Below are 57,671 nucleotides of genomic sequence, written 5' to 3' on the forward strand. Positions count from 1 at the left end.
CAGGTGATAGTTGGTTAAGGGGTTTCGTTACCATTAACCGAATGGCATCAAGGCATTCCTTGCGTCCGAAGAACAGATTCATGCGATCTTTGCCAACTGGTTGAATGATATAAGGGATATTCTGATGCTCAAGTCGGAGTGTTGCGAATGACTCATACTTTTTGTTACAAGTATAGAGAACCATCTGCCGAACCCCTTTCTGATACTCATAGATGTGATTCATCAAGACCTTCATATCGGCTGTCATCATATCCGTCATCATAGTTATCCCTTCTATATAATGTAAGATAAATCTTCTTGCTAGATTACAATGCTGGCTTGATAGCCTCTAACCATGCATCGATACGACCTTCAGTTTGGTCATCCTCGTTAACATCATCCAATGCAAGACCAACAAACTTACCATCAACAATAGCCTCACTATCATCGAATGTATAACCATCTGTTGATACACCTGGGAGGATGTTAGCACCTTGTGCAGCGTCATAAATCTCCTTCATACCACCGCAGAAAGTATCAGAATAGCTTTCAGCATCACCACAGCCAAAGATTGCTACAGTCTTACCAGATAGGTCGGCTTCTTTCAATACATTGATACCATCATACCAATCGTCCTGTAATTCACCTGCACCCCATGTTGAAGTACCAAGGATAAGATTATCATTCTCTGCTACAACATCAGCATTAAAGTCTGATACGTTAATAGCTTCAACACCTAACTTCTCAGCGATTGTGTTTGCAATAGCTTCACATGTACCGGTTGATGAACCGTAAACAACAATTGTCTTCTTCATATTTCTTTTATTGATTTAATTTCTTGTTTGTTTATTATTTACGATTGCAAAGATACGATGAAAAACTATTATCTGCAATACCTAAAAGTAATGGTTTATGCAAAATACCTACTTTTAGGGAGCTGTAAGTTTCACTTTACGAACTTTCTGCCATTCTTTATGTATATACCTTTGGGGAGATTCTCTATCGAAGTACCAACACTTCGTCCATCTAAAAGGTATATATGGTCATCTGTCACAACCTTTTCTATCTTCGTAATACCTAATGCTTGTTTGCGCAAAACCTCCTTCAAGCCCTTAGTTACATCTATCTGACCATATCCATAGAGGTTATTAGGATAAGAAAGTGACGTATCATAATGCGTACAAGTCTGCTTGAAGATGTCTATACAATCCTCTGGTGTCAACTTTGGATTAGCCTCTAACCATAGTGCGATAGCACCTGTAACAACTGGAGCAGACATTGATGTACCCGCATTCGCATTCCATGCATACATACGACCATTATACTCAAAGTGGCGGACATCACTCTTAATATCATTCTTAGCAGAGCCATCTTCCCTCGTAGGAGTACTAATATAGAACGAGCTATAAGCTGAGATTATATTCTGTCCAGGTGCCATAACATCTGGTTTCACTCTACCATCAAAGGTCGGTCCAACGGCTGAAAAAGGTGCACGAGCACCATGTTCACCATTATTATAAACCTTCTTCTCACCCAAATAGTTTATAAAACTTGTGCGATAGCCTGTCGCTCCAACAGATATGACACATGGTGCACTTGACGGCGAAAAGATACTATGTGTAAATTCACCAGCATTGAGACTTGGATCCAAAGAATTGGTTTGCAGGTCACCAGACATACGATAGAGTTCGATGTCTGCATCCCTCCCTACTAATTGTAAGGATACACTCGTACTCTGTCCTAAAGCGGTAGACTTAATGAGAAAGTCATAGGCTGTCTTTGTGTGGTTATAACTATTTGGGTAGGCAAGAACCTTCCACAAATACTTCTTTCCATCAATAACAACAGAGTCCGTAAACAATGAGTCGCGGGCAGCACACACCTTTGTTGTAGGAATATCAAATACTTTCGGACCATTTGCCACATTATATATAGTAGTACGGAAGACAAATGGCTTTACCGATGTACACGTGACAGAAGCCGTATTCGGTTCGCCAACAAGAAAGGTTCCCGCCTTCTCCTGCCCAGCTGGCTTATGTATATAAGAACGCTTTGCACCATTATTTCCTGCTGAAGAAACAATGATATGCCCTGGTCCTGTCAGTGAAGAGAGTAATTCATAATATAATTGGTCATAACCATGAATATCCTGCGTACTCCCTTCACTGAAGTTTATTACACATGGCTTACGCTGTTGGTCGGCATAATCGAAGATGTATTTAAAACCCAAAGCATCGGTTGCATAAGTGAATTTATAATAGTCTTTTGGTTCTATATACTTAACATTATCGCCTGCAGCATTATCCACTAAGACCAAATCGGCATCGTAAGCAATACCACGATAAGGCGATACCACACCATTACCCTCTGCCCCACTTCCTGCAGCTATGCCAGCTGTATGCGTCCCATGAGTTTCTGTCAAGCCATCAACGGGGTGCCCAACTTGCAATAAAGCCTGCTCTCCCACATAGTCACGACCTACATAAAGTCCTGTACCAACACTATCCTTTGACAACTGATCCCACATTGCCTTAATGCGATATCTGCTCATATCTGCAGAATAGAAAGTAGGATGTGTCAGATCGAAACCGATATCTTGTACACCCACAACAACGCCTTTACCCGTATAAGCCTGTGAGAAATCCACTCCTTGTTGAGCAGATAGAGCATTAATCACGACCGCTGTTGTATCCATTTGAACACTACACCGTTTGCCCGATTCTATCTTAGTTACCTGCTTACAAAGCGACAATTCACCTAGTCTATCAAGTGGAATAGCAGCAATACTAATGTCCCCGACACGTGCTAACTCACGACATCCATATCTATGCAAGACCTTCTCCGCATCTCCATTGATACGCACAAAGGCTGTCAATATACGCTGATCTCCAACAGAACGAGTGAGCCGTCTTGTTGTCAATTCATCCACCATTGCTTCCCGCACAAAGGGCGACATCTTATCAAAAGAGGGTCGCTGTGCTTCGAGTTTGCACACTGATAACAAAAAGATGAGGGATAAAAGAATCCTATACATTAATTTCTTATTTACGGGTTAATCTATTCCTGGCAATATCATCACCATCTCTATTCGTGATTATTCACCTTGCAAAGGAACAAAAAATAAATGAGATAGGCAAAAGATGTTATCCAGCATCCAAAAAAATATGTTACCACAACCTCGTGTTCATCTGTTACTCTGTCTCCAAAACTTATGTCATTGAAAAAATATGTCTTTATAGCATTATGTCTCTAACTCCCATGTTCTTCTGTCTCATACAAAAGCCTCACCCCGTTAGCTTGGGGTGAGGCTGTACCACAGGAGCGAGAGAACCAAATTAATACACTAGTTTTGAAAGACATTAATTTCACAATTAATATAATCGATTGTCTTATTACAGAACGATTGATACCCTGAATCAATCTAAAAAATGCTCCCGTGGCACCTTTATGTAGAAGCAGGACCCGTCATAAGAAATGTGTTCTTATATCATTCTGACTAAAGCCTTGTTCTTCTATTACGATGTCCCTATAACCAACGCAAAAAATTCTTCGCGAAGAAAATTAAAATTGTTCGCGAAGAATTTCGAATTTCTTCGCGAACAATTTTTTTGTTGTTTTAGCAGAATCTCAAAACTCCTTTATCATCCTGCTGTTACAGGACCTGAAGGCTCGGTTCCTTTCTCTTTCTTTTTCTCTTTCTTTCCTTTCTTCTCCTTTGGTGCTACTTGTTCATACGTAACATCATTCAGTGTAAAATACTTCGCAGAAGCAAGGAACTTTATAACAGGTTTCTCAATGTGCTGTTGTGCACGAAACTGCTCAACAGTCTCTACCGCCTTGCTCTTAAACGAGGGAGTCAGTGTGCCCATGTCGCCAAACTCCACAATGTCACCATTGGCTACGATGTCACGGGCGGTTTCACTTGCAAGATTCAGCACGGCTGCCACCTCCTGCGCATTAAAGGTTGTTGACTTAGCAATGCGTTCGCAAAAGTTGCGGAAGTCTACACGGTGCCTACCAGTTGGACGAGCAACAATTACAGTCTTTCCAGCCTGCTTGCCGATGTTTAGCTTCTGCTCTCTCAAGAAAAATTGAATTGGTTTATTAGCCATATTGTTATTAAGGTGGTCTCTTTTTGTGATAACTCCGTGAGCTCGAGACCTTTTAGCCCACGGAGCGGTGTTAATAATATTATTTATCTTCTAACGATTTTATCTTTAGAAAAATTCTTCTAATATCGAATAAAAGGTCTAACCTTAGCGTTGCTACTTTTACTGTTAATTCCTAAACTATATCCAGTACTTTGTACGCCCATTTGCACCTGTGGATATGAAGAAGCGTCTTTACACTCTGTATCAACCCAATAAATACCACTCGGAGCAGTGCCACCTGCATCTGTAAATGCTTTGTTAAAACGGGTCATGTCCATTGGAGGAAAACTTAGAAGACTTCCTATGAAACCAGTTGCTGGTGCATTACTTGGTATCAAATAATTAAAACTACTGGACAATGATGAACCAAGCATTCTATTGTCAGTATCATTAGGAAGTTTTCCTAAGCTGACCCCCATACGCAAGAAATCGGCTAACGTAGGGACAAACCAAGTATTTAAAGCATAATCTTCGCCAGATGGAAAGCTAAAGTAATTATTACCATATCCCACTGTCTGGTAATACTCTAATGCAACTTTCCGCGCAGAAGGGTTAGGGGGCGTACTATAGGTGTACATTGTTGAAGCACTATTAATATTTCCGAACAACTCTGTATAGTTTGTAGCAGGTTGAGAACTTTCTTGAGATATTAGCGAAGACCAAATAGTAGGTGTTCCATTATCAGCATCATTCAGAGCAACAGCTATTCGACGATAAGGTTCTATTACAACGCCAATCGGAATTTTAGTAGGATTCTTGGCTAATTCTCCAACTGTTCCATCTTTAAACAAATACATATTGCCCATCATGAGCTTTACAACTACACGATAGCTCTTATTTGCTTCAACTAGCTTGTGAGTAGGTACAGTTATTGTCTTGCCTACCAAACTACGTCCATACAATTCTCCAAAAGTAAAGGTAAATTTCAAATTTGCACAGTCACTAGATGGCAATAAATAATCTGTAATAAAGTCTTGATAGATTCCGGTCTTGTCTCCAACATGAGTATAGACTTGAGCCGATGTGCTTCCTTCCACAGTTTTTGCTATTGATAGTTGTCCCATTACTGGATAAGTATATCCATTTGCTGCAAAATCATAAACTTCTTTTTCTGGAATCTTGTTTGGAGAAGTTTCTACGGTGTATTTTAAACGTTCAGCTGGATTTACAGCCTTGTAGAAAGCAAAACTAACAAATCCCATATTATTCACCTGTGTATACTCACCTGCTATTGGACAGTTTATAAATTGAATATTAGGGACAATTTGTGCTCCAGCATGCTTCATTTTGAAAGCTACATACTGCTTTGGGTCTTGATTAATGACGACATTGCGTTCTATTGTAAAGCGAGCTGTGGCTGCGTCAGTACGGTTAATGGTGAACTGTGTACCATTTACAGAAACCTTATCATTGAAGCAAACAAAGTCATAAGTACCATGAGGAAGAAAAATAGAATTACTCTGTCCTGCATCAGGAGTGAATGTAGAACCATTAAAAGTACCTTTTAGTTCACCTTTCTTTACGCTACCTTGGTAAGCCTGAATAGTGTAATGGGTTGGTGTGTAGATAACACGAGTCTTTGCTTTTGGCTCTACAACATGTGTAGTGTCAGGCTCTAAACTTACCTCTGCTTGCAAGCCATCACCAAGATCTTGTATTTCTGGTTTCGCTTGTACAGCAGCACGTGTACTGGCTACTTCTTCTGCAGGTTCATAATCTTTCTCGCTGATTGTGAATGATACAGCACCCATTCCTTCTTGAACTTTCTCTTCAGCTATATCTTCATTGCTGCACCCTGTAAAAGCTAGACCTGCAAATATCACAGGTAACAAAAAAGCCGTTTTAATATTAATAATCTTCATTGTCGTTGTTTGTTTTTACTATATGTTTATAACTCTCTTAGAACTCAATAGTTCCACCATCAACTTCTCCACCATCTTCCCAATCTTCTTCTGTGGTTTGTGGTGCATTGGGATAGACAGATGTACAAATGAATGTTTCAGTCTCCATTTCGTGAACGGTACATTTGGGCTGTTCATAATCTTTCTTTTCTTTCTTTTTGCTCATAACTTCATTGATTAAAATAGTTGTTATTTCGTTCTTATTTTGCTTAAAAAGGGGTTCAGAAAAGGGCATAAAAAAGCGAACAAAGGAAACTCTTGAAAGTCCTTTGTTTACAGGGGTTACGGCACGCTTCGCGCGCGCGTATGCGAGAAGAAAAAATGTGTTATTGTACGCTAGGTGCGCATATTGTGTGTGTGTGTGTGTGTGTGTGTGTGTGTGTGTGTTAGCAAATTATTTGGATTGACCAAAGATAAAGTGCAAAAAGATGCAAAGAATCGGATAATTCTTTGCAGTACTTCGTTCACTTGATATGTCATTGCTAATTCTTTCACGGCGGCAAAGGTAAGAAGAATAAATTAAATGGGCAAGGAAAAGAAGAAAAAAGTGCTTGATTGCTCAAGCCCCCCTCTTCCTTCCTCTCATTATTTCATGTCCTCTTGATACATCTTTGGTGTCATGCCTGTTTCCCTCTTGAAGAACTTAGAAAAGGCTGAAGCACTAGAGAAATGTAACTGATCAGCAATCTCATAACCCAACGCATCATTTGTTTTCAATAGTAGTTTCGCCTCCTGAATGGTAGCACGATTAATCCAATACATGACGCTATGCCCACTAGCTTTCCGAATGATCGCAGACAAATGATGCGGAGTTACATGTAATTGTGACGCATAGAATGGAATAGAACGTTCGCTGAAACAATACTTATGTACCAATCGTTTGAATTGCATAAAGACATCTTGTGTACGAGTACTTTGGTCGTGCTTCTCACTTTCATCTGCTATATCCTTTATATATTGAATGTCTGAAATAATCGATTGGAGTAGGTTTTGGATAGTTTTTCGCCGATAAGGTTTAAGCTGAAGGATGTCCCATGTAAGATAAATCATACGTAGGATACGACTAAACTCTGCTGGTGAAGCATTGAGAACAATCTCATCTGTAAGGTTAATCCCCTCTCGGAAGCCAAGAGCAACTACACGCGCATCATCTGAAACATTCTTTATTTCAAGGATTGTATCAGATGGCAATAGTAGTAAACAGCCTTTCTCTAGATGATAGTCTTGCAGGTTTAAACAAATATCAGCTTGTCCGTCCATACCAAGAACTAGTCGTGGTTCGACTATCTGATAGATCTTTTCCTTCTCAAGAAAGCGTGTATGCTGCAAGTGCCCATTGATAGCTATCACGACATCATCCGCCATCATGATTCGTTCCTGTTGTTTCGATAGTTCGTTAATATCGATATTATCCATCGAAAAAGGGTTGATGGTCTTGACTTCTCCCATAATATGTTCTTATTGTATGATTCGATTACAAAATTAGTATTAATCCTCTGAATGAAAGGCAGGAAAGCTCAGAAATCGTACAATCTGACCATCTTTTCTGTGTATTTAATAACCAACCACTCCATCAAATAGACTATCTTTGTCAGCATCATAGATGTTAATTGGTTATGAAACGATAGAATAAGATATGAAGAAGAAAATATTAATTCTTGCATTATTAGCTTCGGCATCAGTTGCACAAGCACAGACATTAGATGAGTGCCAGCGTGCGGCAGAGAAGCACTATCCCATTATCAAGCGTTATGACTTGATAGCAAAGACGACCGACTTAACGGTTAAGAACATTCAGAAAGGGTGGTTGCCACAGGTGACAGCAGCTGCCCAAGCTACTTATCAGAGTGCTGTTGCTGCATGGCCTGACCATCTGCAAAGTATGTTCCAACAGGTAGGACTGAAGATGAAAGGCCTAAGGAAAGACCAATATAAACTGTCTATTGATGTTCAGCAACCTATTTATGATGGTGGTGCTATCAGTGGTCAGCGTAAGATAGCCAGACAGGAAGGAAAGGTACAAGAGGCTGAGAATGAGGTAAATCTATATCAGGTGCGAAGAAGGGTCAATGAGTTATATTTCTCAATCTTGCTCCTTGACGAACAAATCAAGCTCAATGACGATGTCAAAGCACTGCTACAATCGAGCGAGCAGAAACTCTCTGCCATGGTGAAAGGTGGTACGGCAGCAACAAGCGACTACGAGAATGTGCGAGCCGAACGGCTTGGTGCAGAGCAAGCTAACGAGAGTCTGAAAGCACAGAAAGAGATGTTAAGTAGGATGCTAAGCCTCTTCTGTGGTATTGAAATCACCCACCTGCAGAAACCCCAAGCCCTTGACGCAGTTGTATCAGCGAATACTCGACCAGAGATAAGGCTCTTTGACAATCAATTACGCCTTTCTGAAGCACAGGAGAAAGCCTTAGACGCACGATTGAAGCCACATTTAGGACTCTTTGCACAAGGCTTTTATGGTTATCCGGGACTCAATATGTTTGAGGATATGATGCAACATAAATGGAGTCTGAACGGCTTAGTGGGCGTAAAACTATCGTGGAACATCGGTGCACTCTATACTCATAAGAATGATAAAGCAAGACTGAGACTACAACGAGAACAAATAGAGAATGCACGAGAAGTATTCTTGTTTAACAACAGTATAGACGAGATACAACAGAAAGAGAATATCAATAGGTACCGCAAAATGATACAGAATGATGACGAAATCATCGACCTGCGCACCCATATCCGTAAGGCTGCTGAGTCGAAACTGGCTCATGGAATTATTGATGTAAATAGTTTGTTGAGAGAGATTAACAATGAGAACGCAGCTAAGGCACAGCAAGCTATACACGAGATTGACATGCTCAAAGAGATGTATAACCTAAAGTTCACCAACAACGAATAAAACAACTAAAGATATGAAAAAGCTTCTTTTAATAAGCCTCGGTGCTCTGATGATGGCATCATGTGCGAAAGACAAGAAAGACTATGACGCTACGGGGACATTTGAGGCTACTGAGGTAACAGTGTCGGCAGAGTCGACTGGACAGCTTGAGAATTTCAATGTGACCGAAGGACAGGTGTTGAATGGAGGTTTGACAGTGGGGCAGATTGATGCTCGACAGCTCACTTTGAAACGTGAACAACTAACGAGTAGCAACGAACAGCTCGCTGCTACGCACGGACAATTAGCCGCTAACAAACGCCAGTTGGCTGCTAATCAGCAGGCAACAAGCAGCAAACAACTCGATTTGAAGAAACAGGTAGCAGCTATCCGACAGCAGATTGCAAACCAGCAACGGGAGCGTCAACGCTTTGCAGAGCTTTTACAGGACGGAGCCGTCGCTCGGAAGCAAGTTGATGACATAGATTATCAGATACAGGTATTGCTGAAACAACTTGCTGCCACAGAAGAACAGATAAGCAGTCAGAACACTTCTTTAGCCGAACAGAACAAAGGGATTACGGCACAGATGGAGGGTATAGACGCACAACAGGCTGGTATCAATGCTCAACAGGCTGGAGTACGTACACAACAAGCCCAACTCGACGACCAAATAGCACACACCTTCGTACGGAGTCCGATTACAGGAACGGTCTTGGAGAAGTATGTTGAGGCTGGAGAGTATGTACCTGTTGGTAAGCCACTCTTCAAGATTGCCGACACCAAGAGGATGTTTATCCGTGCATACGTTACCTCCGAGCAATTGAAACGTGTGAAGATAGGACAGAAGGTAAAGGTCATGGCCGACTATGGGAAAGGTCAGAAGAAAACCTATGATGGGGTGGTCACCTGGATATCAAGCCGTTCAGAGTTTACGCCAAAGACCATTGTTACAGACGACGAAAGGGCCGACTTGGTGTATGCCATTAAGATACAATTCACGAACGATGGCTATGTGAAGATAGGTATGTACGGTGAGGTGAAATTTTAACAATGCTGATGAACGCAATAGAAGTAAACCAAGTATCTAAGCGATACGGCAAAGTACAGGCATTACAAGACGTCAGCTTTTCCGTAAGGAAAGGTGAGCTCTTCGGTGTTATCGGCCCAGATGGTGCAGGTAAGACATCACTCTATCGCATTCTCTGTTCTTTGCTCCTTCCTAACGAAGGCTCCGTAAGGGTTGAGGGGTACGATGTCATACAAGAAATGAAGGAGGTAAGAAAGCGGGTTGGATATATGCCTGGGAAGTTCTCACTCTATCAAGACTTAACAGTAGAGGAGAACCTCCACTTTTTTGCGACGCTCTTTGGTACCACAGTTGAGGAGAACTACGATGCTATCAAGGCTATCTATTCGCAGATAGAACCCTTCAAAGACCGCAAAGCTGGGGCATTATCGGGTGGTATGAAGCAGAAGTTAGCTCTCTGCTGTGCTCTTGTTCATAAGCCGAGTGTCCTCTTCTTGGACGAGCCGACAACGGGTGTCGACCCTGTTAGCCGTAAGGAGTTATGGGACATACTCTCCCTACTAAAAGAGCGAGAGATTACCATCGTAGCCTCCACGCCTTATCTTGATGAGGTGAGACGCTGTGAACGGGTGGCTTTCCTATCGGAAGGCAAGATAAGAGGTATTGGTTCGCCAGAGAAGATACTCCATGAATTTAGCGACATATTTAGTCCTCCAAACCTTGAACATGCTGATAAGCATGATAAAAACAAGGTGGGAAGCACAACAGAAAACGTTATTGAAGTGGAACATCTGGTAAAGGCTTTCGGCACTTTCCACGCTGTTGACGACATCTCCTTCACGGTGAGAAAGGGTGAAATCTTTGGTTTCCTTGGGGCCAACGGAGCTGGTAAGACTACAGCGATGCACATGCTCACAGGACTCAGCCAGCCCACAAGTGGGACGGGAAAGGTTGTGGGACACGACATCCGAACAGACTATGAGCAGATAAAGAAGCACATTGGCTATATGAGTCAGAAATTCTCTCTCTATGAAGACCTTACTGTGGCAGAGAATATCAGTCTGTTTGCTGGTATCTACGGAATGGACGATAAAGAGATTAAACACAAGACAGACGCTCTTCTCCAACGCCTGAATTTCTCGGAACATCGTGACACCTTAGTGTCAAGTCTGCCCTTAGGTTGGAAACAGAAGTTGGCCTTCTCGGTAAGTATCTTCCACTCTCCTGGCATCGTCTTCCTCGACGAACCGACAGGAGGAGTTGACCCTGCTACACGAAGACAGTTCTGGGAATTAATCTATGATGCCGCTCAAAGAGGTATAACTGTCTTCGTTACGACTCACTATATGGACGAAGCTGAATATTGCGACCGCATCTCCATCATGGTTGATGGGAAGATTAAAGCCCTCGGAACACCCACGGAATTGAAACAGAAGTTCAATAAACCCGATATTGACCAGGTCTTTACCTACTTAGCTCGACAGGCGAAGAGAAGTTCAGACTAAGTCACATAAGATGCTACAAAAGACTCGCGAAGAATTTAGAAAATGTTCGCGAACAATCCACAAAAAGTTCGCGAATAATTTTGAGAAAGCTTAAGAGCTTTTGTGAAAAAGCTTAAGAGCTTTTCGTGGAAAGCTTAAGAGCTTTTGAGAAAATCGCTTAGAAGAGCATGACAACATGCAAAAAGGAAACCAACAAGCAATGAAACAATTTATATCATTCATTATCAAGGAAGCTAAACACATTGTTCGAGACAAACGAACAATGCTGATTCTCTTTGGAATGCCTATCATCATGATGCTTCTCTTTGGTTATGCCGTTAGGAATGACGTGCGGAATGTACGTACGGTGATAGTGATGAGTAATACTGATTACGTTACTCAGCAGGCTGTCGACCGCTTATCTGCATCGGAGTATTTCACGATAAAGCAGGTTGTTGCTACTCCCGCAGAGGCTGAACAAGCTATCCGAGACCAAAAGGCCGACTTGGCTATCGTCTTTGGAAAGGACTATGCCAGCGGACATTCAGGCCTACAATTCATTGTAGACGGTGCCGACCCGAATATGGCGCAACAATGGACTCAATACGCCAATGCCGTCATTACGAATCCAAATAATGGCTTAGTAAACACGAAACTACTGTATAACCCGCAAATGAAGTCGGCTTACAACTTCGTTCCTGCTATCATGGGAACACTGTTGATGTTGGTGTGTGCCATGATGACTTCTATCTCTATTGTTCGTGAAAAAGAGCGGGGAACAATGGAGGTGCTGCTGGTATCGCCCGTTCGACCAATACTTATCATCATCGCAAAGGTCATTCCTTACTTGGTGCTTGCCTTCATCATCCTAATTGTCATCCTACTTATGGCAAACAGCCTACTCGGTGTTCCCTTGCAGGGGTCGGTGTTCTGGATATTCGTTATCTCTACTATCTATATCCTCTTGGCCCTTTCTTTGGGCTTACTCGTCTCTAACATTGCCAAAACACAGTTAGTTGCTTTGTTGTTATCAGCAATGGTACTGCTCATGCCTATCGTGATGCTTTCTGGTATGTTCTTCCCTATTGAGTCAATGCCAAAGGTGTTGCAATACGTTTCGTCTATCATTCCGACACGTTACTATACCAGTGCTATGCGCAAACTAATGATTATGGGGGTGGGAGTAAGACAAGTGATGCACGAGATGATGGTCTTAATTTGTATGCTCATAGGGCTACTCGGACTATCACTCGCCATGTTTAACAAACGATTAGAGTAACTTCATTATGATACTGAAATATCTTCTACGAAAAGAGTTCATACAGATTCGACGCAACCCGTTCCTCCCCCGACTCATTGTTATGTTCCCCATCATGATTATGTGTATTATGCCTTGGGTCATGAATATGGAGGTGAAGAATGTTGTTGTGGATGTAGTAGACAATGATAGGTCTACTCTTTCGCAACAGTTGGTACATGAGATTGCAGCTAATAACTATTTCTCTTTCCACGGACAACAGCCTTCCTATACTGCAGCACTCAATGATATCGAACATTCTGAGGCTGACATCGTTGTGGTGATACCACAACATTATAGTCGTGACCTGACCTTGGGCAACAAGCCACAAGTGCTCATTGCTGCCAATGCCGTTAATGGAACAAAGGGATCGATAGGGTCTGTTTACCTCTCACAGATGGTGACGGCCAATGCTGTCCCTACTATACAGGCGTTGCAAACGAACGTTTCTACGTTCTATCTCTTTAATAGACAGCTGAATTATAAGCGCTATATGATTCCCGCACTATTTGCGATAATAATGATGATGATAACAGGCTTTTTGCCAACACTGAATATTGTCGGGGAGAAGGAGGCTGGTACAATCGAACAGATCAATGTGACACCAGTAAATAAATGGACGTTTATACTTGCAAAGTTAATCCCTTATTGGCTGATAGCCTCCTTCGTTATCACTGTTTGTCTACTGTTGTCATGGGTTTTATACGACATTACTCCTGTGGGTAATGTGGCGCTTATCTATCTATTAGCGATGTTGTTAGCCCTCTTCTTCTCGTCCTTCGGCTTGATAATATCCAACTACTCGGACACAATGCAGCAAGCCATACTTGTCATGTGGTTCTTTGTTGTGATACTCCTCTTGCTCTCTGGGCTCTTTACTCCTACTCGGTCAATGCCAGCTGCAGCTTATCTCACTACATACGCCAACCCAGTAAGCTACTTCATAGATGCGATGCGCACTGTATTCATTCGTGGTGGAAACTTAAAGAGTATCTTACATCAGGTTCTCGCACTCCTTGGCATCGGTCTTGTCATGGGTTGTTGGGCTGTACAAAGTTATAAGAAGAATCATTAATCAACAACCAAAGAGGAGGCAGACACCCTCATCTGCTCTCCAAGTTCGTATATCATTGTAATGTGCAAAAGTACATATTTGAGACAACATTACCTTTCTTCAAATAGCTTAAATGGCTTACTATATTTCTGAAAGTACTTTACATTCAAATTTCTCATTCTAGAGTCAAAAGGGAAACATTATAGATGAAAATCGAGTTAGAAGTTGGGGTTTCCAGAAAACTATATACCTTTTGCGCAAAAAGTATATAGTTTTTTCCAAAAAGATATATAGTTTTTGGGCAAAACCTATATAGCCTTAATTCCGCAGTATTTTTTCTTGTGAGAAAATTTTATATGTTGAGACGTCTTTTTGTGGCTCTATATGTTGATATGAGGTGCTTCGGTGTTTCGTGGCTCTTTTCTAAGCATAAAATCCCCCACACAAACCAATGGGGAAGTATGAAAAACCACAAAAAATACTTCCATAACAGAATGCTTTGCCGCTACTTCCACGTTTACCCAATACAGATTCGGTAAGTTTTTCAAAGCCCAACTTTGAGAAAACGTCTATAATGTGATAAATTCCACCGAAAGAAGTGATATTCATGTTTTTAATTGCTACCTTTGCCATGTCAGATTTTTGCTTACTTGTTATGTTTGCAGCACCAAGATAGGTAAAATTTCTGACATATCCAAGTGTTTTGAGAACTTTGTTTCTCAGACACTTGGAGTTCTCACAAGAATTTATGCTGCGGAATTAAGGTAAGGTAAACCATATATGAACCATCATTTTATCTACTCTATATTTCAATGGCTGCTCATTGCTATTGGCTTGAGGGCAATCGGAACATTGGTCTTAGGGGGCGTTGCTGATAAGGGGCCGACAGTGATAGGTCTGCTCATCGGCGGGGCGCTCATCTGGGCAGAGCATTACACCAAGAAGCGGGCCAAGAAGCGTGACGTGCTGGAGATGGAGACGTCGGCAGATAAGGCGGAGGATGGCACGGATACATTGCCAGCAAGCGAAGAAGCACCGACCGAGAGCTATCACATCAAACGGGAAGACAATTTTGCCAAAGCCATAGAGGCACTGACGCATCAGGAGATTGCCGCAGGGCAGAATAGAGTGCTTGCTTTTGAAGACTCGATGGTGTACGCCTATGAGCTGACGGAGGTAGGATTGCTCACGGGAAGCGGAGAGCAGATGCGCTTTTCGGTGGTGATTCCGCTGCGTCGCAGCAACTGGCAGACGGAGCAGGAAGAGATAGAGAGAAGGCTCGCAGAGGTGTGGAGGTGTCTGTGGCAAGACTATGGTTTTGAGACGGCGCATGCGTTGTCAGAGAGCAGCCTGATGCTCAAGATAGAGGCTTGCGGGCCGGTAGCCCACGCCGTGAAAGCGTTGAAGCCAATGCAAGATATACTTCACGAGATTATCATACGTCGGGATCTGCATCTGTTGGACTCGTATTTGTTCATTCACGGCTATGATTGGCCAGAATATGCCTATCTTAGAGGTGGACAGGTGGTGCACGATTTTAGAGAAGAAGAGGGTGTGGCAAGAGATGTGTACCATGAAGATGAGGCGATGGCTGTGGCACGACTGTACGATACTTTCGAAGACTGCCAACGTATCAGCGAGGCGGAGTATTTAGAGGCACTTTCCTCTTACGCCCACCTGCCTTTTGCGTATCATGGTTCTTACGAGGCGTATAAAAACCATAAGTTCAAAGGCGTAGTCTTCACCCTGATTGCGGGCAAATTCCACTTGTTTTGCGGTATTGACGAGGCCTACTTCACGACGGATCTGAGCATGTTTAACCTTTGGGAGGAGACACGTCAGTATAACTGTCGAGTGATGGAGGTACGCTTCAGATACGACCATCTGCCCATGATGCGCCTGCTGACAGGAGAGATATTATATATCGATGTGGTGCCGGACAAGTGTGGGCCATTATATTATCTTGTTTCAAGCTCGTATGGCAGCAGAGATTATGCTCGCATCAAGGCCGATTATGATGCTGCGAAGGTGGCAGAGATAGGGGTGAAGATGAAACTTTAATATAGTATAGCCTCAAATCCGCAACTAAGCCTTTCAACGTCCTTCTTGCGTGTACACATCCTCTCATTACTGAATTTGCAGATAATTTGAACTTGAAGCACCCACTTTTGCCTACAATATCCCCTTACCCCACAATGTGACTTGAGGCAATACGCAATATCATTCCCATAAGTTGGGCTCTTCAGCAATAGGGAGTGATAATCTGAATCTATTACACAATAAGCCAGACTGAGTTACAAAAGAACTATTTTCTCTTTACCTTCCTCAACACTATTCTCAACGAATCAGTGAGCACCCTTTTGTCATTACACATAATAAAATCTGAAGGCAGAACAAATAAGGCTAATGAATCTTCGTTGCCTTTGTCTTGGCGTTCATAACGTAATTGAACTGAGATGATTCTATTCTTTACGTGCGTATTATTAGTCTTATATGTATTGGTCTCAGAAAACGGAAAAGACCTCCCCACCTTTATATTCTTATCACAAAAGTCAAACCGTAAGGAATCGGGATTCAAGACATAGTCTCCTTTTAAGTCAAAGAGAAGGTAATACCAGCCATTAAAGTACATACTGCTGACCTTAACCATACGATTCTCAGATAAAGGAATGTCATAGCTAAACTTATTGTTATCTAACGGAAGAATAAATCCCATATCACAAGATTGAAGAGATAACAAGAAGAAAATACAAAGCCCAAGCCGTTTGATGCGCCGACAGCTAACTATCATTTTCGATAAAATCCCTTAATTCCGCAGCATAAATTCTTGCAAGAACTCCAAGTGTCTGAGAAACAAAGTTCTCGAAACACTTGGATATGTCAGAAATTTCACCTATCTTAGTGCTACCAACAAAAAAAACAAATAAAATATCTGACATGACAAAGGTAGCAATTAAAAACGAGAATATCACTTCTTTCGGTGGAATTTATCACATTATGGACGTTTTCTCAAAGTTGGGTTTTGAAAAACTTACCGAATCTGTATTGGGCAAACGTGGAAGTAGCGGCAAAGCATTCTGTTATGGAAGTATTTTTTGTGGTTTTTCATACTTCCCCATTGGTTTGGGTGGGGGATTTTATGCTTAGAAAAGAGCCAAGAAACACCGAAGCACCTCATATCAACATATAGAGTCCCAAAAAGACGTCTCAACATATAAAATTTTCTCACAAGAAAAAATACTGCGGAATTAAGGCTATATAGGTTTTAGCTGAGAAATATATAGATTTTTGGCAAAAAGTACCTTGTTTTTCAGGAATAATGAATACTATTTTCGTTAGAATGACACCTAAATCCACATAACATAGTGTTTATCAGCGATTTACAAAGAGCCACTTTATATGTCTCATAATTTGCGTATTTGAGTCAAAGTACGCTCCTCATCGAAAATATTGCAAAGACATACCCTCAAATTAGCAGTATTTTATTACAAAATATCACTATTCAACAAGTCTTTCCATTTAATACGGATTCCTCTAAACAGCAATAATTAATCTTGCAAAGAGCACTGGTGACGAGGGATTCCACCCCTACTCTTTTTTATATCAAAGGCTGCGATAAATTGCTATTAGCCTTTTGCAATAAAAAAGGCTATGAATCAGAAACCTGATTCGTAGCCTTTAATATATCTTGTATGAATCTCTCCTATCGGAAGAGGAAAGAGGATCGTTTACTTGTTAAGACCGCGGTTGTTCAATGTAACATTGAGGAGCTTTACATACTCGCGATACTGACTATTGTTTAAAACATAGTGCATATAAGAAAGATCCTTCTTGATGGCAGCATTTACTTTAGCCTCACGCTCAGAGCTATCAGATACAGCTGCATTCATCATCTCTGCTGAGAAAGTGCGGTTAATATCCTCTACTACATCTACCTGATCCTGGTTGAGATTAAGAGCACGGCTCAATGCATATGTGCTGAGATTGAACTTGTATGCGTTGGTTGTTGCTGTGTTGTTATCGTTCTCACCTGCTGCAAAAGCCATTGTCATACTCATTACTGCTACTACTGTCAATACAATCTTCTTCATATTCATTTTCCTTTCTTTAGTCAAAGGCGTCATTTACGATGCCTCTTGTTATCTTTAAATCTGTAGTTTTATCTTGTTTACGATTGCAAAGTTAGTAGGTTTTTGGCATATACAATGATTAATCAACACATTTTCGTGCTTTTATCTTATATTTTTGACACATATCAAGAGGTTTGATATATATCAGCAACAAAATCATACTTTTGACTATCTTTTCCGTTACAAACCATATTCTAAAGGACTGCAAATCGAAAAATCAGTAACTAAGAAGGTGCTATCTCGTTTTAAATAACTATCTTTGCATACCCTTTACAACATATTATATATAAAGAAAAACGATAATGAAGGAAAATACACATCGACTCATCGTGGTCAAATATGAGTTAAATAGCGTAGAGAATGGAGTTGAACACTTCATTGAAAAGACTGAGGAACAAAAGCCAATGCAGTTCTATACGGGTTGCGACATGGCTTTGCCAGCCTTTGAAGAGGAGATTGTTAAGCACGAAACAGGCGCTAACTTTGAGTTCTCACTTACTAAGGAGCAGGCTTACGGGGAGCATGATGCAAACAGCGTGTTGGCTCTTGACAAGGAAACTTTCAGTGTGAATGGTGAGTTCGACGCAAAGAATATCTACAAAGATGCGATTGTTCCATTGCAAAACGAGCAGGGACAACGATTCTTGGGTAAGGTGCTTGAGGTGTCAGAGGATAAGGTTACGATTGATTTAAACCATCCGCTCGCTGGTAAGGATTTGATGTTTCGCGGACAGGTTATCGAGAATCGCGAGGCAAGCGAGGCTGAAGTTAAAGACTTCTTTGACCGCATGAACCAGCATCATTGTGGATGTGGCGGAGGCTGCGGAAGCAACTGTGGCGATGGTGATAGCTGTGGCTGTGGTGGCGGATGTGGTGATGGCTGCAACTGTGGCAACTGATTATGAACACGTTTGGTAAGCTCTTTACACTAACTACCTTCGGCGAGAGTCATGGTGTGGCTGTCGGTGGTGTGGTGGATGGAATGCCGTCTGGTATTCCTATCGACATCGATTTCATACAACGAGAATTGGCTCGACGTAAACCTGGACAAAGTAGGATTACGACTGACAGGAAGGAACTGGATCAGGTGGAACTACTGAGTGGTGTATTCGAAGGAAAGTCTACTGGAACTCCTATTGGCTTCATCGTAAGGAATAGGAATCAGCAGTCAAAGGACTATGATAGCATCGCCAATCTCTTTAGACCCTCTCATGCCGATTACACCTATTATAATAAGTATGGCATTCGAGACTATCGAGGAGGAGGTCGCGCATCGGCTCGCATCACCCTTTCACGTGTCGTTGCTGGTGCGTTGGCAAAGTTAGTTCTAAAACAGAAGGGTATTAGTATTACAGCTTACACTAGTCAGGTGGGCGATATAACGCTTGACAAAGACTACCAAAAATATGATTTCTCGCTCATAGAAAGTAATCTCGTGCGCTGTCCAGAACCAAAGAAAGCGAAGGAAATGGAGGCACTCATCGCTGAAATGAAGCGTGAAGGAGACACGATCGGAGGCGTAATTACTTGTGTTATTAAGGGGTGCCCTGTCGGATTGGGAGAGCCTGAATTCGATAAGCTACATGCGCAACTAGGTGCTGCAATGCTTAGTATCAATGCAGCGAAAGGGTTCGAGTATGGAGAGGGATTTGCAGGTTCCTCATGGCGAGGTAGCCAACAGAACGATGTATTTAGCCCCTCTTCTGAAAAGCAACAAGCGCATGGTATCAAAACAAAAACGAATCATAGCGGAGGAATACAAGGCGGTATAAGCAATGGAGAAGATATCTATTTCCGTGTTGCATTCAAGCCTGTTGCCACCTTATTGATGGAACAAGAAACGGTCAATAAAGAGGGAGAAGCAACGAAGATAGACGTTCATGGGCGTCATGACCCATGTGTTCTGCCACGTGCCGTACCTATTGTTGAAGCGATGGCAGCCATGACAATACTTGATGCCTTGCTTGTTGACAATGCCAAACGAATATAAGCTACACACGTCGTGGACGTAAGAATACAAAAAAGAGGATGCCGTAACCATTCTTATTGATGGTTGGCATCCTCTTCTTTTATGCTCTCTTCAAGGCGAACAAATGCTCCTCTATCTTACTCCTATTCGCCCTTATATCAAGAGAGAAGACTTTGTTGGAAGAGAAAATAGACTATTATTTATTCCCTTATAACCTATTATGCGGAAACTTTTAGTTTATTTTCCCAGTCAGAGTGGTATCTTTTCAAACTCACAGGAGTTTCTTCTCCAACATAGATAACAATCTCTTGATTGATTGGCAACCAATTCCTTTTATGCTTCCAAGGTCTTCACAAACTCATTCAAGGCTTTGCCACCATCTAAAGATGGAGCCAACTCACCCAAAACGTGTAGTTGCCTCTCTCCTATCATCGCCTTTAAATCCTTACAAGTATTCAACACGCAGACATCACCAGCTAGTCCGCAGACATCAATCTGATCGATGTGGTGATCAACAAGGAGCTCTAAAAGCAGTCTTGCAGACCTTTTATTCTGCAGAATGGAATATTCCTCTCGATTAATAGTATCGCCTTTATAAAGCATTTGAAAACTATCAGAACTCTCATTAAGAGCTACCAACAACGATTGCCATAAGGCTGCGCCAGCTGAATGTTGGACGCAATGACGAGGCCATTGACCACCTTCATCAGCAAAAGAACTATGATGATAAGGATGCCAATCTGAGGTTACAACCTTCACAGAATACTCCTCGCCATGCGCACGAACATACTCTGCAAGTGCATCCATAGCCACTGCTGCACCAGGAACTGGCAATGATCCACTGATGAAATCGACTTGTGGATCGACTATCAAAAGCATTTTCTTCATAATATTATCTTATATTTTGCGATTGAACTCACCCTTTATTCAAGGCAATTTATAATCTCTGTAACCGACTTGCAACCATGTTTATCTAACCAGGAATTAATTCCGTCACGCACCTTAATGGTCACTTGTGGGTCGATGAAGTTGGCTGTTCCTATTTGAATAGCAGTTGCCCCTGCCATAAGAAACTCTATTGCATCTTCTGCTGTTGATATACCTCCTAGTCCAATAACTGGTATCTTTACGGCTCTTGCAACATCATTCACCATACGTACGGCGACTGGTTTTATGGCAGGACCACTCAATCCTCCTGTGCGAATACTCAGCTTTGAACGACGACTTTCGATGTCTATTGCCATTCCCATAAGGGTGTTGATGAGTGAGACAGAATCAGCTCCCTCATCCTCACAAGCACGTGCAATACTAGCGATATCGGTCACATTAGGCGATAATTTCACTATCATTGTCTTGTGATAATACTGTCGGACAGCCTTCACAATAGTAGAAGCTCCAGAACAGGTAACGCCAAACGACATGCCACCCTCTTTCACATTAGGACAGGAGATATTCACTTCTATTGCAGGGATAGCGTCTAGCTCGTTTAATTTTGCTGCTGTTTCTGCATACGACTCGGGAGAGTTTCCACTCACATTAACAATCATATTCGTATCAATATCACGTATCTCGGGATAGATATGATCGATGAAGTAGTCCACTCCTTTATTCTGCAGACCAACGCAATTAAGCATTCCTTGATGTGTTTCAACCATACGTGGATAATCATTCCCTTCGCGTGGTTCGAGCGTAGTACCCTTTACGATTATTCCTCCAAGCTCTTCCAATGGGACGAAATCAGCAAACTCAAGACCATAGCCAAATGTTCCACTGGCTGTCATTACTGGATTCTTCAGATGTAAGTGACCTATATTTACATTCAAATCTGCCATAGATTCATCATTTATTTTTACATATTTAGCTTATACCTTATGGATAACTACACCTTATACTAGGCTTATTCTCATTCTTAGATTCGTAAGTTTTCAGATGTTGTTATCACTATTTTCTCACCACATCAACTTCTGCGTATCAAAGACGGGACCCTCCTTACATACGCAAAGATTGCCCTCAATGGTCTTCTCAACGCAACACAAACAGGCTCCGACACCGCATGCCATCATATTCTCCAAGGACGCTTCGCAGGGGATAGAAGCCTTTTGAGCATACAGAGCAACAGCCTTCATCATAGGTTTAGGTCCACAAGTAGAGATGCGATCGAAGTGTTCTTTGGACAGAACGGAGTGATTCGTAACAAATCCTTTCTCACCTGCTGAACCATCTTCAGTGGTAATGCACACCTCTCCATAGGCTTTGAAAAGTTCTAGTTCTGCAAGATCAGATGCCGTGCGAGCACCTAAAAGAAAAACGGGACAGGCTCCGGCATCCTTTATGGTTTTACCAAAATAAAGCAAAGGAGCAACTCCAACACCACCGCCAACAAGCAAGATACGTTCGCCAGGACGACTAGGTGGAGTGAAGGTGTTACCCAATGGGAGTACACAATTAAGTTTATCGCCAATATGAAGGCGCCCAAGCATGCGCGTTCCATCGCCTATGGTGGCAACTAACAACCATAATTCATTACGTTCGCGATCGATAAAATTAATAGAAATAGGACGGCGAAGAAAGGTAGAAGGTGAGCCGTCCACTCTCACTTCTACAAACTGACCAGGAAGCATCTCAGGTAGAGGCTTGTCATCAGTGAGTCGAATGAGAACATTCTTATCATTGACCTGCTCTACAGAAGAGACCTTCAAGTCGAGGACATACTTCTTCATCTTTTTATGCTTTGAATGTATTTAGCAAAGATAATGCAAACGAGTACAAAGGAATGCTCGCATTCACTTTGTCGAGTGCAGCTTAGCTTATGCAAAGATAATGCAAACGAGTACAAAGGAATACTCGCATTCGCTTTGTCGAGTGCAACTTAGCTTATGCAAAGATAATGCAAACGAGTACAAAGGAATGTTCACATTCGCTTTGTCGAGTGCAACTTAGCTTATGCAAAGATAATGCAAACGAGTACAAAGGAATGTTCACATTCGCTTTGTCGAGTGCAGCTTAGCTTATGCAAAGATACACAAATTATCTATTGAAAGGATAGATACACAAAAAATATCAATGAAAAAACAAAGAAATGGACAAAACAACACTGCTAACAGCTTTCTTCCATTGCTTCTGCCCCTATCACATAGATTTAAGTTCGGGGTAAAAGTCCATCTTCAAAGGAATGTACGGATGGTGATTACGGATGGGCTATCTCATTGCAACTTCTATCATAGGTTATACCTTATATAATTAGAAAGACCCAATAGCAGCTATCAAAATGATCCCCTATAAATAAAGCAAAACATATCCTATTCATAAAGGGAGGGCTCATCTAAGATTATAAAGGATAAAACACAAAGATAGAAATCAGCCTTCCAGAGATATAAAGGCTGATTATACTCTGCGCAAAATATCATAGAGCAACCTTACAAGAAATGATGACTTCCAACTTTATTAACCTACTTACTTTTTGGGAACAAAACTCTCCCATGTCTGGTCATCAAAGAAGATTCGAATCTCAGTGATACGCCTTTGTGGTTTGTCAACATATTTTATTTCAGTTCTTGCAGGTGTTTTAAGTGTATCAGCAACGTGCTGTGAAGAACCTTGACCATATCCCTCAACAGATGGGGCAGGGCTTGAAGAGAAATTCAAATGACCTTCAGAACTTGTACCATTGACCACACTATTTTCACCATCATCAACTCCTGACGCTGTAACCTGATCCTTAAACATTGGTCCTTGACCATACATTAACCAATCAAGATTGATCTTTGTAAACTTACTACGAATAGCCTCAACCGTGTTAAGAGTAGGTTTCGTCCTCCCTGTAAAGATACTACTGAGTGATGCAGATGATATTCCTATAAAATCTGAAAAGGTCTGTTGAGTCATGTGTTGACTCTCCATTAGTTGTCTAATTCTATCTTTCATAACCAAATAATAGGCTTTTTTAGGCTCTAGAGCCATACTTCCATTGATTTTACAAAGGTAAACAAATAATATTAAACACCAAAATCTCTACACAAATAATATAAGTTTGTATATACAACTTTTGATGTTTACAATTTAAAATAGCAAATAACTAAATGTGTGCGATTCATATACACATATACAAATCAAAATAGACAACAGAATATCATATATAAGCTGTTCTTTGATCAATATCTTTAATTAACTGGCTATTAAAAGCCTATTTATACATTTAAGAAGATAAAATAAAGGGTTATACACTTGTTCGGGCATAAATTTAGGCTATTTTCATTTTATAGCAAGAATATTAATTCATATAATTCTGGTTTACAAGTAGTTATATTTAATAATGGCGTGATGTATATTTATTCGTATACATTTTTAAAGCGAGATATACAAGTTTCAAGACTTGTATTTACATCTCAATGTATGGTTTGGTTACACAAACTATTGTTATTACACTTGTAAATAATATGCAGATTATTTGTATTTGTAAATAAGAATCCTAACTTCTTAACTTATAATAAATGTGAATAGTAAATGTAATTTTTGAATTTCTGTCTATTTTTAGCGTATTTGCAATATTCATAAACGGAGTATAAGACAAACGAAAATACGCTCAAAATGAGAAGGTAAGAATACCATAACTACCCTATTATTCAGGGAGTAACACAAAAAAAGTACCCTTTTAAGAGTACTCATTCTAGATCGAAAAAGAAGGATTTTAGCATAGAAATGGAGATTTTTGAGACTTCAAATTACCAAAAATCTCCATTTACTTTAGTGTAAAACGTAGAAAATTAGCTCTTTCATCAATTCTCCAGCACCAGTATAAGGATTATCCAAACCTTTACTCTTACCATCAACTTCACGAATCTTAGAAATAATATCCATAGTTTTGCGTGCTGAATAATTTTTCAAACCTGTAATTAAGTCTTTTATTCCCCACGTTGAATTCAAATCTAATGCCCTAGCAATGTCTTGTTCTGAACTCTTATTTGGAGTATAATGTAGTATCATAAGGTTTTGAAAGAACGAGAAAAGTAAAGGAAGAAAAGAGTAAAGAGAGCCAGCTTTAGGATTATTGTCAAAATATTTGATTATCTGATTTGCTTTAAATATATCCTTAGAAACAATGGCATTCCTCAATTCGAAAGCATTAAAATCTTTACTTACCCCAATCTCCTTCTCTACTATATCTGGCGTAACACGTCGATTATCATTAGGGAGATAAATTAGAATTTTATCAAGTTCCGAAACTATACGACTTAGATCAGAACCAATATGATTGGCTATCATCTGGCATGACTTAGGGTCAATAGTAGCCTTCTTTGACTTCAAATAATTTTGGATGAATTCTGGTAATTGGTAATCTCTCAACTTCTTACTCTCAAAAACTACTCCCATTGCCTGCGCCAGTCCAATAACTTTCTTACGTGTATCTATTTTCCCATTCTTATGACACCAGACAAGAATAGTTGATTTTACAGGTTTTTTAAGATATCCCTCTAAAGCCTCTAAAGATCTTATATTTTGCGCCTCTTTTACTATAATCACTTGAAATTCGGCCATCATAGGATATCGCTTAGCCATATCCGTAACTTGTACAGCAGTCACATCTGAACCAAAACAAATCGTTTGATTAAAATCACATTCTTCTGGTAAAAGAACGTGCGAAGCAATATAGTCAGATATAGTATCGATGTAATAAGACTCTTCCCCCATTAACAAATAAAAAGGGGCAAAGTTCCTATTTTTAAGATCCTGCATGATAGCCTGAAATGTTACTCCTTGCTTTGTTGGCATTTACTTTTTTATTAACTTTGCATTTAGAATAGATTGTTACCATGTCTGAAGTCACCTATTTCCATAGAAATTAAGAATTAACTTCACCATAACCATGGCTGAATCCTTTCATGCAAAGTTAATAGAAAAGAGATAGAAAACAAAATTTTCATTTGACTTTCGCCTTATCGTTTTCACCTTATTATATATAGGAATTGTCCAAAATGATACAACTTACTCTCCCTCCATATCAAATTAGAGTGAAAGAGACACATGGTCGAAAGCAAATTTTCGACATCCTACGTAGAAAATATGTTGCACTCACTCCAGAAGAATGGGTACGCCAACACTTCATACATTATCTCGTTGAACATAAGAATTACCCATCCTCATTACTTGCCAATGAGGTTTCTTTGCAGATTGGAGAGAAAAGGATGAGAGCGGATAGTGTGTTGTATGATAACCAACTACACCCTCGCATGATCATAGAATACAAAGCACCCAATATCACATTAACACAGAAAGTGTTTGACCAAATCACAGTCTACAATTTACTACTTCATGTAGATTACCTCATTGTATCGAATGGTATGATTACATACATCTGTAAGATGGATTACGAGAAGCAAACATATAAGTTTTTAGAAGCTATTCCCAATTATGAAAATATTTAACATACATAACTCTTAAAAGTATCTTTTATCACACAAATTACTTTACATCATTCTGCATCTATTCAATGATATACATTATATTTGGCTTCCAATCCCAAAGGCAAAAGACAAGCTTCTCCCAACTTGGCATTATCTTTGTGAACTAATATAAGATATAAGGAACAATATTAATAAGACCGAAAACATCAAAATAGAACAACATGGGAAATATGAAATGGGTTGGTTGTTGGATTGGCGGAACCTTAGGAACAATGTTAGGAAGTGGAATTCTTGGAACATTAGCAGGTTTTTGCCTTGGTAGTATCATTGATGAAATGATGGATTCTAGGGCTGACTCCAATGATTATAACACTAATAACCAAGATTATTACTCGCAGGGTAATGGTTATAAACAATATCAGTATGGAGGGCAGAATGGTTCTTCTAATGCACATTCCAATGAAGGACAGCGCAATTCTTTTCTATTTTCTATGCTTGTTTTATCATCTTATATCATCAAAGCAGATAACAAAATCATGCATTCAGAGATGGAGTTTGTACGTCAGTTCCTACGTCAGAACTTTGGAGAACAAGCAGTAAATCAAGGACAAGAAATACTCTTAAAGCTCTTTGAAATACAAAAACAACAAGGGATACAGGTGTTTCGAAATACCATCCATCAAAGTTGTGCAGAGATAAAACACAATATGGACGTTAGTCAACGACTACAATTACTCAATTACCTTGTTATCATTGCGAAGGTAGATGGATATGTAAGTCTAGAAGAGATAAAGGCTTTAAAGGAGGTTGCACGCCACTTAGGACTAACAGCAAAGGACGTTGATTCAATGCTTAACATGGAGAATGGGGCAAGGGCAAATAGTAATATAGAAGACGCTTACAAAGTGTTGGGCTTGTCTTCTACTGCTACTGACGACGAAGTAAAAGTAGCCTATCGAAAGATGGCTTTAAAGCATCATCCAGACCGAGTAGCAACCCTTGGAGAGGATATTCATAAAGCGGCAGAGAAGAAATTCCAAGACATTAACGATGCTAAAGAACGCATCTTTAAAGCCAGAGGACTGTAAGTATTCTTTTTCGAACCTAGCTGCTTCTTATAGAAAATATTATCACCAATCACTCATATAACTTCGATTTATAAATTATAAACAATATCTTAAAAGGATTATGGCAACAAGACTTAAAATAAAAACAAGTGAGGGCGACATTATTATTCGCCTTTATGATGAGACCCCTAAACATCGTGATAACTTCTTAAAGCTTGCAAAGGAAGGCTATTACAATGGGACTCTTTTCCATCGTGTTATCAAAGATTTCATGATACAAGGTGGTGACCCTAATAGTAAGAATGCGCCTAAAGGAAAGGTTCTTGGAACTGGTGGTCCAGACTATACTATCCCCGCAGAGTTCATATACCCACAACTTTTCCACAAACGTGGTGCTTTAAGTGCTGCTCGCACAGGCGATGAGGTAAACCCTGAGCGTGCTAGCAGTGGTAGTCAGTTTTATATTGTATGGGGAAAAATATATAAATCAGCCGAACTGAAGCAGTTGGAACGACAAATGGGAATACAACAAGAGCAGGACGTCTTCAATCAATTAGCCAAACAACATCATGATGAAATTATGAATCTAAGACGTAATCGCGATCATGTAGGACTACAGACTCTACAAAACAAACTGATAGAAGAAACGAAAGAAAAGTGTAAGTAACAAGGTAAACCGACATTCACTCTAGAACAAAATGAGGCTTATACAACATTAGGTGGTACACCCTTCCTTGACAACCAATACACAGTATTTGGAGAAGTTGAAGAAGGATTAGACATCGTTGAACGTATCCAAAATTGTCAAACAGATCGCAACGACCGCCCATCAGAAGATGTTAGGATTGAAACAATAGAAGTTTTATAACTATAAAATAATCAATGCTCTTACCTACTTGATGACTCTTATATCAAGTAGATAAGGGCTTTCTCTTAGATTTACAATCTAATACGAATGTTATAACATTACGTCAAATTGCAAATTAATGAATGTGGGTTAAAAGGAGTTCTAGGTTCTTTTCTTTCGTAGCTCCCATTATCAGGAAAATATCAACCAAAGCCCAAATGTAACATCCACCAAAGGTCAACAACTTTCCAATTCCAAGTCCAACATCACCGATGTAAAATCTATCAACACCTAGGATACCAACAAGTATCGATAAAATAAGAGATAGAGTTGGATCTTTCATACCATTCACTAGTATGAGAAAATCTGATTCACTCATATCTGACTTAAGCAATCTATCACGTACCATTGGTATACTTTCAGATGGAATCTTCGAACCCATCATCATTAATAATTGATTAACTTTCTCTTGTTCCATTATCTTTATTTTTAAAGTAAAATAACCCTTTTATCCGTCTGTAACATATGGTAATAACAGAAGAATTATCATATATGCAAGATATTCCTCACAACAAGCCATACAAAGAAGAGGACAACATAGGTCAAAATAAGTCTTCTATCCTCTATTACTCTAGTCAATCTGCGCTTAGAATTGCTAGCAGGTAGCAACGCACGAAGTCCAAATAAAAATAAATAAGGGATACCAAATAACAAGAAGTAATTATAATGAATTGCCTCTACGAATCTTCCCTGCAACAAAGCATGCAATGCCCGCTGCAATCCACAACCTGGACATTGCAGTCCCGTCAACACCTTAAATGGGCATTTGGGAGCCCAAGAAGTAGTAACAGGATCATAAAAATAGTATACGATTAATAAGGAGGCTCCCAAAAAGAGAGCCCCCATAAATCTCTTCTTAGATTTCAATTTTTAGTGTGATAATGCGCTTAAATAACTCATACCACCCAAGAAGCCAAAGTAGATTACCTGAAAGATTACACCCGTAACAATACCAATAATACTCCACTTCTTAGCATCTGCTGCTGCTGCCGCTGCTGCATCATATTGCTTCATCATGTAATAATCGTTCACCTTCATAGAACGAATAATCGCATAGATACCAAATGGTAAACAGCAACAAAGTGTAGTGAAAATTGCGAGAGGCAAATAATTGTTTGGCTTTGGATTGTTTAATTCTTCCATAATAGTAAATTTTGAGCCAGTCTCCCATGGCTAAGTTTGGTAATCAGTTCTATTTAACACATAGTTTTGAGATTGGGGAGAACCTATAAGGCAACTCTCATCCTACATGCAACTTAATGTTTATTCTAATCAATCTTAGTACTGGCAAAGATAAATAAATATTATTAAAGGCACAAATAATTTCACAGAAAGTAACCAAGAGAACTGAAAAATCCCTTACCTAAAGCTTCATTGTGCATAGATAAGGGACTTCATTTTATAATTCCATTTTATAGGAATTCAATATCAGACATTATTTAGTCTTCCTCTTCTTCCTTCTTCTTACGGGTTGTTCTACGCTTCTTTGGCTTATCTTCAGTAGGTTTTTCTACCTTCACACCAGCCAACTCTGGATCAATAAGGATACGACCACAATATTCACAGACAATGATTTTCTTGTGCATCTTAACATCTAACTGACGCTGAGGAGGAATCTTGTTAAAGCAACCACCACAAGCATCACGCTGCACGTAAACAATACCCAATCCATTACGAGCTCCACGACGAATGCGTTTGAAACTACGTAACAATCCTGGTTCAATTCTTGTTTCAAGCTCAGCGGACTTCTCTTTCAACAGACCTTCCTCTTCACGTGTCTCCTGCATAATCTCGTCCAGTTCATTACGCTTCTCTTCGAGTGCATGCTGGCGATCCTCCAGTAGAGCACGATTTTCCTCTAAGTCTCTTTGCTTCTCTTCAACCTTATGCTGAGCTTCTTTTATCTTCTTATTACAAAGCTCAATCTCTAAAGTTTGGAACTCTATCTCCTTTGTTAAGGTATCATACTCACGATTGTTTGCAACAGTATCCAACTGCTTGTTGTATCGTTCCAAACTTGCTTGAGCTTCAATGATATCACCTTTCTTCTGAGTGATAGCACTCTGAAAATCCTTTATATCCTGCTCTATCTTCTCTATACGAGTGTGCAAACCTTCCAAATCATCCTCTAAGTCACGTACTTCAAGTGGTAACTCACCACGTAATGCACGCTTCTCATCGATAGCAGAAAGTGTTGTCTGTAACTGGAAAAGGTTCTTTAGCTTCTCCTCTACTGGTAACTCTTTTGGATCTTTCTTTGCCATAGTTCTTATCTTAATTATAATTCAATATTCATTATCAAACCCCATTCCGATGCTTGATTAATTGATTGGATAAACCTACCCAACCCTACTAGAAATAGATAATCGGATTAGTATTTATCTCTGATATACAGCATTTAACACCTGGGGTATCATGTTCTATCACATCTCGAAGTACTTCCGTTGTATATTGCTCGCTCTGGTAATGCCCCATAACACATATCTGTATCTCTTGCTCATGACCAAAGAACTCATGGTATCCCATCTCTCCCGTTATGAAGGCATCGGCACCAGCACCAATGGCATCACGCAACAAGAAAGAACCAGAACCACCACAAATTGCAACATGACGAATCTCTCTACGAAGTAATTCATTGGCTTGAATGCACTCTACATCAAACTTCTTTTTCAGTAAAAGTATCAAATCATCAGCTGCTAATAGTGCTTCAAATTCACCAATAACACCATCACCACCAATTATCGTATCCCCTGTGAGCGGACTAAGCACTTGTTTATTCCGACCAAAGAAATGTGCGTTCCTCAATCCTAGTTTCTCTGCTATCTTGAAGTTCACGCCATTCTCTGCCGAATCAAGATTCGTGTGCATGGCGACGATGGCTATATCGTTCTTAATAGCCTTCATAACCGTACGCTGAACATAATCGGTATCTGACACTTGTGATAACTTACGGAAGATAAGTGGGTGATGTGCAACAATTAGGTTACAACCACGTTGCATTGCCTCCTCCACTACTTTCTCCGTCACGTCAAGGCACAATAAAGCCCCTGATACTTCCGCCTCTGTCAATCCAACTTGCAGACCAGCATTATCATAACTCTCCTGCAAGGGCAAAGGCGCGAACCGTTCAAGGGCATCAATAACTTCCTTTATTTTCACGCTACGCATAAGTTTTAGGCTGCAAAGATAGCAATTTTATTCCATTCTCACAACTCTTATCATACGTTATTTTAGGACTTTATACTAGAGCTGTCGTATCTCACTATCTATCTCCAGGTAGGTTTCAAGCCTCTTACTCCTGTATAATCAAGTAAGGAGACACGTTCCAGAACTTATCCGAATTTGTAATGGTGAGCGTTGAAGTACCATCTTCGTTCGTTGTCAAGGTATAACTTGACTCTGGATTAGGAGATAATATCTTGGGAGATGTCGACTTAATCGTCAACGTTGTTAAGTCCTTCTGATTCGCCTTAATAAAGCTCTCTTCTGTGATATTATTATTGTTTATCTTCTTCGAAAAGAGACTTGTCTTCAAGAGTCCCTTATCTTTCAGCGTCTGCTTATCAGCAATAATATAGAACACTCTCTTTGGTTGTTCCACTTGCTTCACCACCTTTACTCTAGGGCTATTATTACCTGATACAGACATATCATATTTATAGCGCAGGGCTTCAGCACTATTAGATTGATTCAAGACAATGTATTTCAACTGCTCTACACTGACATCTTTCCTACTAGCAACAGCCTCTAGTTCCGCCATGTGATCACTCTTTTCTCTCAACTGAGAAGCTAAGAAGGCTATCGTCTTATAGAGCTTATCTATTGTGGCACTCTTATCAGATGACACCTCTGACTGCTTTTTCTTCTCACTTAATAGCTTATCTATTTGCTTTTGTTTCTCAGCCAACAACGCTCCAAGCCCCTTTATCTGCTGAATAATTTTAGACTTCTTGTTCGCATGCTCAGTAGTCTTACAAAGCATTGCCTCTTGCGATGAGATAAGATCCAAATTATCCGATATTTCGTCTATTGAGGCCGTCAACTGACTTATTGCCTCGTTCTCTCTAGACGGAGGAGTGACATTGACTGCCTCTCGTTTAGGTGCAGGACGCTTCACATCCTCACATGAGGTACATGCGACGAGTCCGGCAAACACTATCAGAGATGATATTCTAATCCGTTTCATTCTGCAAATAAATCTTGTTGCAAAGATACCTTTTTTATACCAAGAAACCGCCGCTCAATATATTAAAAATCCTAATAAAAAGGAAAACTGTTTAAGTTATCTCGCCTGTACAACACGCTTATCTCTTTTCATAACAATGCGCCTCTATCCTCGAGCCAACACTTATCCTCTATGCTTCTAACACTCTCCTTCATGAGGAAATAGATTATTTTTACATGAGTCCTAGACTATTTCCTCCTTGTTTTTAGTCTGTTTTATCTATTATGCAACGCCTTATGCTCACAGGCATCACAATCACGTGTCATACAGAAAGCCTGATATATCTACAAAGGCAGGTGCTTATATTTAAGGTAAAAAGGAATGATAAGATAACAATAAAGTCGAATCAGTGTCCTTAACAGACCATGATTCGACTCTTCTATTATTCTCTCTCAAATCTTATCGATTCTTTTGTAGCTATAAAACTCTTTTTAATTAGAGCTAGCATTACGCTAAGCAAGTTGCTCTACCCATGTTATACTCACTGATAACATTAATCATATAATGGAAGAACTTGCGCGCCATGGATGATTTCTTAATTCTTTGTTTCATAACGTTGTTCCTTTCTTTTTACCTGTTAAACAATCTTTTTCCTTGTGTCTACCTAATGAGATTGATGCCTTATTAATGGTAAATCATCTACCCTGAACTGACATCTCTTATGTCTTGTTTGCGTTTGCAAAGTTAGTACTGTTTGCTATTTCATACGAAGAATAAGCGCATTTAAACATGAAAAAACGGATTTATTTGACTTTCATCAAACTCCTTGATACATATCAAACGACCTAATTGACGTATATCAAGTCATCGATTGACATACATCAAGCACTTACTTGACGTATATCAACGCCCAAGCTACTATAAATGAAACAAACGGATAGCCTATAGCCAACAGAACAAGACATATATACCCCATAAAAAATACAAACGCAAGAACGCCTATCACATTTTCTTTTCTTACCTTTGCAACATGAATACTAACAGACTTCAAGGTGTAAGATTACCTGCTGAATGGGAACAGCAAAGGGCTATCATGCTGATATGGCCACATGAGGACACTGACTGGTGTCCCTATTTGGAGGAGATAACTGAGGTTTATCTTCAGATGGCGAAGGCTATCTCTCGACACGAGAAATTGCTCATAACAGCACGAGACACGGAACTGGTGCAGGACTTATTGACCAAGCATCTCACAGAAGGGCAGATGAAACAGGTAACAATATTTGCCTGCGATAACAATGATACATGGGCACGCGATGTCGCACCCATCACCCTACTCCCTGACACAATAGCGAGCGGAACTGAACAAACGAGCGTCCTTCTCGACTTCTGTTTCAATGGATGGGGAGAGAAGTTTGCTGCCGACAAGGATAATAAGATTAACCAAGCGGTTTACAAGGCGGGGCTTTTCGAAGGAATACTTGTAAGCCATAAGGACTTCGTTCTAGAGGGTGGTTCGATAGAGTGTGATGGCAAGCGCACGCTCTTCACAACAACTGGCTGCCTAATGGCACCTCATCGCAACCAACCTTTGACTAAGGAGGATATTGATCAGAAGTTGCGTTCGTTCTTCCCCAACATCAACCATATTGTATGGTTAGACTACGGTCAATTAGCTGGCGATGATACCGATGGTCACATTGATACTATCGTTCGCATTGCACCTAATGATACGTTATTATATATAAGGTGTGATGACCCTCAAGACGAGCACTATGATGACTTCCAGCATTTGGAGGAGCAGTTGCAGGGATTAAGAACCCCTGAGGGGCAGCCTTATCGACTACTGCCGCTCCCCATGCCAAAGGCTATCTACGATGATGGCGAGCGGCTGCCAGCAACACACGCCAACTTCCTTATTCTCAATGGAGCTGTACTCGTTCCTACTTATAACCAACCCGAAAAGGACAAAAGGGCGATGGAACAAATTCAACTGGCGTTCCCTGACAGAGAGATAATAGGTATTGACAGTAGAACTATCATCCGACAACATGGTTCCATACATTGTTTAACTATGCAACTACCGCTTTCTCCAGCTCTTTAACAGAAGAGAAAAGGCATGGAGAAAGTATTTGTCACACTGTATAATAGTAAGTTAAAAAACAACCCCAACTGCTCCGAAGCAAGCTATTTCACGCTTCGAACAAGTTGGAAAACATATTAAATAGATGAGAGAACTAAAGATTGGTATCTTGCAACAACATAACATTGCGGATACGAAGAAGAATATAGAACGATTGGCAGAGAACATCACTGACCTCGCACAAAGGGGTGCTGAACTAGTGGTATTACAAGAGTTACACAACTCATTATACTTCTGTCAGACGGAGGACGTAAACAACTTCGACTTAGCAGAACCCATACCTGGACCATCAACAGACTTCTATGGTGAGTTGGCACGCAAATTAGGTATCGTGCTTGTTACCTCCCTCTTTGAGAAACGGGCTGCTGGGTTATATCACAACACGGCTGTCGTCATAGAGAAAGACGGAACAATAGCTGGTAAGTATCGTAAGATGCACATTCCCGACGACCCTGCCTACTACGAAAAGTTCTATTTCACACCAGGTGACATCGGTTTCCATCCTATCGACACGAGCGTGGGACGCTTGGGAGTATTGGTTTGTTGGGATCAATGGTACCCTGAGGCAGCCCGCTTAATGGCATTACAAGGCGCAGAAATGCTCATCTACCCCACTGCTATCGGCTATGAAAGTAGTGACACAGAAGCAGAGCAACAACGCCAGCGTGAGGCATGGACAACGGTAATGCGTGGGCACGCAGTGGCTAACGGATTGCCTGTCATCGCCGTTAATCGTGTAGGTCATGAGAGCGATCCAAGCGAACAAACAGGGGGAATTCAGTTCTGGGGAAGTAGCTTCGTGGCTGGTCCACAGGGCGAACTACTCTATCGTGCAAGCGACAATGAGGAGGAGAGCATCATCCTTAACATCGACCTAGACCATAGCGAGCAAGTGCGTCGTTGGTGGCCATTCCTGCGCGATCGCAGGATAGACGAATACAAAGATCTTACGAAGCGATTTATCGATTAATAGGATTAGTGGCTGCTAAAGGATAAGACGAAGAGCCGTTTTAGTATAGTTTTAGGAGAAAGGATTTACAGGAGAAAGCCCTTTCAGAAACCTATAAAAAATCTAAATGCACCCATGTCGGTTTCGGCTTCATTTGGAGTTATCCAAACTTTACAGTACCTTTGCAGCGCTATTAGGCTCCGTAGCTTAGCTGAATAGAGCGTCAGATTCCGGTTCTGAAGGTCTTGGGTTTGAATCCCAACGGAGTCACAACATATCAAGCGGAAGTCCCCTTATCTATCGGGACTTCCGCTTTCTGTTGTTTAGGCGACTATTATCAGGCACAAAAAGTAACACATAGGATGTGATGGAAATGACACATACGTATCACGTCATTGACACGTATGTGTTACAAGGGTTAGCACATACGTGTCAGTCGAGCGACACGTATGTGTCATTTCAAGCATCACATATACGAATCTGGAACGAAGTAGATAGTGCCTTCGCTGAGATATTAGCCTTAGCACTACCATCAGCAAGTATGAGGCTGTTTCCGTCTGTGCCGATAAACTTAGGACTTTGATATAGATATGTTCAGAAGTTCACACCCGCAATTTGATAGTTCTTCACCTAATCCAATGATGCCCAACGTATCAAATCGTCATTACACATACCCTCTCCTGCGAACTCACGGCGACGCTCACGGCGAATAGAATAAAGCGTTGCGTCAACAGGATGACCAGCAGAGATTTCCCAAAGACAAGGTATCTATTACGAATCTCACCGACCTTATTTCTGCTTACGTCTATGCGCTAGATAGGTTTCTTTCCCAGGAAAGTGAGGGGTATCGAGAGAGTTTTCCATACAGTAAAATACCACTCGACGATTGAAGACAACGAAGCTAGGTTGATTATTAAGTTCGCTGATTAACGAGTCAGTGAGGGGCTTATCATATAATTGATAATAAAAGACATCTTGCCCTTTGCGCCCATATTCGATCTCTGTGCAGTCCCCATACCCATCATTATTACCAATGTTTAAACCTCGATAATCCATCTCCCGCAGTGCAAAACGGATGGAATCCAGGCGCTCAACACTAAGTCCTATCTTCTTTAACTCCCTATTCTTTACGTTATCAGTGACCCCGTTGTCTGGCTCAAAATTCACATCTACCTTCGAGTTAACGCCCCAGTCCGTAATCTCTCCATTATTCGAATACTCCACGGAGAACCCTGTACTATCCGGCAACCAACCTTTTGTAACTGCGATCAAACGTCTTATCTCTGTTTGATGCGCCTTATAATCAGTTTCCATCGCCTCGGGTGTACAACTTTTCTGTGGCAGAATAGCCAAGACCAAGACACATATTACTTGCAAGAGATTGATAATGTGTAATCCAAGAAACACCTTATTTATATATAACTCACGATGAACTATAACCTGAACAACGGATATAACATAAATAACAAGCACAGGGATTGCTACAAACCATGTGACGACAATAAACCAAACTATCCAACTCAGATTATCCTCAGGATCGTCTTCACCAACAAAGCACAGCATGACGAAGAATAGAAACAACGTAACAACTGCTAACGACATCATGCGTAGAGATGACCAGAAGAAGCCTTTCCAATTCCGCCTATAAGCATCTTCCGGATTAGTAACCTCCTTATGATAACTTAGAAGAAAGCCTATACCAAGGAGAAGAAAAGCGAGCAAAAAGATTATAACTGTTATCATACGATGATTAATTAAGTGGTAAAACGCTTGATACGAATAGTTGGTAAGAATAAGCAGATGATCCCTCTTGAATCAAAGAGAGCCTCTCCTTGCATTAAGGAGAGGCTCTTCTCATATCAAGAAAACGCCCCCTTCCCATGCAAGAGAGCGTTTCTTTGTGTGCAGTATTGCTTTTGTAGCTAACAAGACTATACCTCGCAACACATTAACCTGCCCCTTTCTTTCCTGCAAATATCTATTTTGTGAGAGAGTCCTACCCGTTCAGGGAGGATAGGTGAGGCTTGTCTTATTACTATTAAGCCTTCGGATACTTCTTAAACCAACCGTCAAGACGGAGGCGCATAACGCCGAAGAAGGCTTCAGAGAATATACCACCACTCATCTTACTAACGCCCTCACGACGATTAACAAAGATGACTGGTACCTCTTTAATCTTAAAGCCTATCTTGTAAGAAGTGTACTTCATCTCTATCTGGAAAGCATATCCTTTAAACCTAATATCATCTAATGGGATAGTTTCCAACACCTTTCTACGATAGCAAACGAAGCCTGCTGTGGTGTCATGAACATGGAATCCCGTCACTGTCTGTACATATTTACTAGCGAAATAGCTCATCAGCACGCGCCCAATAGGCCAATTAACAACATTCACCCCACTAACATAACGAGACCCAACAGCGACATCATAGCCTTCATCATGCGTTGCAGCATAAAGACGAGGGAGGTCGTTTGGATCATGACTAAAGTCGGCATCCATCTCAAAGATATAATCATAACCATGCTCCAAAGCCCACTTAAAGCCTGTAATATAAGCTGTTCCTAGTCCTAACTTACCAGTACGCTCGATAATAAACAATCGGTCAGAACAACCATTGTTTATCAATCGATGAACAATCTGCGCAGTGCCATCTGGACTTCCATCATCAATTACCAAGACATGAAAGAACTTATCCAAATTGAATACAGCATGGATAATCTTCTCTATATTCTCCTTCTCGTTATAGGTCGGTATGATTACTATACTATCGCTTGTCATAGGTTTTGTTTTTGTGCAAAAGTAGTATATTTATCTGAATGAAGCAAATAATCGAATAAAAACCAGTAGTCAGTTATTACTGATCTGGGTTATCTATAAATCCTTGATACTTATCTTCTAGCCCAGACATGACTGCTTTATACGCCTCAACCATAGTTTGCTTCTCAAACTCCGAACCCTTTCCCTTAGGCTGAATAGGTTCATGAATCGTTAAACGAAGTCTATTCCATACGGGGAAGTTCCAGTCTTTTGTTCGTGGCATAACGTCGAATGAACCATTAATAGTAATTGGGCATACTGGTAATTGCAGCTCATCAGCAAGCATAAAAGCTCCTCGGCGGAAGTGAGCCATATGACCAGTAAAGCTGCGCGCACCCTCTGGAAACACCACTACTGACATCCCCTCGCGTAGCGTCTGACGTGCTTCATCGTATGTCTTCTTTATCTTGCTCGCCCCACTCTTATCTACAAAGATGTGGTGAGCCTGCTCACATGCAAGTCCAATGAGCGGTATCTTGCGGATAGCCTTCTTCATCATCCATTTGAAGTTACGCCCTAAGAAACCATAAATAAGGAAGATGTCGAATGCTCCTTGATGGTTACTAACAAAGACATAACTCTGTTTGGGGTCTAAGTGTTCACGCCCTTCTACCTTTACAGGGAGGAACAATAAGCGAATAGTAAACCATGACCACCACTTTCCAGGATAGTATCCCCAGAAGTGCCCATTGCCTAATCGACAGCCAATCGTCGTTATTAAGGCTGTGAGAATAGAGGCAAGTATGAAAAGAGGAAGTACGATACATAATGTATAGAGGTCGTACAGAAGTGTTCCCATCAACGCAAAGAAGGATGGGTGATGAATAGTGTGTTTTGTGTGTCGTTGTAATGTCGAATTGCCCATAAGATAATTCTTTATTGCTTTCTTTTATTGTTTGTTACTCGTTATTACTTCGTATGTAACGTTATTACTGTTACTTCATTTGGCATATTAAGACGGAAAGGGACGAGCCCACCAAGCCCCGCTGTGACATAGAGATAACGCCCGTCTTGCTCGTAGAGTCCATGATCTTCATGTTGTCTGAGGCTTGTTGGTCGCCATCCAAAGAGCTGCATCTGTCCGCCATGAGTGTGCCCAGAGAGCGTTAATTGGGCTGTCGTTTGAGGCAAGATAGAACGTTTCCAGGCAGAAGGGTCATGTTGCAACATAATGACGAATGCCCCTTTAGGAATACCCATGGTCGCTTTCTTATAATTAGAATAGTTCGGGAATGGTGGCTTCCCATCATTCTCCGTACCACAGATATATATATCCTCACCCTTTGGTGAGCATATTATCACATTCTGATTACGCAAGAGTGTCCATCCCAAGCCCTTCTCTTCCTCCTTGACAAGCCTCATCTCTTGTACAATCTTCTCTTTCTTACTGCCTACGATATACTCCGTATAGTCATGATTACCCAACACAGAGATGGTACGCGACATCGGTTTACGAATGACCGCTTGCATTGCCTCCACCTCTTGTGGGCGCATATTCTGTATGTCACCAGTAAAACAAATAAGGTTAGCGTGCTGCTTTTCTATGCTATCCATCTCTGCTTTCAATATCTTCTCACGCCATCCATTAAAGGTTCCGAGATGCAAATCAGATACATGTACAATGCGATAGCCATTGAAGGAGGCAGGTAGATTCTTAAAAGATAGGTCGATGTGGTTTACTTTAATTGCTGATACACCAGCTGTAAGCCCATAGACATACACACCAAAAGCACCCACGCCCAATAGAACTCCTATGTAATGCCCCCAGTTACGAGGCGTGTGTGTGATATACTTACGCATTATCCAACCCAAGAAAGAACTAATAGCAAAGATTGTCTTTGGCACGACGAACATTCCAAGGAGGAATAGATAAGTGTTCAACCAAGTGAGGTCTACTGGTGCAAAGTTGCGTATTGAAGCCAACAAACAAGTATAGACAACCATACCAATGCAGGGTATCCACCATAGAAGGCGCTGCCACCAAGTCACGTGATAACGCTTTCGGAAATAGTGCATATCGATGTACAAATCCGAAAGAACTATCATTAAGAGGAGGTATATCACAATTCTTGCTATCATCTCTTTAGTAGATTGGCACTTAAAAAAGTCCTTACTTTCTCTATGGGGAGCCCTCGCCGATGTGCATAGTCTTGTAGTTGTTCCTCATCAATCTTACCTAAATCAAAGTAACAAGCCTTCGGATGAGCGAACATAAAGCCTGATACACTTGCATGAGGTATCATCATTCCTGTTTCGGTAAGCCTTATCCCAATCCCTTTCATATCTAAATTACGTTCAAGAAGGAAGTTCACACTTGTGTCAGGAAGTGACGGATAACCTATTGCAGGGCGTATTCCTTGATACTTCTCGGCATAGAGTTCAGCAATAGTAAGCTGCTCATCAGGTGCATACCCCCAATACTTCCGCCTCACCTCTTCGTGCATTCTCTCTGCCGTAGCCTCTGCCAATCTATCAGATAGGGTTTGAGACAACATGTGAAGATAAGTATCAGCTTCGTTATCAGTGGTTATTGCTTGATCAACAGAGGTAGCAAAGAGACCAACAGTATCAGTTATTCCCGAAGAAAGCGGGCGCACAAAGTCAGCAAGGCACAAGTTGGGTTTACCCTCCTTCACCCTTTGCTGACGCAACATAGGGGTACGAGTTCCATTGATAAGGAGGTCATCTCCATCGCTATTAGCCTCACAAAGCGCAAAGACTGCACGTGTGTGATATTGCCCTTCCATACTTGCCAACATGGCTTCAGCATCTTGCTTCAATTCCTGCTGCGCATCTTTTGCCTTGCCATTCATCGACCAGGCATAATAGAAGTAAGGCCAATTAATATAAGGTGTAATGTCACTTATGTTGTAAGTGAGTATCTTACTCTTATTATCAGCTGGGCTTTCTTTCATATTCGGAATTATTTTGTGTTGCGGAAAGAGAGCCTCTCCCCTCTCGTTGTTGTGTCTAATTTGCCATTATCCAACAGGTGGTGTCCATTGCAGAAGGTGTGTATTACCTTCCATTGAAACGTGTGTCCCATCATTGGACTCCACTTACATTTACTCTGTATGCACGCTTCGTCTACTGTCCATGATTGATGCGGTTGAACAATCGTAACATCTGCTTTGTAGCCTTCTCGTAGATATCCACGCTTGTCTATCTCGAATAACTGCGCAGGAGCATGCGCCATTAACTCAACCAGTCGTTCGATGGTTAGAACGCCATTATCCACCAGTTCCAACATAGAAACCAGTGAGAACTGGAGCATGGGCATACCCGAAGCAGCCTTGGCACAGCCTCCTTGCTTTTGAGAAAGAAGGTGAGGGGCATGATCAGTACCGATTGTTGTAATACGACCAGACATGAGTGCTTGTTGAATAGCAGCACGATCAGCTGGTTTCTTAACAGATGGATTGCATTTGATTAGTGCGCCTTTCGTAAGATAATCCTCGTTGGAAAAGATGATGTGAGCAATCACTGCCTCTAGAGTTATGCGCCCCTCATCTTCTGGATGACCTGCAAAAGAAAGTTCTTTAGCCGTAGAAACGTGTGCAATGTGAAGCTGTGTCTTGTATTTCCTAGCAAGTTCAACAGCTAAGGAAGACGACTGACAGCAAGCCTCCTCACTGCGGATTTCCCAATGATGGGTAATGTCCGGGTCTTCTCCAAAGCGTTCTTTAGCTGCCTTCATATTCTGGTTTATGATACCAGAGTCCTCACAATGCGTCATAACAGGAAGCCCCAAAGAGGCTGCAACACGGAAGGTTGCCTCTAAGGAATCACGTTGGTCTACCAGCATATTCCCCGTTGAAGCCCCCATAAAGAGCTTTATTCCTGGAATGGAGTGGACATCTAATTGCTCAAATAACTTGCTATTCGCATTCGTAGCACCAAAGAAGAAACTATAGTTAACGTGACTTGACTTCGCAGCACGCGCCCACTTATCTTCCAAAGCCACTATAGTTGTGGTCTGGGGATTAGTATTTGGCATATCAAAATAGGATGTCACACCACCGAAAGCAGCCGCCCTACTCTCGCTCTCGAGGTCTGCCTTCTCTGTAAGCCCTGGTTCACGGAAGTGTACATGACTATCAATAACACCTGGCAAGACGAAACATCCCGTGGCATCGACTACCTCGTCAAATGTGCCACGGGCTGTTAGATTACCTTTAATAATATCTTTGATACAATCATCCTCTATGATTATTGAGCCGAGAAAACTTCGACCTTCGTTGACGATAGTACCGCCTTGAATAAGTCTCCGCATATAATTATAAATGTTTTAAGGGGTTTCGTTGAGAATAAAGTGAGCCTCTATCGAGTCTTCCAAACCATCTATCTCTAATACTCAAAGCACTCTCCACAACTGTAATCATTCGTTATCACTATTGTGACAATCCGTTATCACCCTTGTGATACTCAATTATCACTATTGTGATAATTACTTTGGAATAGAGTCGCCTGCCATCTCTGCTGGTGTAGGAGGAGCCGTTGAAGCATTTGGCGTAGTACCTGGCGCATCGTTCATCGGTACATTTGCGGGTTCAGCCATACCATTCATCTCCTTTTGAGCCTGCAAGAAATCAGCGTAGAAAGTCTTTATCTCGGGGTTATTCTTAAAGTTATCTGTTGCCTTTGTCATGATGAACTCGACCCAAGAAGGTAGTTGATTAACAGCATTAGCATACATATAATCATTCATCCAAACAGGGTAAGCATCAGGCGTAGTATCGTATGATATACGTGTCATAAAGCACCACGGACCTAACACGTTATCAAAGTTTTCAGTCACAAACTTGGTGAATAACTTGTCACTCTTTGCGTACACGCCTAGTGCCTTCTTAATAAGTCGGGCATTGATAGTCTCCTCGTCGTGTCCATTTAGTATTGCGGCACTCTCCTCATGATCGATCTCTCCATACTGATTTCGTAGTTGAGTAAACTTCGTCCAGAAGTCGTTTAACTTATCATTCAATGGTGTTCCGCTAACGCGTTGTTGGGTATTATCCAGTTTAACGACTATATCTCCACCTTCAATAACAACGGGGAATTGAAGGTTAACATCATCCATAAAGACTTGCGCCACCCTAACAGAATCGATCGTACCATGGAATGAGAATTGTCCATGAACGACGTCACATGAATCTAAATTAACCAATGAGTCCGCCTTATCTACCTTGAGATAGAGCTTCCGACCATCTAAACTTGAGACGTTGGAAGTACCTTGTATATTGAAAGAACTTCCACAAGAAGTGCAAGCGATAAGCGTTAAAAGTGCGTAAAGAACTTTATTCATAGGTCATTCAACTGGTTCTGTTTTGACAAAAGTACAACGTATAATTGATGCCAAGAAACATTTTTATTCAAATTAAAACTATCTATTCCTCTTTTAGACTTTTTTAGTTACTAACCCTATTGGAGTTCCTTTTTAAGCTCATAACTAATACGATGTGAGGTGTACATCTCTAGGATTGCTGAGATTAAAAGAAGTATCACCCAATTATGATGAAAGACATTCACGTAAGTGGTATAACCCTCAGCTGTATTAGAGAATACAGGGCGAAGGAACATATAAGAGTCCTCCACCATGAAGAAGCCAGCAATTATAAAGCCAAAGCCAGCAATAGTCATAATCTTACGTAAGCGACGAATAGTCAGTGAAGAACCGTCATATCGTTGACGTGACTGCATTAAGACGAAAGCAAGAGCACCGATAAGCATTATCCAACATGCCACGTGTTGAATAATGAAAAAGGCGTAGAGCCCTGCACCTGCAACCATCATTATTCCACCAAGAAGATAGATTATTGATTCAAGTTTACTCAGTTGTCTCATACTTTTGGGTATTATCTGGCTGTTCATCATCGCTTAGCACGAAGATATCCTCATCTTCAGTCTTCATGAAATAACGCTCCCTTGCGATGCGAGCAATCGCTTTCGGGTCACGCTTTAAGTCCTTTAGTTGTTGGGTATCATGATGATATTGCCTATCATACTTTTGGATTTCTGCCTTCAAGTCTTTAATCTGGTAGGCATATTCAATACGCTTCATAAAGCTATTCTCATCCAAGACTCCTACAATGAGAACGCCCAAGAGGATAACAATATGAAACTTGAACCGACTTAGAAAGCCAAGTATATGTCCAGTAATCTTGCTCACTTATTACTCAATTTTGTGCAAAAGTAAGGAAAAGATTGCACATGTTGGCATATAGCAAACAGATTTTTAGCAAATTAACAATTTAATATCTATGCTCTAAGAGCGTCTTTTCTCAACTTTTATTACCTTTGCATCACGAATTAGAAAAGTATGATTTATGGATGAATATATCGTCTCAGCGCGTAAGTATCGACCGATGTCCTTCGACTCTGTCGTGGGTCAACAGGCTTTGACCACCACGCTGAAGAATGCTGTAAAAAGTGGCAAATTGGCTCATGCCTATCTCTTTTGTGGACCGCGAGGAGTGGGTAAGACAACTTGTGCACGTATCTTCGCTAAGGCTATCAACTGCGAGAATCCCACCAATGAGGGTGAGGCTTGCAATGAATGTGAGAGCTGTAAAGCCTTTGCCGAAGGGCGCAGTTACAACATATTTGAGCTTGATGCAGCAAGTAACAACTCGGTTGAGAACATCAAGACGCTTATGGAGCAGACCCGCATACCACCGCAGGTTGGACGCTACAAAGTGTTTATCATCGATGAGGTTCATATGTTATCAACAGCTGCCTTTAACGCATTTCTCAAGACATTGGAGGAACCTCCTGCACACGTAATCTTCATCCTTGCAACCACTGAAAAGCATAAGATCTTACCAACCATATTGTCTCGTTGCCAGATATATGACTTCGAACGCATGACAGTTCCTAATATCATCAACCACTTAAAGGCCGTTGCTGAGAAAGAGAACATACAATATGATGAGCAAGCTCTCAATATCATCGCAGAGAAAGCAGATGGCGGTATGCGTGATGCTCTCTCTATCTTCGATCAAGCAGCAAGTTTCTCACAAGGCAATATCACCTACCAAAAAGTGATAGAAGACCTCAATGTGCTTGATGAAGACAATTATTTCAACATCATCAATCTTGCTCTTGAGAATAAGGTAAGCGACATTATGGTTCTTCTGAACAATGTTATCAACAAAGGTTTTGATGGTGGTCACCTCATCAACGGACTTGCTTCGCACGTTCGCAACGTATTAATGGCAAAAGATGTACAAACTCTACCATTATTAGAGGTTAGCGAACAACAACGCAAACGATACCAAGAACAGGCGCAGAAGTGCCCTACTCTCTTCCTATACAACGCTTTGAAGATTATGAACCAATGTGATGTTGAATATCGACAAAGCTCTAATAAGCGGTTACTCGTTGAGCTCACGCTCATTCAAGTAGCACAAATCACACAGAAGGATGATGATGTCCCAGCCTCGGGGCGTAGCCCTAAACGATTAAAATCCCTGTTTAAGAATCTTATTGTAAAGGCTCAACAGAAACCGACTCAGCAGGTGGTTGGGAGCCTTAGACATCATCATGAGGCGTCTCACAAGTCAACTGACAACGAGACTCCTGTAACCATTGCGCCCTCTTCTAACAACTCTACCGAAGCATTAACAACCAATCAGAGTGGTACAGCCGTCGTCACCCATGGTTTACCTACATCGATCAACTTAGGAGGAATGGGGCTTTCGGTCAGCAACTTACTCAAAGGAGAAGAACGTAAAAACACCAATGCCAACGAGCCAGAAGTAACCAACAAAGAGGAGAAAGAGGAGTTTTCTCAACAAGAACTCATCGTACAATGGCGTGCAATGTGTAAACGTATGCCTAACGGAATGCAAGCTCTTGCACAGCGCATGGGCAATATCACCCCTACAATAACAGCTTTCCCGAATATTCAGATACTTGCTGAAAACAATATCCAACTCAGTGAGTTGCTACCTATCAAGGCTCGTCTCCGAGCTACATTGGCTAAGTATCTGCATAATGGACAGCTTGAGGTGGACATTAGACTTGCCAAACAAGAAGAGATAAAGCCAATGCTTACACCTCATCAAGAACTCGAGAAACTCAAAAAAGAGAATCAACCCGTATTGAGACTCATTGAGGCTCTATCGTTGGATTTGGCTTAGAACAGTTTAGTTGGCATTCCTCTCAATAGTGCAACACTCTTACTAGGGCTAGAGATAATAAAAGACTGAAAAGAAGAAGAGCCTTTCTTATCATTAAAGAGAGGCTTTCTTCATAGCAAAGAAACGCCTTCCTTAAATAAAGGAAAGTACTTCTTCGATTATGACTAACAATCAACAGGTTTAGAGACTGACAAAAGTAGCATAATTAGTCAGCATGGGTAACATCTCACAAGACTGCTAAATAGAAACGTTAAAATAGCGTAATGATATTTGAATTCACCATTATTTCTGTACTTTTGCATGGTTTTAGGCAATGAGAAATAAGAGCATTATACTCCTACTATCGTTCGTCATCGTGTGTGCGATGGCAAGTGTTCGTATGCCAGTACCACAACCTAAGAAAGCAAAGAAGGTTAAGGGTAATGTCATTGCAGTGGACAGCTTGCTAAGAGGCAACGCTGGGAACGATGAGAAAAAGGTTGAAGGAAACGCACAAGATACCACGAAGATGGACTCTCTTCAGTTGGCTATCTATCACCATAACAAGGCTATTGATGATTCGATTAGGGCTGATAGCATTATGAAATCACGCTCAAATGGAATCAACTCTCCAGTTACTTATTCTGCACAGGACTCTTTGGTCTATGATGCCAGCACGGGAACTGCCTACTTATACGGCGGTTCTAAGGTTGATTATGAGAATATGAAGCTGGCGAGCGATAAGGTGTTTATGAATCTAGACAGCAGTTTGGTGCGTGCAACGGGTACTCCCGACTCAACGGAAGAGGGTGGAATCAAAGGAAAACCACTCTTTACTATGGGCAAAGATGAGTACAAGAGTGACACAATGGCCTTCAACTTCAAATCAAAGAAAGGCTTGATTAAAGGTGTCTACACTGCACAACAGGATGGTTTCCTTAGTGGTGAGGTGGGCAAAAGAGACTCTACTGGGGTCATATACTTACAACATGGACGCTATACAACGTGTGATGACCCTCATCCGGACTTCTATATTGCACTCTCAAGAGCCAAGGTTCGACCAGGAAAGGATGTTGTCTTTGGTCCAGCTTACCTAGTAGTAGCTGACATTCCATTGCCTTTAGCCATTCCTTATGGATTCTTCCCCTTCTCAAAGAAATACTCTAGTGGATTCATCATGCCTAATTATGGAGATGAAAGTAACCGCGGTTTCTATCTTCGTGATGGTGGTTATTACTTCGCAATAAGTGATAAGTGGGACTTAAAACTGTTGGGGGAAATCTATACCAAAGGCTCTTGGGGACTATCAGCAGCCAGCAACTACCGCAAACGTTATCGTTATTCGGGTTCGTTCCTGTTTAGTTATCAAGATTCAAAGACAGGTGATAAGGGCTTACCAGACTACTCCGAACAGGAGAGCTTTAAGATTCAATGGAACCATAGACAGGATCCGAAAGCGAATCCATACAGCTCTCTTGCTGCCAGCGTGAACTTTGCGACGTCAAGTTATGAGCGCAACAACCTCAATAGCTTATACAACCCACAGACCTTAACTCAGTCTACTCGTACGTCTTCTGTTAGCTGGAGTACAAATTTCTCAAGTATAGGCTTGTCACTAAGTGCTACCACAAACCTATCGCAGAACATGCGTGATAACACCATACAAATGACCCTCCCCGACTTGAATATCAGCCTAAGTCGCTTCTATCCATTCAAACGGAAGCATGCTGTGGGTAAGGAGCGTTGGTATGAGAAAGTATCTATGAGCTATACTGGACAGTTATCTAACTCGATCACAACTAACGAGGATAAACTATTGCACTCGAACCTCTTTAAGGACTGGCGGAACGGCTTCCAACATACGATTCCAGTACAGGCTAACTTCACCTTATTTAATTATATCAACGTCACACCATCGTTCAATCTCGTTGACCGAATGTATTCAAAGAAGGTGAATCGCTCGTGGGATGCAATCCATCAGACGGAGGTGAAAGATACAACATACGGTTTCCACAATGTTTATAATTGGAGAATGAGCGTTGGAGCAAGTACGAAGTTATATGGTTTCTGGAAGCCTAATCGTAAGCTATTTGGCGATAAGATCCAAGCAATCCGACACGTCATCACCCCTCAAATCTCATTCTCTTATTCGCCTAACTTCGGCTCTCGTCATTATGGTTACTACGATAGTTACCAGTACACAGACGCGAGCGGTAACGTGAAACTCGTTGAGTATTCTCCTTACCAAGAGGAGCTTTATAGCGTACCAGGAAAGACCAAAACGGAGATGATTTCATGGGACGTTAGCAACAATCTGGAGATGAAGATCAAGAGTGACAAGGACTCTACTGGATTTAAGAAGATTAGTCTCATTGACGAGTTGGGAGCGACGATGTCTTACAATGCAGCAACCAACTTCCATCGTTGGAGTGACCTAGGTGTACGCCTCCGATTGAAGTGGTGGAAGAATTACACATTCTCTATGAATGCCCAATTCGCTACTTATGCATATGAGTTAGATGCTAGTGGCAAACCATACGTTGGTAACCACACAGAATGGGGATATGGTCGCTTACCTCGATTCCAAGGTATGTCGCAGAACTTCTCATTCACTCTTAACCCAGAGAAATTGCGTAAGTGGTTCGGACATAAGGATGATAAGGACGACAACAAGGTTTCAGAAGGAAGCGATGGACCAGATACCAACATCGAATCGAACATGGATGACGACCTCGAAAAAGGTAAATATGCAGCCAAGAAGAAGCGTGGTAACATCGCAGAAACAGATGAGAACGGTTACATGAGATTTAATATGCCTTGGTCATTAACCATTGGTTATGGTATCACAATGCGTGAGAATACGGGTGGAAAGTTCAATACTAAGACCATGCGTTACCCTTATAAGTTCACACAGACATTGAATGTCTCAGGGAATATTCGTATCAGTGACGGATGGAATATCAACTTCTCTAGTGGCTATGATTTCGAGAATCACGCCATGAGTATGACAACTGCTAGTCTGTCTCGCGACCTTCACTGCTTCAATATGAGTGCGTCAGTTGTATTGGCACCTTACACCTCTTACAACTTTACTTTCCGTTGTAACGCATCAACACTAACGGATGCCTTGAAGTATGATAAGCGTAGTGGTATCACCAGGACAATACAATGGTACTAAGTTATCATAGAATATAAATAATGAAGAGACAAGCTCCTTCTTATTCAAATACACAACTCAAACAAGAAAGAAATATGAAGAAACAAACACAGGCTATCCACCTGTCTTACAAGCGTCGGGATGCTTATGATGCTTTAAGCATGCCTGTATATAATGCAGTTGCCTACGAGTTCGACAATGCCCAAGTAATGGCTGATGCTTTCTGTGGACGTATTGATGCCCCAGACTACTCTCGTGTTGAGAATCCAACAGTAACAAATCTGGAGTTGCGAATCAAGGCTTTGACAGGTGCAGAGCGTGTAACGGCTCTTAACTCGGGTATGGCTGCTATCAGTAATACAATGTTTGCCATCGTTGAACAAGGTAAAAATGTAATTACATCACGCCATCTCTTTGGCAACTCCTACTCTCTTTTGACATCAACTCTCAAACGACTTGGAGTAGAGGCAAAGCTTTGTGACCTTACAGATGTTGCATCTGTAGAGGCTCAAATAGATGAGAATACATGCTGTTTGTTCCTTGAGATTATGACAAACCCGCAGTTGGAAGTAGCCGATGTAAAGGCTTTGGCTAATATAGCACATAGACATGGTATTCCTGTTGTTGCCGATACGACGATTATTCCTTTCACTCAGTTCTCTGGCAAGGAGTTGGGAATTGATATTGAGGTGGTGTCTAGTACGAAGTATATCAGTGGAGGGGCTACATCATTGGGCGGACTTATCATCGACTATGGAGCATACCCAGCTATCACCGACCGATTAATGAATGAGATGCTATTTAACCTCGGTGCATACATGACACCACAGGTTGCTTACATGCAGACATTGGGCTTGGAGACGCTTGAGGCACGTTACCGCATACAGTCAAGCAATGCCTTAGAATTAGCAAAGAGACTGCGCACACTTACACCTATTCGTAAAGTAAATTATGTTGGACTGGCTGATAATCCTTATCACGAGCTGTCAGTTCGTCAATATGGAGAGACTGCTGGTGCAATGGTAACCATTGATTTAGAAAATCAAGAGGCTTGTTTCAGGTTCCTCAACAACCTAAAACTCATTCATAGAGCCACAAACCTATTCGATAATCGCACACTTGCAATACACCCTTCAAGTACTATTTTCGGACTCTTTACACCCGAGGAACGCACAGCTATGGACATATTTGATACGACAATCCGCCTCAGTATTGGATTGGAGAGCGTTGATGATCTGTTTGATGATATTAAACAAGCATTGGATGTATGATGAAGACGTATGATTTCGATACTTTGATAGATCGTTCGGGGAGTGGTGATTTAAAGCATGAAGCCCTCCTCCCACGTTGGGGACGTAATGACCTCTTACCTTTATGGGTGGCTGATATGGATTTCGCCACGCCCGATTTCGTGGTAGATGCACTCAAAGAGCGATTGAATCATCCTATCTTTGGCTATACTGTTGACCCATCCGATTATCGTCCTGCTATCATCGATTGGATTCGTACACACCATCATTGGGAAGTTAAATCAGAATGGTTGAGTTTCATTCCTGGTATTGTTAAGGGGATAGGTCTTGTCGTAAACGTATTCACAAGGCCTGATGAGAAGGTGATTATTCAGCCTCCAGTCTATCATCCTTTCCGCCTAACTCCAGAGGGAAATCATAGGGAGGTGGTATTTAATCCACTACTTCGTCGTGAAGATGGATACTACGATATGGACTTTGAAAACCTTGAGCAGGTTTGTGATGAGAAGTGTCGTGTGCTCATCCTATGCAATCCTCATAACCCAGCGGGACTATGTTGGTCGAAGGAAACGTTGATTCGTTTGGCTGATTTCTGCTATCAACATCACATCCTTGTCATCAGTGATGAGATACATAGTGACATGGCACTTTTCGGTAATCAACACGTCCCCTTCGCTAGTGTTTCCCAGCATGCTGCAGACATTAGTATTACTTTCGGCGCACCAACCAAGACATTTAACATGGCTGGAATCGTTAGTTCTTACGCCATTGTTCCTAATGTGGAACTACGTGAGAAGTTCTTTGGTTGGCTAAAAGCAAACGAACTTGACGAACCTACGCTTTTTGCTCCTATTGCCACAATTGCCGCTTTCCGTAAGGGGGAAGAGTGGCGCAAGCAGATGTTAGCATACGTGGAAGAGAATGTGAAATTCGTGGAGGAATATTGCAAAGAGTACATTCCAGGCATACATCCATTACGCCCTCAAGCAAGTTTTTTGATGTGGTTAGACTGCAACGAACTAGGTCTCAATCATGAGCAACTCCTCGAACTCTTCATTGACAAGGCTCATTTAGCATTGAATGATGGTGAGATGTTCGGTCCTGGAGGCAAAGGTTTCATGCGTTTAAACATCGGAACCCCTCGCTCCATACTGCACCAAGCATTGAGCCAGTTGGCTGATGCTGTAAGAAGACTATAATATATAAGGTAGAAGAAGACAAATCAAGGAGCGGGATTGTAGCATTAATTGTACTATAATTCCGCTCCTTTTATAAGAGTATGTCATGCGTATAACTATGAAAGGAATAGATTTGTTGCAGATTAGAAAAAAACACATAAGTTTATCCTAAAACGTTGTATATTACAATATAAAAGTCTATCTTTGCAATTGACTTATAATACTCGAAGAGTAGGAGGACAATGCTACCAACCCAATTATCCATTATTGAAAATAGACTTATTGGTTGTTAATTCCTTAATTATAAACTATTACTAACATACAAGTACTATATGGAGAAGAAAAGAAGAATCGGGCTCTTGCCAAGAGTGATTATCGCAATCCTATTAGGTATTGCTTTGGGCTATTTCCTTCCAGCCCCTGCAGTAAGAGTGTTCCTCACGTTTAACAGTATTTTTAGCCAATTCCTTGGCTTCATGATTCCATTAATCATTATAGGACTCGTGACTCCTGCGATTGCAGGAATCGGTAAGGGAGCAGGTAAAATGCTATTAGCAACAGTTGTGATAGCATACGTTGATACTGTCATCGCTGGTAGCTTATCCTACGGGACGGGTTCATGGCTATTCCCTTCAATGATTGCCTCAACAGGAGGGAGTATGCCCCATATAGACAAGGCGACAGAGTTAGCCCCTTACTTTACTATCACCATCCCAGCAATGGTTGATGTAATGAGTGGGTTGGTATTCTCTTTCATTGTAGGTTTAGGTATTGCTTATGGCGGACTTCGCACGTTGGAGAATGTCTTTAATGAGTTTAAACACATTATAGAAAAAGTGATTGAAAAGGCTATCATCCCTCTCCTACCTTATTATATATTCGGTGTTTTCCTCAATATGACCCATAACGGACAAGCAAGACAGGTGTTATTAGTGTTTTCACAGATTATCATTGTCATCCTTGTTCTGCATGTTCTTATCCTCATTTATGAGTTCTGTATTGCAGGAACCCTTACTAAGCAGAATCCGTTCCGGTTACTATGGAATATGTTACCAGCTTACCTCACAGCATTGGGAACAAGCTCTTCAGCAGCAACGATACCCATCACTCTGGCACAGACAGAGAAAGCCGGCGTAAGGAAAGAGGTGGCTGGCTTCGTCATTCCCCTTTGTGCTACAATCCACCTCAGTGGCAGTGCGATGAAGATTACCGCATGTGCGCTCACCATCTGTTTATTGACAGGTTTACCACATGGTATGGGCTTATTCATTTATTTCATACTCATGTTATCCATTATCATGGTGGCTGCCCCGGGCGTACCAGGTGGTGCTATCATGGCAGCATTAGCCCCATTAGCTAGCATCTTAGGCTTTAATGACGAGGCACAAGCATTGATGATTGCCCTTTACATTGCGATGGATAGCTTCGGTACTGCCTGCAACGTAACAGGTGATGGAGCAATTGCCATTGCTATTAATAAGCTCTTTAAAAAGAATAAACTATAAAAATATATAGCAAAGATTACCACATTAGACTATCTTAAAAAGATGTTGTACCTTTGCAAGAAAGACAATTAAATATCTGTAAGAACATGGAAATAGTAGAACGATTTATCAACTACACGAAGTTTGACACACAATCGGCAGAAGATTCCGAGACCGTGCCGAGTACTCCCAAACAACTGATTTTTGCGAACTACCTCAAGGATGAGCTTGAGCGTGAAGGACTAAAGGATGTTGAAATAGACGATATGGGGTATATCTATGCAACGCTCCCTTCCAACACGAAGAAGAAAGTTCCAACAATTGGATTCATTTCTCATTACGATACAGCACTCGATGCTAGCGGTGCAAACATCAAGGCTCGTGTCATCAAGAACTACGATGGTGGCGATATACAACTCAACCCCAACATGGTTAGTTCGCCACGTCAATTCCCAGAACTATTGGAACACAAGGGCGAAGATCTTATTGTTACTGATGGTACAACGCTGCTCGGTGCAGACGACAAGGCTGGTATCGCTGAGATTGTACAGGCTATGTGTTTCTTGCGAGATCACAACGAGATTGAGCATGGGGACATCCGCATAGGCTTCAATCCAGATGAGGAAATTGGCAAGGGTGCCCATCACTTTGATGTAGAGAAGTTCGGTTGTGAATGGGGATACACGATTGATGGTGGTGACCTCGGCGAACTCGAATATGAGAACTTCAATGCTGCTGGCGTGAAGATATTGATTCATGGCGTTAGTGTCCACACTGGTTATGCTAAGGGAAAGATGGTCAATGCGAGTCGCTTAGCATGTGAGTTTAATGCGATGATTCCATCAGATGAAATCCCAGAGACTACTGAAGGTTATCAAGGCTTCTATCACCTTATTGGCATAGAGAGCCGTTGTGAGGAGGCAAAGCTAAGCTATATCATCCGTGACCATGACCGCGAGCACTTCGAAGACCGCAAGCGTTTCATTGAGAACTGCGTTAAGAAGATGAATGAGAAGTATGGTGCTGGTACTGTCGAACTAAAGATGAACGACCAATACTACAACATGAAGGAGAAGATTGATCCTAATATGCACGTCATAGAGCTAGTCCTTCGTGCCATGCAACAGGCTAACATTGCTCCAAAGGTACAACCTATTCGTGGCGGTACGGATGGTGCACAGCTTTCTTTCAAAGGTTTACCTTGCCCTAACATCTTCGCTGGTGGCGTTAACTTCCACGGTCCTTACGAGTTTGTATCGGTACAGGTTATGGAGAAAGCCATGCAGGTTATCATTAATATCTGTAGATTGACTGCGGAGTTTAATGATTGAGATATACCCACCCCCTTCCCCTCCCCAAGGGAGGGGGGATTAAGATGTTCTAAGGGACATGAATAAGATATCAATTAGAATAAGAACGTATTTTTACAATAGATAAAACAACCTATCATTCCTTTATCTATTGCGATAAGCAGGAATGATATCCTTTTTCTAAATTCTATGAATCGCTACGAAACAACAGATGCGTCTACTTACTATCTTTTACTTGAGCATGCGAGGAGGATGAGGAATAACCCCACTGAAGCAGAGAAGATTCTTTGGAAGTATCTTGCAAGTAATAGGATGGGAGTTCACTTCCGACAACAACATCCAATATATGGCTACATTCCCGACTTTGTATGCCTCAAGCAGAAACTCATTATAGAGTTAGATGGAGGATACCACTTGGTTGGGGAGCAACCACAAATGGATAAGGAACGCACAGAATGGCTAAGTAAAGAAGGTTATCGGGTTATTCGCTTCACTAATGAAGATGTATTCAATCGACTGGATGAGGTGCTGGATAAAATTGCAGAAGAGTTAGAAAATGCTAGCAAATGAGTTTAAAGGAAAGAGTAAATAAACTTAAAGAAAAGAACAAATAAGCGTAAAGGAACTCTGCAAATATACCCTATGATGTGAGCAAATATGCTCAATAAAGAAAGCAAATGTGCTCAACGATAAAAGCAAATATGCTCAATAACGAGAACAAGTACACTCCTGTTTCTCACATTCCTTCCACTGATAGAAGATTGAAGGATAGCCACAGACAAGCACCCCCATACCATAGTAATGTAAGTATTAACGCCAACCAACCTCACATATCAAGCTCTCCTCCCTTGGGGAGGAGCTGGAGGTGGGTAAAAGTATTAACAACTATCAACACCACATATCAAGCCCTCCTCCCTTGGGGAGGAGCTGGAGGTGGGTAAAACATATATGGCAGAACTACCATCACTCGTCAAAGACCTTGCACTGATACTTGTTGTAGCAGGCTTTGTAACACTATTATTCAAGAAACTAAAGCAACCCTTAGTACTGGGATACATTGTTGCTGGATTCTTGGTATCGCCTCACATGCCTTATCTGATGAGCGTTGTCGATAAGGCAAACATACACACATGGGCAGACATAGGTGTTATCTTCCTATTATTTGCATTGGGTTTAGACTTCTCCATAAAGAAGATACTCAAGATGGGAGCATCCCCCATCATAGCAGCCAGTACCATTATCCTCTGTATGACAACCTTAGGTATCGTCGTGGGATATAGCTTTGGATGGAAAGAGATGGACTGCATCTTCCTTGGCGGAATGCTTGCTATCAGCTCCACTACCATTATATATAAGGCACTCAACGATATGGGACTCACACAGCAAGGTTTCGTACCCACGGTGATGAGTGTTCTCATCCTTGAAGACATCCTTGCCATTGTGATGATGGTAATGCTTAGTACGATAGCCAGTGGCACCAACCTTAATGGTGCGCAACTCTTCGGTAGCATAGCCAAGATAGGGTTCTTCCTTGTATTATGGTTTGTTATCGGACTCTTCGCAATACCTCTCTTCCTTCGTTCCACACGCAAACTCCTTAATAGCGAGACCCTCCTTGTTGTGTCATTGGGCTTATGTTGCCTCATGGCAGTTATATCCACACAGGTTGGATTCAGTGCCGCTTTTGGTGCATTCGTTATGGGAAGTATCTTGGCAGAGACTATCGAAGCAGATAAAATCATTCGACTCGTCGACCCTGTCAAGAACCTCTTTGGTGCTATCTTCTTCGTATCAGTTGGAATGTTGGTCGACCCACATATCCTCATCAGCTATGCCATTCCCATCCTCTTACTCGTTCTGACCATCCTCTTGGGGCAAGCCATCTTCGGAACAATAGGCTTCCTGCTCGGCGGTCAATCGCTGAAGAATGCAATGCGTTGTGGTTTCTCCATGGCACAAATTGGTGAGTTTGCCTTTATCATTGCCTCTTTAGGACTATCCCTGCGTGTTATCAGTGACCACCTCTACCCAGTAGTTGTTGCTGTATCGGTTATTACCACCTTCCTCACGCCTTATATGATACGTGCAGCCGAACCAAGTTATAACTTCATCATAAAACACCTGCCGAAGAAGTGGGTACGTCGTATCAATCACATCCAAACGGAAACTCCTGATGAGAATACAACTGGGCATAATCAATGGCATGAACTCATCAAGAAGATGCTGACGGACACGGTTATCTATGGTATTCTCTCGGCTGCCGTTATAGCCATTATGTTCTCTCTTGTATTACCAATCTGTAGGAAGTTCTCTGTTGAATGGACAGGCACGCATTGGGCTGGTAATGCTGTTTGCGGATTATTAACCATTGCTTTCATCTCTCCTTTCTTGCGTTCCATAGTGATGAAGCAGAACCATTCTGAAGCCTTCAAAGCACTATGGATGGATAGGCGAATCAACCGATTGCCACTCATTGCAACCATTCTTGCACGTGTCGTCATTGCTATCAGTTTCATCTTCTACGTCTGCAACTATCTCACACGATTCCAGCATGCGTTTATTATTGCCATCGCTATCGGTGCGCTCATCCTCATGTTGCTATCAAGGCGACTGAAGGAAAGGAGTATCAAATTAGAACGTCTCTTCATACAGAATCTACGAAGTAGGGACATAGAAGCACAGGTAAAGGGCAAGAAGAAGCCGCTCTTTGCCGACCATCTCATTGATCGTGATATTCATATCAGTAACTTCAACCTACCAGAAAACTCGCTATGGGCTGGTAAGACATTACGAAGTTTGCGCCTCCGCAATCGCTTTGGCGTGCATATCAGTAGTATTCTTCG

52 protein-coding genes, 1 tRNA gene and 2 pseudogenes (2 of these 55 cut by a window edge) are annotated in these 57,671 nt (G+C 41.4%); 23 read left to right on the forward strand and 32 right to left on the reverse strand.

Going from position 1 to position 57,671, the window contains the following annotated elements; all coding sequences use genetic code 11:
- The 7 genes from F0475_RS03750 to F0475_RS03780 form a co-directional block, all read right to left on the reverse strand.
- On the reverse strand, positions 1 to 259 hold the 5' portion of the coding sequence (locus F0475_RS03750) for a DUF2023 family protein (RefSeq protein ID WP_199879784.1). The gene continues 101 nt to the left of window position 1, outside the view; 259 of the gene's 360 nt are visible here — the first part of the coding sequence; its start codon is at positions 257 to 259; its stop codon lies off the left edge, out of view.
- A 46-nt stretch (positions 260 to 305) separates the two neighbouring features.
- The gene (gene fldA, locus F0475_RS03755) at positions 306 to 794 is read right to left on the reverse strand and encodes a flavodoxin FldA (RefSeq protein WP_155715461.1); all 489 of its coding nucleotides are present in this window, start codon (positions 792 to 794) and stop codon (positions 306 to 308) included.
- Between the two features lie 131 nt (positions 795 to 925).
- Positions 926 to 3,013: a S8 family serine peptidase gene (locus tag F0475_RS03760; protein WP_155715463.1), complete on the reverse strand. Its 2,088-nt coding sequence runs from the start codon at positions 3,011 to 3,013 to the stop codon at positions 926 to 928.
- A 607-nt stretch (positions 3,014 to 3,620) separates the two neighbouring features.
- Positions 3,621 to 4,091, reverse strand: a complete 471-nt coding sequence (locus F0475_RS03765; RefSeq protein WP_155715465.1) for an HU family DNA-binding protein — start codon at positions 4,089 to 4,091, stop codon at positions 3,621 to 3,623.
- 119 nt (positions 4,092 to 4,210) lie between these two features.
- On the reverse strand, positions 4,211 to 5,992 hold the full coding sequence (locus F0475_RS03770) for a hypothetical protein (protein ID WP_199879778.1): 1,782 nt from the start codon (positions 5,990 to 5,992) through the stop codon (positions 4,211 to 4,213).
- Positions 5,993 to 6,029: 37 nt separating this feature from the next.
- Entirely contained in the window at positions 6,030 to 6,197 is a 168-nt protein-coding gene (locus F0475_RS03775) for a fatty-acid--CoA ligase (RefSeq protein WP_155715467.1), read from the reverse strand.
- Positions 6,198 to 6,616: 419 nt separating this feature from the next.
- Positions 6,617 to 7,480, reverse strand: coding sequence for a helix-turn-helix domain-containing protein (locus F0475_RS03780; protein WP_155715469.1), 864 nt, complete (start codon positions 7,478 to 7,480; stop codon positions 6,617 to 6,619).
- A gap of 187 nt (positions 7,481 to 7,667) precedes the next feature.
- On the opposite strand from F0475_RS03780, the gene F0475_RS03785 reads away from it, so the two are divergent.
- The 5 genes from F0475_RS03785 to F0475_RS03805 all read left to right on the forward strand — a co-directional run bounded on the left by F0475_RS03785 (position 7,668) and on the right by F0475_RS03805 (position 13,804).
- On the forward strand, positions 7,668 to 8,939 hold the full coding sequence (locus tag F0475_RS03785) for a TolC family protein (RefSeq protein ID WP_155715471.1): 1,272 nt from the start codon (positions 7,668 to 7,670) through the stop codon (positions 8,937 to 8,939).
- Positions 8,940 to 8,952: 13 nt separating this feature from the next.
- Entirely contained in the window at positions 8,953 to 9,969 is a 1,017-nt protein-coding gene (locus F0475_RS03790) for an HlyD family secretion protein (RefSeq protein WP_155715473.1), read from the forward strand.
- Positions 9,970 to 9,977: 8 nt separating this feature from the next.
- Positions 9,978 to 11,453, forward strand: a complete 1,476-nt coding sequence (locus F0475_RS03795; RefSeq protein ID WP_155715474.1) for an ATP-binding cassette domain-containing protein — start codon at positions 9,978 to 9,980, stop codon at positions 11,451 to 11,453.
- 199 nt (positions 11,454 to 11,652) lie between these two features.
- Positions 11,653 to 12,711 (forward strand): ABC transporter permease, encoded by a 1,059-nt coding sequence (locus F0475_RS03800; protein ID WP_155715475.1) that lies wholly within the window; start codon positions 11,653 to 11,655, stop codon positions 12,709 to 12,711.
- 7 nt (positions 12,712 to 12,718) lie between these two features.
- Positions 12,719 to 13,804, forward strand: coding sequence for an ABC transporter permease (locus tag F0475_RS03805; protein WP_155715476.1), 1,086 nt, complete (start codon positions 12,719 to 12,721; stop codon positions 13,802 to 13,804).
- Between the two features lie 402 nt (positions 13,805 to 14,206).
- Here F0475_RS03805 and F0475_RS03810 read toward each other — a convergent pair whose 3' ends face one another.
- Positions 14,207 to 14,416, reverse strand: coding sequence for a hypothetical protein (locus tag F0475_RS03810; protein WP_155715478.1), 210 nt, complete (start codon positions 14,414 to 14,416; stop codon positions 14,207 to 14,209).
- A 147-nt stretch (positions 14,417 to 14,563) separates the two neighbouring features.
- Between F0475_RS03810 and F0475_RS03815 the strand changes: the two genes are divergently transcribed.
- Positions 14,564 to 15,844 carry a hypothetical protein gene (locus tag F0475_RS03815; protein WP_155715480.1) on the forward strand — a complete coding sequence of 427 codons (1,281 nt, stop codon included), beginning with the start codon at positions 14,564 to 14,566 and terminating at the stop codon, positions 15,842 to 15,844.
- Here the strand turns inward: F0475_RS03815 and F0475_RS11820 are convergent.
- Positions 15,786 to 16,013, reverse strand: a pseudogene (locus tag F0475_RS11820) (hypothetical protein). The gene F0475_RS03815 and the pseudogene F0475_RS11820 overlap by 59 nt on opposite strands.
- A 75-nt stretch (positions 16,014 to 16,088) precedes the next feature.
- Entirely contained in the window at positions 16,089 to 16,499 is a 411-nt protein-coding gene (locus F0475_RS11715) for a hypothetical protein (RefSeq protein WP_234422948.1), read from the reverse strand.
- Positions 16,500 to 16,660: 161 nt separating this feature from the next.
- On the opposite strand from F0475_RS11715, the gene F0475_RS03820 reads away from it, so the two are divergent.
- Positions 16,661 to 16,930 carry a hypothetical protein gene (locus F0475_RS03820; RefSeq protein WP_234422949.1) on the forward strand — a complete coding sequence of 90 codons (270 nt, stop codon included), beginning with the start codon at positions 16,661 to 16,663 and terminating at the stop codon, positions 16,928 to 16,930.
- A gap of 581 nt (positions 16,931 to 17,511) precedes the next feature.
- Here F0475_RS03820 and F0475_RS03825 read toward each other — a convergent pair.
- Complete coding sequence (locus F0475_RS03825; RefSeq protein WP_009434823.1) at positions 17,512 to 17,880, reverse strand: hypothetical protein; 369 nt, start codon at positions 17,878 to 17,880, stop codon at positions 17,512 to 17,514.
- Between the two features lie 335 nt (positions 17,881 to 18,215).
- On the opposite strand from F0475_RS03825, the gene F0475_RS03830 reads away from it, so the two are divergent.
- Both F0475_RS03830 and aroC read left to right on the forward strand, forming a co-directional pair.
- On the forward strand, positions 18,216 to 18,812 hold the full coding sequence (locus F0475_RS03830; protein WP_155715482.1) for an FKBP-type peptidyl-prolyl cis-trans isomerase: 597 nt from the start codon (positions 18,216 to 18,218) through the stop codon (positions 18,810 to 18,812).
- A gap of 2 nt (positions 18,813 to 18,814) precedes the next feature.
- On the forward strand, positions 18,815 to 19,903 hold the full coding sequence (gene aroC / locus F0475_RS03835; RefSeq protein WP_155715484.1) for a chorismate synthase: 1,089 nt from the start codon (positions 18,815 to 18,817) through the stop codon (positions 19,901 to 19,903).
- A 312-nt stretch (positions 19,904 to 20,215) separates the two neighbouring features.
- Here the strand turns inward: aroC and F0475_RS03840 are convergent, their stop codons facing one another.
- From F0475_RS03840 to holA, 5 genes are all read right to left on the reverse strand, one after another.
- Complete coding sequence (locus tag F0475_RS03840; protein WP_155715485.1) at positions 20,216 to 20,770, reverse strand: isochorismatase family protein; 555 nt, start codon at positions 20,768 to 20,770, stop codon at positions 20,216 to 20,218.
- Positions 20,771 to 20,805: 35 nt separating this feature from the next.
- Positions 20,806 to 21,714: a dihydroorotate dehydrogenase gene (locus F0475_RS03845; RefSeq protein WP_155715487.1), complete on the reverse strand. Its 909-nt coding sequence runs from the start codon at positions 21,712 to 21,714 to the stop codon at positions 20,806 to 20,808.
- A gap of 117 nt (positions 21,715 to 21,831) precedes the next feature.
- Positions 21,832 to 22,602, reverse strand: a complete 771-nt coding sequence (locus F0475_RS03850; protein WP_155715489.1) for a dihydroorotate dehydrogenase electron transfer subunit — start codon at positions 22,600 to 22,602, stop codon at positions 21,832 to 21,834.
- A 733-nt stretch (positions 22,603 to 23,335) separates the two neighbouring features.
- Entirely contained in the window at positions 23,336 to 23,806 is a 471-nt protein-coding gene (locus F0475_RS03855; protein ID WP_234422950.1) for a helix-turn-helix domain-containing protein, read from the reverse strand.
- 819 nt (positions 23,807 to 24,625) lie between these two features.
- Entirely contained in the window at positions 24,626 to 25,651 is a 1,026-nt protein-coding gene (gene holA / locus F0475_RS03860; RefSeq protein ID WP_155715491.1) for a DNA polymerase III subunit delta, read from the reverse strand.
- Between the two features lie 203 nt (positions 25,652 to 25,854).
- Here holA and F0475_RS03865 point away from each other — a divergent pair, with 203 nt between their 5' ends.
- The 3 genes and pseudogenes from F0475_RS03865 (at position 25,855) to F0475_RS03875 (ending at position 28,218) form a co-directional block, all read left to right on the forward strand.
- A complete protein-coding gene (locus F0475_RS03865; RefSeq protein ID WP_009434921.1) occupies positions 25,855 to 26,304 on the forward strand; it encodes a type I restriction enzyme HsdR N-terminal domain-containing protein in 450 nt (149 codons plus the stop codon).
- A gap of 200 nt (positions 26,305 to 26,504) precedes the next feature.
- Positions 26,505 to 27,371: a DnaJ domain-containing protein gene (locus F0475_RS03870; protein ID WP_155715493.1), complete on the forward strand. Its 867-nt coding sequence runs from the start codon at positions 26,505 to 26,507 to the stop codon at positions 27,369 to 27,371.
- Positions 27,372 to 27,471: 100 nt separating this feature from the next.
- A pseudogene (locus F0475_RS03875) lies at positions 27,472 to 28,218 on the forward strand (peptidylprolyl isomerase).
- Positions 28,219 to 28,333: 115 nt separating this feature from the next.
- Here the strand turns inward: F0475_RS03875 and F0475_RS03880 are convergent.
- From F0475_RS03880 to F0475_RS03905, 6 genes are all read right to left on the reverse strand, one after another.
- Positions 28,334 to 28,675, reverse strand: a complete 342-nt coding sequence (locus tag F0475_RS03880; protein ID WP_155715495.1) for a TM2 domain-containing protein — start codon at positions 28,673 to 28,675, stop codon at positions 28,334 to 28,336.
- A 68-nt stretch (positions 28,676 to 28,743) separates the two neighbouring features.
- Positions 28,744 to 29,103, reverse strand: a complete 360-nt coding sequence (locus F0475_RS03885; RefSeq protein WP_155715708.1) for a DUF2752 domain-containing protein — start codon at positions 29,101 to 29,103, stop codon at positions 28,744 to 28,746.
- Between the two features lie 24 nt (positions 29,104 to 29,127).
- The gene (locus F0475_RS03890; RefSeq protein WP_155715497.1) at positions 29,128 to 29,400 is read right to left on the reverse strand and encodes a CD225/dispanin family protein; all 273 of its coding nucleotides are present in this window, start codon (positions 29,398 to 29,400) and stop codon (positions 29,128 to 29,130) included.
- A gap of 296 nt (positions 29,401 to 29,696) precedes the next feature.
- Positions 29,697 to 30,521 carry a zinc ribbon domain-containing protein gene (locus tag F0475_RS03895; protein ID WP_155715498.1) on the reverse strand — a complete coding sequence of 275 codons (825 nt, stop codon included), beginning with the start codon at positions 30,519 to 30,521 and terminating at the stop codon, positions 29,697 to 29,699.
- Positions 30,522 to 30,609: 88 nt separating this feature from the next.
- Positions 30,610 to 31,425 carry a Nif3-like dinuclear metal center hexameric protein gene (locus F0475_RS03900; protein ID WP_155715499.1) on the reverse strand — a complete coding sequence of 272 codons (816 nt, stop codon included), beginning with the start codon at positions 31,423 to 31,425 and terminating at the stop codon, positions 30,610 to 30,612.
- 124 nt (positions 31,426 to 31,549) lie between these two features.
- Positions 31,550 to 32,443 carry a Cbp1 family collagen-binding glycoprotein adhesin gene (locus F0475_RS03905; RefSeq protein ID WP_155715500.1) on the reverse strand — a complete coding sequence of 298 codons (894 nt, stop codon included), beginning with the start codon at positions 32,441 to 32,443 and terminating at the stop codon, positions 31,550 to 31,552.
- A 1,009-nt stretch (positions 32,444 to 33,452) separates the two neighbouring features.
- On the opposite strand from F0475_RS03905, the gene F0475_RS03910 reads away from it, so the two are divergent.
- The 3 genes from F0475_RS03910 (at position 33,453) to F0475_RS03920 (ending at position 35,784) form a co-directional block, all read left to right on the forward strand.
- Positions 33,453 to 34,526, forward strand: coding sequence for an agmatine deiminase family protein (locus F0475_RS03910; protein WP_155715501.1), 1,074 nt, complete (start codon positions 33,453 to 33,455; stop codon positions 34,524 to 34,526).
- 124 nt (positions 34,527 to 34,650) lie between these two features.
- Positions 34,651 to 35,535 (forward strand): carbon-nitrogen hydrolase, encoded by an 885-nt coding sequence (locus F0475_RS03915; RefSeq protein WP_009434924.1) that lies wholly within the window; start codon positions 34,651 to 34,653, stop codon positions 35,533 to 35,535.
- Positions 35,536 to 35,710: 175 nt separating this feature from the next.
- Positions 35,711 to 35,784 (forward strand) — tRNA-Arg (locus F0475_RS03920).
- Positions 35,785 to 36,144: 360 nt separating this feature from the next.
- On the opposite strand, the gene F0475_RS11825 is transcribed toward F0475_RS03920, so the two are convergent.
- The 10 genes from F0475_RS11825 to F0475_RS03970 form a co-directional block, all read right to left on the reverse strand.
- Positions 36,145 to 36,282, reverse strand: a complete 138-nt coding sequence (locus tag F0475_RS11825) for a RagB/SusD family nutrient uptake outer membrane protein (RefSeq protein WP_317163182.1) — start codon at positions 36,280 to 36,282, stop codon at positions 36,145 to 36,147.
- Between the two features lie 21 nt (positions 36,283 to 36,303).
- Positions 36,304 to 37,257, reverse strand: coding sequence for a hypothetical protein (locus F0475_RS03930; protein ID WP_155715503.1), 954 nt, complete (start codon positions 37,255 to 37,257; stop codon positions 36,304 to 36,306).
- Between the two features lie 295 nt (positions 37,258 to 37,552).
- Positions 37,553 to 38,293: a polyprenol monophosphomannose synthase gene (locus F0475_RS03935; protein WP_009434859.1), complete on the reverse strand. Its 741-nt coding sequence runs from the start codon at positions 38,291 to 38,293 to the stop codon at positions 37,553 to 37,555.
- A gap of 76 nt (positions 38,294 to 38,369) precedes the next feature.
- Complete coding sequence (locus F0475_RS03940; protein ID WP_155715505.1) at positions 38,370 to 39,197, reverse strand: lysophospholipid acyltransferase family protein; 828 nt, start codon at positions 39,195 to 39,197, stop codon at positions 38,370 to 38,372.
- Between the two features lie 44 nt (positions 39,198 to 39,241).
- A complete protein-coding gene (locus F0475_RS03945) occupies positions 39,242 to 40,411 on the reverse strand; it encodes a metallophosphoesterase (protein WP_155715507.1) in 1,170 nt (389 codons plus the stop codon).
- Positions 40,408 to 41,247 carry a vitamin B12 dependent-methionine synthase activation domain-containing protein gene (locus F0475_RS03950; RefSeq protein WP_155715509.1) on the reverse strand — a complete coding sequence of 280 codons (840 nt, stop codon included), beginning with the start codon at positions 41,245 to 41,247 and terminating at the stop codon, positions 40,408 to 40,410. Before F0475_RS03950 ends, F0475_RS03945 begins: the two co-directional genes overlap by 4 nt.
- Before the next feature lie 8 nt (positions 41,248 to 41,255).
- Positions 41,256 to 42,605, reverse strand: a complete 1,350-nt coding sequence (locus F0475_RS03955) for a dihydroorotase (protein ID WP_155715511.1) — start codon at positions 42,603 to 42,605, stop codon at positions 41,256 to 41,258.
- A gap of 174 nt (positions 42,606 to 42,779) precedes the next feature.
- Complete coding sequence (locus F0475_RS03960; protein WP_155715513.1) at positions 42,780 to 43,634, reverse strand: DUF4369 domain-containing protein; 855 nt, start codon at positions 43,632 to 43,634, stop codon at positions 42,780 to 42,782.
- Between the two features lie 116 nt (positions 43,635 to 43,750).
- A complete protein-coding gene (locus tag F0475_RS03965; RefSeq protein ID WP_155715515.1) occupies positions 43,751 to 44,173 on the reverse strand; it encodes a hypothetical protein in 423 nt (140 codons plus the stop codon).
- Positions 44,157 to 44,498: an FtsB family cell division protein gene (locus F0475_RS03970; protein WP_273540203.1), complete on the reverse strand. Its 342-nt coding sequence runs from the start codon at positions 44,496 to 44,498 to the stop codon at positions 44,157 to 44,159. The genes F0475_RS03965 and F0475_RS03970 overlap by 17 nt, the downstream gene beginning before the upstream one ends.
- A gap of 157 nt (positions 44,499 to 44,655) precedes the next feature.
- Here F0475_RS03970 and F0475_RS03975 point away from each other — a divergent pair, with 157 nt between their 5' ends.
- From F0475_RS03975 to F0475_RS04010, 8 genes are all read left to right on the forward strand, one after another.
- Entirely contained in the window at positions 44,656 to 46,470 is a 1,815-nt protein-coding gene (locus F0475_RS03975) for a DNA polymerase III subunit gamma/tau (protein ID WP_155715516.1), read from the forward strand.
- A gap of 313 nt (positions 46,471 to 46,783) precedes the next feature.
- On the forward strand, positions 46,784 to 49,627 hold the full coding sequence (locus F0475_RS03980; protein WP_155715518.1) for a putative LPS assembly protein LptD: 2,844 nt from the start codon (positions 46,784 to 46,786) through the stop codon (positions 49,625 to 49,627).
- 74 nt (positions 49,628 to 49,701) lie between these two features.
- Positions 49,702 to 50,877 carry a trans-sulfuration enzyme family protein gene (locus tag F0475_RS03985; protein ID WP_155715520.1) on the forward strand — a complete coding sequence of 392 codons (1,176 nt, stop codon included), beginning with the start codon at positions 49,702 to 49,704 and terminating at the stop codon, positions 50,875 to 50,877.
- On the forward strand, positions 50,874 to 52,055 hold the full coding sequence (locus F0475_RS03990) for a MalY/PatB family protein (RefSeq protein ID WP_155715521.1): 1,182 nt from the start codon (positions 50,874 to 50,876) through the stop codon (positions 52,053 to 52,055). Before F0475_RS03985 ends, F0475_RS03990 begins: the two co-directional genes overlap by 4 nt.
- Before the next feature lie 311 nt (positions 52,056 to 52,366).
- Positions 52,367 to 53,539, forward strand: a complete 1,173-nt coding sequence (locus F0475_RS03995; RefSeq protein WP_155715523.1) for a dicarboxylate/amino acid:cation symporter — start codon at positions 52,367 to 52,369, stop codon at positions 53,537 to 53,539.
- Between the two features lie 86 nt (positions 53,540 to 53,625).
- The gene (gene pepT / locus F0475_RS04000) at positions 53,626 to 54,849 is read left to right on the forward strand and encodes a peptidase T (protein WP_155715525.1); all 1,224 of its coding nucleotides are present in this window, start codon (positions 53,626 to 53,628) and stop codon (positions 54,847 to 54,849) included.
- A 168-nt stretch (positions 54,850 to 55,017) separates the two neighbouring features.
- Positions 55,018 to 55,398, forward strand: a complete 381-nt coding sequence (locus tag F0475_RS04005; protein WP_155715527.1) for an endonuclease domain-containing protein — start codon at positions 55,018 to 55,020, stop codon at positions 55,396 to 55,398.
- A gap of 378 nt (positions 55,399 to 55,776) precedes the next feature.
- Positions 55,777 to 57,671: the 5' portion of a cation:proton antiporter gene (locus F0475_RS04010; RefSeq protein ID WP_155715528.1), read on the forward strand. It continues 376 nt past the right edge of the window; the window shows 1,895 of its 2,271 coding nt (coding positions 1-1,895); it begins with the start codon at positions 55,777 to 55,779; the stop codon falls past the right edge of the window.

Origin of the sequence: Prevotella vespertina, assembly GCF_009728485.1 — a bacterium.
Classification (GTDB): domain Bacteria; phylum Bacteroidota; class Bacteroidia; order Bacteroidales; family Bacteroidaceae; genus Prevotella; species Prevotella vespertina.

What these genes read in the sequence shown, in the direction of transcription:
- F0475_RS03880 (WP_155715495.1), bottom strand. Translation starts at nt 28,675, where the DNA reads ATGGAACAAGAGAAAGTTAATCAATTATTAATGATGATGGGTTCGAAG.
- F0475_RS03960 (WP_155715513.1), bottom strand. Translation starts at nt 43,634, where the DNA reads ATGAATAAAGTTCTTTACGCACTTTTAACGCTTATCGCTTGCACTTCT.
- F0475_RS03915 (WP_009434924.1), top strand. Translation starts at nt 34,651, where the DNA reads ATGAGAGAACTAAAGATTGGTATCTTGCAACAACATAACATTGCGGAT.
- F0475_RS03980 (WP_155715518.1), top strand. Translation starts at nt 46,784, where the DNA reads ATGAGAAATAAGAGCATTATACTCCTACTATCGTTCGTCATCGTGTGT.
- pepT (WP_155715525.1), top strand. Translation starts at nt 53,626, where the DNA reads ATGGAAATAGTAGAACGATTTATCAACTACACGAAGTTTGACACACAA.
- F0475_RS11715 (WP_234422948.1), bottom strand. Translation starts at nt 16,499, where the DNA reads ATGGGATTTATTCTTCCGTTAGATAACAATAAGTTTAGCTATGACATT.
- F0475_RS03900 (WP_155715499.1), bottom strand. Translation starts at nt 31,425, where the DNA reads ATGCGTAGCGTGAAAATAAAGGAAGTTATTGATGCCCTTGAACGGTTC.
- F0475_RS03800 (WP_155715475.1), top strand. Translation starts at nt 11,653, where the DNA reads ATGAAACAATTTATATCATTCATTATCAAGGAAGCTAAACACATTGTT.
- F0475_RS03990 (WP_155715521.1), top strand. Translation starts at nt 50,874, where the DNA reads ATGATGAAGACGTATGATTTCGATACTTTGATAGATCGTTCGGGGAGT.
- F0475_RS03780 (WP_155715469.1), bottom strand. Translation starts at nt 7,480, where the DNA reads ATGGGAGAAGTCAAGACCATCAACCCTTTTTCGATGGATAATATCGAT.
- F0475_RS03760 (WP_155715463.1), bottom strand. Translation starts at nt 3,013, where the DNA reads ATGTATAGGATTCTTTTATCCCTCATCTTTTTGTTATCAGTGTGCAAA.
- fldA (WP_155715461.1), bottom strand. Translation starts at nt 794, where the DNA reads ATGAAGAAGACAATTGTTGTTTACGGTTCATCAACCGGTACATGTGAA.
- F0475_RS03995 (WP_155715523.1), top strand. Translation starts at nt 52,367, where the DNA reads ATGGAGAAGAAAAGAAGAATCGGGCTCTTGCCAAGAGTGATTATCGCA.
- F0475_RS03840 (WP_155715485.1), bottom strand. Translation starts at nt 20,770, where the DNA reads ATGAAGAAAATGCTTTTGATAGTCGATCCACAAGTCGATTTCATCAGT.
- F0475_RS03770 (WP_199879778.1), bottom strand. Translation starts at nt 5,992, where the DNA reads ATGAAGATTATTAATATTAAAACGGCTTTTTTGTTACCTGTGATATTT.
- F0475_RS03910 (WP_155715501.1), top strand. Translation starts at nt 33,453, where the DNA reads ATGAATACTAACAGACTTCAAGGTGTAAGATTACCTGCTGAATGGGAA.
- F0475_RS03810 (WP_155715478.1), bottom strand. Translation starts at nt 14,416, where the DNA reads ATGGCAAAGGTAGCAATTAAAAACATGAATATCACTTCTTTCGGTGGA.
- aroC (WP_155715484.1), top strand. Translation starts at nt 18,815, where the DNA reads ATGAACACGTTTGGTAAGCTCTTTACACTAACTACCTTCGGCGAGAGT.
- F0475_RS03895 (WP_155715498.1), bottom strand. Translation starts at nt 30,521, where the DNA reads ATGGCAAAGAAAGATCCAAAAGAGTTACCAGTAGAGGAGAAGCTAAAG.
- F0475_RS03950 (WP_155715509.1), bottom strand. Translation starts at nt 41,247, where the DNA reads ATGAAAGAAAGCCCAGCTGATAATAAGAGTAAGATACTCACTTACAAC.
- F0475_RS03815 (WP_155715480.1), top strand. Translation starts at nt 14,564, where the DNA reads ATGAACCATCATTTTATCTACTCTATATTTCAATGGCTGCTCATTGCT.
- F0475_RS03850 (WP_155715489.1), bottom strand. Translation starts at nt 22,602, where the DNA reads ATGAAGAAGTATGTCCTCGACTTGAAGGTCTCTTCTGTAGAGCAGGTC.
- holA (WP_155715491.1), bottom strand. Translation starts at nt 25,651, where the DNA reads ATGCCAACAAAGCAAGGAGTAACATTTCAGGCTATCATGCAGGATCTT.
- F0475_RS03785 (WP_155715471.1), top strand. Translation starts at nt 7,668, where the DNA reads ATGAAGAAGAAAATATTAATTCTTGCATTATTAGCTTCGGCATCAGTT.
- F0475_RS03905 (WP_155715500.1), bottom strand. Translation starts at nt 32,443, where the DNA reads ATGAAACGGATTAGAATATCATCTCTGATAGTGTTTGCCGGACTCGTC.
- F0475_RS03940 (WP_155715505.1), bottom strand. Translation starts at nt 39,197, where the DNA reads ATGGGCAATTCGACATTACAACGACACACAAAACACACTATTCATCAC.
- F0475_RS03890 (WP_155715497.1), bottom strand. Translation starts at nt 29,400, where the DNA reads ATGGAAGAATTAAACAATCCAAAGCCAAACAATTATTTGCCTCTCGCA.
- F0475_RS03805 (WP_155715476.1), top strand. Translation starts at nt 12,719, where the DNA reads ATGATACTGAAATATCTTCTACGAAAAGAGTTCATACAGATTCGACGC.
- F0475_RS03975 (WP_155715516.1), top strand. Translation starts at nt 44,656, where the DNA reads ATGGATGAATATATCGTCTCAGCGCGTAAGTATCGACCGATGTCCTTC.
- F0475_RS03955 (WP_155715511.1), bottom strand. Translation starts at nt 42,605, where the DNA reads ATGCGGAGACTTATTCAAGGCGGTACTATCGTCAACGAAGGTCGAAGT.
- F0475_RS03820 (WP_234422949.1), top strand. Translation starts at nt 16,661, where the DNA reads ATGTCAGAAATTTCACCTATCTTAGTGCTACCAACAAAAAAAACAAAT.
- F0475_RS03985 (WP_155715520.1), top strand. Translation starts at nt 49,702, where the DNA reads ATGAAGAAACAAACACAGGCTATCCACCTGTCTTACAAGCGTCGGGAT.
- F0475_RS03765 (WP_155715465.1), bottom strand. Translation starts at nt 4,091, where the DNA reads ATGGCTAATAAACCAATTCAATTTTTCTTGAGAGAGCAGAAGCTAAAC.
- F0475_RS03885 (WP_155715708.1), bottom strand. Translation starts at nt 29,103, where the DNA reads ATGGGGGCTCTCTTTTTGGGAGCCTCCTTATTAATCGTATACTATTTT.
- F0475_RS03825 (WP_009434823.1), bottom strand. Translation starts at nt 17,880, where the DNA reads ATGAATATGAAGAAGATTGTATTGACAGTAGTAGCAGTAATGAGTATG.
- F0475_RS03965 (WP_155715515.1), bottom strand. Translation starts at nt 44,173, where the DNA reads ATGAGACAACTGAGTAAACTTGAATCAATAATCTATCTTCTTGGTGGA.
- F0475_RS03945 (WP_155715507.1), bottom strand. Translation starts at nt 40,411, where the DNA reads ATGATAGCAAGAATTGTGATATACCTCCTCTTAATGATAGTTCTTTCG.
- F0475_RS04005 (WP_155715527.1), top strand. Translation starts at nt 55,018, where the DNA reads ATGAATCGCTACGAAACAACAGATGCGTCTACTTACTATCTTTTACTT.
- F0475_RS03790 (WP_155715473.1), top strand. Translation starts at nt 8,953, where the DNA reads ATGAAAAAGCTTCTTTTAATAAGCCTCGGTGCTCTGATGATGGCATCA.
- F0475_RS03865 (WP_009434921.1), top strand. Translation starts at nt 25,855, where the DNA reads ATGATACAACTTACTCTCCCTCCATATCAAATTAGAGTGAAAGAGACA.
- F0475_RS03855 (WP_234422950.1), bottom strand. Translation starts at nt 23,806, where the DNA reads ATGAAAGATAGAATTAGACAACTAATGGAGAGTCAACACATGACTCAA.
- F0475_RS03845 (WP_155715487.1), bottom strand. Translation starts at nt 21,714, where the DNA reads ATGGCAGATTTGAATGTAAATATAGGTCACTTACATCTGAAGAATCCA.
- F0475_RS03870 (WP_155715493.1), top strand. Translation starts at nt 26,505, where the DNA reads ATGGGAAATATGAAATGGGTTGGTTGTTGGATTGGCGGAACCTTAGGA.
- F0475_RS03830 (WP_155715482.1), top strand. Translation starts at nt 18,216, where the DNA reads ATGAAGGAAAATACACATCGACTCATCGTGGTCAAATATGAGTTAAAT.
- F0475_RS03795 (WP_155715474.1), top strand. Translation starts at nt 9,978, where the DNA reads ATGAACGCAATAGAAGTAAACCAAGTATCTAAGCGATACGGCAAAGTA.
- F0475_RS03935 (WP_009434859.1), bottom strand. Translation starts at nt 38,293, where the DNA reads ATGACAAGCGATAGTATAGTAATCATACCGACCTATAACGAGAAGGAG.
- F0475_RS03930 (WP_155715503.1), bottom strand. Translation starts at nt 37,257, where the DNA reads ATGATAACAGTTATAATCTTTTTGCTCGCTTTTCTTCTCCTTGGTATA.
- F0475_RS03775 (WP_155715467.1), bottom strand. Translation starts at nt 6,197, where the DNA reads ATGAGCAAAAAGAAAGAAAAGAAAGATTATGAACAGCCCAAATGTACC.